This window comes from Allobosea massiliensis (assembly GCF_042655245.1).
GTDB classification, from domain to species: domain Bacteria; phylum Pseudomonadota; class Alphaproteobacteria; order Rhizobiales; family Beijerinckiaceae; genus Allobosea; species Allobosea massiliensis.
The window spans coordinates 169,694-224,789 of sequence record NZ_JBHSLU010000063.1 but is presented as its reverse complement, the minus strand read 5'-3'; the positions used below and the strand labels follow the sequence as shown (position 1 = coordinate 224,789).

Genomic DNA, 55,096 nt, shown 5'->3' with positions numbered 1-55,096 from the left:
GCACCGAGACCCTCGCCTATGGCATGACCAATGGCGGCGAGATTCAGAACGCGGTCGCCCGCTCCACCGGCCAGCCCTATGCGTCGCTGCCGAATGCGGGCAAATACCAGCGCAGCTTCGATGCCGCCTGCACCTGCCGGGCGCCGGGCCAGAGCTGGGCACAGGCGCTGCGCAACGCCGAATACCTTCTCGACAAGCGCAAGGGCGACGTCATCGTCACCGAGCAGCGCGCCGCCGAGCTGTCGCGCCCTAGGGAGGCCAAGCCCGATCCCAGGCGCCGCAATGCACAGCCCGCACCGCAGCCGGCCGCCGTCGAGATCCCCGACGAGAAGCCGATGCCGTCGGAGAACTCGCCGACCGCCGGCACGGAATCGGCCGGTGTCGGCCCGCAATCCGTGGGAGAGCGGGTGCTGGACAAGGGCGACGGGCTCAAGCGCGAGACGCAGAGCGTGACCGGCGAGCGCCGCACCGTGCGGATCGTCGCGCCGAACCTCGCACCCAATCTCGGGAATGCGACAATCCGTCCCTGACGACGGGGCGATCATGCGTCTTGCGCAGTTCGGGGGCGCATCAATCACTTGAATATCCCGTGGACGCATGACGGTGACGGCGCAATAGAGGGCTGACGCCCCCCTCATCGGGCGAGCCGTCCGGAACCGCCTGCCGACTGCATCCTGTCGTCGTCGAAGGCAGCCTTGGCGGCTCCCGCCGGAGATCGCCATGTCCAACCTCGCGACATCCCAGCCGCACCCGCGCCCCATCGAGTTCGCCGACGCCAGACGACGCCTCAAGGCCATCTTCGTCGGATCCGTCGGCAATCTCGTCGAATGGTACGATTTCTACGCCTATACGGCCTTCTCGCTCTATTTCGCGCCGGCCTTCTTCCCCTCCAGCGACCCGGTGGTGCAGCAGCTCAATGCGGCGACGCTGTTCGCCGCTGGCTTCATCGTGCGCCCGCTGGGCGGCTGGCTGTTCGGCCATCTGGCGGATCGCTACGGGCGGCGCCTTTCGCTGACGGTCTCCGTGCTGATGATGTGCTTCGGCTCGCTGATCATCGCGCTGACGCCGACCTATGCGACGATCGGCTTTGCCGCGCCTTCCCTGCTGGCGCTCGCGCGCATCATCGAAGGCCTGAGCCTCGGCGGCGAATACGGGGCCAGGGCGACCTATCTCTCCGAGATCGCCGATCCCGAGCATCGCGGCTTCTATTCGAGCTTCCAGTACGTCACGCTGATCGGCGGGCAGCTCACCGCGATCCTGGTACTGCTGCTGCTCCAGAACGTCTTCCTGACGCATGAGCAGCTCGTCGCCTGGGGCTGGCGCATCCCCTTCGTGATCGGGGCGCTGCTCGCCGTCACGGCGATGTTGATGCGCCGCCACATGCACGAAACGGAGTCCTTCACGGAAGCCAACAAAAGCCCGGTGAAGCGCGAGAGCTCGATCCGCGGCCTGCTGCGCTACCCGCGAGAGATCGCCATCGTCGTCGGGCTGACCGCCGGCGGCACCGCGGCCTTCTACACCTTCACCACCTATATGCAGACCTTCGTGCGCCAGACGGCCGGCTTCTCCGACATCACCACGACCTATGTCATCGCCGGTTCGCTGATCTTCGCCGCGATCCTGCAGCCGATCTATGGCGCGATCTCCGACCGGATCGGCCGCAAGCCGCTGCTGATCTTCTTCGGCGTCGCGGGAACGCTCCTGACCGTGCCGCTGCTGACGACGCTGGCGGGCACCAAATCGCCCTGGGTCGCCTTCCTGCTGATCTCCGGCGCCTGGGTCTTCGTGGCCGGCTACACCTCGATCAATGCGGTGGTGAAGGCCGAGCTGTTCCCGACCGCGATCCGGGCGACCGGCGTCGCCGTGCCCTATGCCCTGACGGTCTCGATCTTCGGGGGCACCGCGCCGGCGATCGCGCTGTTCTTCAAGCAGCAGGGCCACGAGCAGTGGTTCTACTACTATCTGGCGGGCGTGATTTTCGTCTCGCTGCTGGTCTATTCGACGATGCGCGACACCAAGCATCAGTCGGCGATGCACCGGCACGATTGAGCTGTCATTCCGGGGCGGGCCGTCAGGCCCGAACCCGGAACCCACGACCGGGTGACACGCGTCCGACGACCGGCATAGGGCTCACAACGTCATGGGTTCCGGGTTCGAGCGCTGCGCGCTCGCCCCGGAATGACAGTCCTTCAGGCGCTCTCGCCCCTGAGCCGCCGCAGCGCCTTGTCCCGCCCGATCAGCGGCAGCAGCGCCGCCAGCTCCGGGCCATGGTCCTGCGCGGTCAGGGCCTGGCGCAGGGGCATGAACAGCGCCTTGCCCTTGGCGCCGGTCGCGGCCGCGACCGCGCCGGTCCAGCTCTTCCACGTCGTCGCGTCGAAGGGCTCGGGCGGCAGCAAGGCGGCTGCGGTCGCGGCGAAGTCCGCATCGGCGATCACCGGCCTGATCGGCCCGCGCACGACATCGTCCCAGAGGCGGGCTTCGTCGAGCTTGCCGAGATTGCCGCGGATCGCGAGCCAGAAGCGTTCGCTGGTATCGACGCCCATCTCGGCCAGACGGAACGCCACGGCGTCATAGGGCAGCTGATGCAGGGTGCGGGCGCTGAGCGTGTCGAGGTCGTGCTCGTCGAACTTGGCCGGGGCGCGCGAGACATGGGCGAGATCGACCAGCCCCGCCAGTTCGTCGAGACTCGCCACCGGACGCACGGCATCCGAGGAGCCGGTCAGGGTGGCCAGCGCTGCCACCGCCAGCGGCTCGACGCCGGCCTCGCGCAGGCCGCGCAGCGAGAGATGGCCGAGGCGCTTGGACAATCCCTCGCCGCTCGCCGTGGTGAGGAGGTTGTGGTGGCCGAAGGACGGCAGCGCCGCGCCCAGCGCCTGGAAGATCTGGATGTGGACCGCCGTATTGGTGACGTGATCCTCGCCGCGGATGATGTGGGTCACGCCGGTCGCGGCGTCGTCCACCACAGAGGGCAGATGGTAGAGATAGCTGCCGTCCTCGCGGATCAGCACCTGGTCGGAGAGCGAGGCGCAGTCGACATGGGCGTCGCCGCGGATCAGGTCGGTCCAGGCGACGACGCGCGGCTCGAGCAGGAAGCGCCAGTGCGGCCGGCGGCCTTCCGCCTCGAGCTTCGCCCGGTCCTCGGCGGTGAGCTTCAGCGCGGCGCGGTCGTAGATCGGCGGCAGGCCGCGGGCGAGCTGGCGCTTGCGGCGCCGGTCGAGCTCGTCGGCGGTCTCATAGCAGGGGTAGAGCCGGCCCGCGGCGCGCAGATCCTCGGCGGCAGCGTCGTAGAGCGACAGCCGCTGCGACTGGCTGATGACGAGATCGGGCGTGATGCCGAGCCAGGCGAGGTCCTCCGCGATGGCGGCGGCATATTCCGGCTTCGAGCGCGCGAGATCGGTGTCGTCGTAACGCAGCATGAAGCGCCCGCCGTGGCGGCGGGCATAAAGCCCGTTGAACAGGGCGGAGCGCGCATTGCCGATATGGAGATAGCCCGTCGGCGAGGGCGCGAAGCGCAGGAGCGGCGGGCGGGACGGCGCGGAGCTGGTCATGGCGGCGCTTATGGCGCTTTTGGCCGGCAGCGACAATCGTCCCCGGCGTCATGTGCAGAAAGCATGCTGCGACGCAGCCCGGCCTATTGCGATGCAACATGATCCGTGGCTGAATGATGGCATTCGAACGGACCCGGTGAAAATCCGGGTGGCTCTTCCGGCCGCCGATCCGCCGGACAACCCAACTGCCGATCCAGCTGAAGCCTGCGCGCGTCGCGGGCTCCGATCGCTCATGGGTTCCCTATGACCAGACTCTCCGCCTATCGCCGCGAATGGTTCTCCAACATCCGGGGGGACATTCTCTCGGGCGTCGTCGTGGCGCTCGCGCTGATCCCCGAGGCGATCGGCTTCTCGGTGATCGCCGGCGTCGACCCCAAGGTCGGGCTCTTCGCCTCCTTCGCCATCGCCTGCGTGTCGGCCTTCGCCGGCGGGCGGCCGGGCATGATTTCGGCGGCAACCGCCGCCACCGCGGTGCTGATGGTCACGCTGGTGAAGGAACACGGCCTGCCCTATCTCTTCGCCGCGACGATCCTGATGGGTCTGATCCAGCTTGGGGCCGGCGCGCTCCGGCTCGGGCGCCTGATGAGCTTCGTCTCGCGATCGGTCATCACCGGCTTCGTCAACGCGCTCGCCATCCTGATCTTCATGGCGCAGCTGCCGGAGCTGATCGGCGTGCCGTCGCTGACCTATGCGATGATCGCAGGCGGCCTCGCGATCATCTACCTCTTCCCCTATCTGACGAAAGCCATCCCCTCCCCGCTCGTCGCCATCGTCGTCCTGACCGCTCTCGCCTGGGGGCTGGGGCTCGATCTGCGCACCGTCGGCGATCTCGGGGAACTGCCCTCGACGCTGCCGGTCTTCGCGCTGCCGCAGGTGCCGCTGACTTTCGAGACGCTGCGGATCATCTTTCCCTATTCGGTCGCGCTGGCGGCGGTGGGGCTCCTGGAGTCCCTGCTGACGGCGCAGATCGTCGACGACATGACCGCGACGACCAGCAACAAGAGCCAGGAATGCTACGGCCAGGGCGCCAGCAACATCGCCTCGGCGCTGATCGGCGGCATGGGCGGCTGCGCCATGATCGGCCAGTCGGTGATCAACGTGACCTCGGGCGGGCGCGGCCGGCTCTCGACGTTCGTGGCCGGGGCCTTCCTGCTCTTCCTGATCCTCGTGCTCGACGATCTCGTCCGGATCATCCCCATGGCCGCCCTGGTCGCGGTGATGATCATGGTCTCGATCGGCACGTTCTCCTGGCGCTCGATCCTCGATCTGCGGACCAATCCCCTTCCTTCCTCGATCGTCATGCTGGCGACGGTGACGACCGTGGTGGCGACACATGACCTCGCCAAGGGCGTCCTCGTCGGCGTGCTGCTCTCGGGCGTGTTCTTCGCCGGCAAGGTCGCGCGCCTCGTCGCCGTCGAGAAGCGCGACAGCGCAGACGGCACGGCTGTGACCTATGTGGTGCGCGGCCAGATCTTTTTTGCGTCGGTCGAGAGCTTCCTGCGCGGTTTCTCCTTCGAGGAGCGCCCGGCGCAGGTGACGATCGACCTGACCCATGCCCATTTCTGGGACATTTCGGCGATCGGCGCGCTCGACAAGGTGGTGCTGCGCCTGCGCAAGAACGGCGCGGAGGTCGAGGTGCTCGGCCTCAACGAGGCCAGCGCGACGATGGTCGACCGCTTCGGGAGGCACGACAAGGGCGACGCCGGCCCGGCTGCCGTCCACTGAAGCCCGGGCGCGCCGGCCTCAGAAATCGATGCTGTCGCCGCCGCTGCGGCCGACGCCCTTCACCAGCGCCTCATCGGGACGATGGGCTGGCTCTCCGTCATCGACGAAGCCGTGGCGCACCGGCCATGCCTCTTGCTGATCGATCAGCCTGATCGACGGTGGCGCCCGCCGGGCGACGGCGGCTGCGGCCCGGGCCTCCTGCTGGAGCGCCATCACGGCGGAGGCCTCATGGCCGGCCGCGACGATATCGGACACACGCTCTCCCGCCGCGAGCGCGCCCAGGACGGCCTCCCGGCGCAGCGCCTGGGGGCTCTGGGGCACAGCGCCCATCGACAGGCTGTCGGGCCCGAGCGCCTCCGCGGGTTTCCAGCGGCGGCGCAGATCCAGCAGGCGCGTGATCTCGGTATGCGACAGATCGCCGACGGGATTGAGGTCGCCGATCGCCTCCAGCCCACAGGTGGCATGGCGAGCCGCCGGCGCGAGCAGGCAGCGGCCCATGCCCCGCGCCAGGGCGGAGAGCAAGGCCGTGCGGGCCGCTGTCGTCGCGTCTCGTGGTCCGGGCAGGCCGGCGGCCGTCAGCGCCTCGGCGACCGCCCCTGCCACTTCGGAGACGGGGATCGCCCTCAGGGAAACACCCAGCGCAGCGGCGGCGGCCTCAGCCTCGGTCGCGGCCAATCCCCCAGGGTTCCCGCCAGCCAGTCGGACCGCCGCGACCCGCTCCGGCCCCAGCGCATCCACAGCCAGCGCCGAACCGAGAAGGCTTGCCTCGTCGTTGAATTCGACGAGAACGCCCGTCTCAGGCGCAAGCCGGAGATGCTCGCGCAGGCCGAGCATGCAGGCGGCATAATCCGCCTCGTCGCCGGCCTCCAGCGGGATCGCCTCGCCGGGTTCGCAGACCCAGACGCCGCCGCGACGGGTCCATCGGGTGACGGTGAGCGCGTCGCGGAAGGCGGGCAGTTGATGCGTCAGGCTGCGGTCGGCGGCGAGCACGAAGGAGGCGCCGTCGCAGATGCCCTCTTCACCGCCGCCGACGGCATTCAGCCAGACTAGCGGAAGGCCTGTCTCGACGACCCGCGCGACGGAGCGGTTGAGACGGTGGTCGGTGCCGCCCCGCCGGTAGACCGCGGCGGCGGAAGACAGCAGCAGCTCGGCCCCCGTCTCGGCGAGGCATTCCGGGACCTCCTCATCCGCAAGATCGTCGCCGGAAACGAGGCCCAGGCGCAGCAGGCCCCGGAATGGCACCGGTCCGGGCAGAGGCCCCGGCTCGAAGGGTGCGGATACAGAGCCGCCGACCGCCACTTGAAAGCGCACGGCCTGAATAAGGCCGCCATCGAGCAGCGCCTGAGCCGCGTAGAGGGAAGCGTCCTCGCGCCAGGGCAAGCCGAGCAACAGCGCCGGCCCGCCATCAGCGGTCTCGCGCGCCAGATCCTCGCAGGCCCGCCGGCAGGCATCGAGAAAGGCCGGCCGCCGCAGCAGAGCCGCCGAGGACGTCCCGGCCAAGGCGGCGGCCGGAAACAGGACCAGATCCGCTCCAGCTGTCGCCGCCCTCGCCCGTGCGGCACGGATCATCGCGACATTGCCTGCCACATCTCCGGGGAGCGGACTCGTCTGCGCGAGGGCGAGGCGGAAGGAGCGTTCGGTCATGGCGGGGGCTGTAGCGCGACCGCTTCGGCCCGGCAATCGCGTGCCACAGGGCCTGACGGGGCTGCGCTTAACCTCGCGTTAGGGTTAAGCGCGCATGAATCGGGTACGTGCCGCTCCTGCAAGACTGCCGGCCGTCGTTCGGAGAAACGACCATGCGTACCCGCTTCATCCATCGACCAGCCGCAGCCCTCGCCGCAGTCCTTCTGGCTGGCTCTGTAATCACCGCGGGCGGCGCCTTTGCCGCCGACTATCCGGTGCTGCGCGGCTCTCAGATCGACGACGCGCCGCCCGCGCCCGAGTTCGACAGCTACGCGAAGTGGTCGGGCTTCTATTTCGGCGGCGGCTCCGGCCTCTCGTCCACCAAGTTCGAGCCCGGCAACGGGCTTCAGAACCTCGCCAACTACGCCTATCGCAACACGCTGCTCGGCAGCGAGGTGAACATGGGCAATCTGGTGGGCAACCTGCCCTCGAAGACCGACAGCGGCGCGACCTTCTTCGGCTTTACCGGCTACAATTTCACTTTCGGCGACGTGATCCTCGGCCTGGAGGCGGACTATACCCGGTCGAACCACAATTATCTGATCAGCGACTTCATCGGACGACGCAGCACGACTTCCGACGGCACGGTCAACGACTACACGCTGACGACCCGCCATGGTGCGGAATTGAAGGACTATGCCACCGCGCGCATCCGCATGGGCTGGGCCTATGGCCGGATCATGCCCTTCGCGACCATCGGCGGCGCGGTAGGCCGCTTCGACACGACCTCGACGATCGACGCGACCTGGCGCTTCACCCGCACCAACCCGGTGACGGGCGCGATCGAGAACAACGTGGTCGCGGCGGGCTATCCGCTCCGCGTCGGCTCCACCAAGAGCAATGTTTACGGCTTCGGCCTGACCGCCGGCGGCGGTATCGACATGGCGCTGACGGACAACCTGTTCCTGCGTGCCGAGTACCAGATCGTTCGGTTCGCCGATGTCGAGGGCACGACCACGACGATCAATACCGGCCGCGTCGCCGCCGCGCTGAAGTTCTGACCCAGCAACCGATCGCCGACATAAAAAGGCCGGGGCGACGCGCCCCGGCCTTTACGTTTGGACCCCGATAGGCTCGCGCCTCACTCGGCAGCCTCGACCTCCGGGCGCGCCCGGCCGGCGCGCTCGCGCTTGACCAGTTCGGCGACGAGGAAGGCCAGCTCCAGCGCCTGCTCCGCATTGAGGCGGGGATCGCAGACCGTGTGGTAGCGGTCGTTCAGGTCGGCATCGGTCATGCCGCGCGCACCACCGGTGCATTCGGTGACGTTCTTGCCGGTCATCTCGAGATGCAGGCCGCCGGCATGGGTGCCCTCGGCCTGGTGGACGGCGAAGAAGTTCTTCACCTCGGTCGTGATCAGGTCGAAGGGACGGGTCTTGTAGCCGCTGGCGGCCTTGACCGTGTTGCCGTGCATCGGGTCGCAAGACCAGACGACATTGCGCCCTTCCCGCTTGGTGGCCCGCACCAGCGCCGGAAGGTTGTCGAAGACCTTGTCGGCACCGAAGCGGCCGATGAGGGTCAGCCGGCCGGCCTGGTTCTGCGGGTCGAGCACGTCGATGAGCTTCAGCAGGCCGTCGACCGTGGTCGAGGGGCCGCATTTCAGGCCGATCGGGTTGCGGATCCCGCGGAAGAACTCGACATGGGCATGGTCGAGCTGGCGCGTGCGGTCGCCGATCCAGACCATGTGGCCGGAGGTGTCGTACCAGTCGCCCGTCGTCGAATCGACGCGGGTCATCGCCTGCTCGTAGCCGAGCAGCAGCGCCTCGTGGCTGGTGTAGAAATCGGTCGTCCGCATCTCGGGATGCGTCTCGGGATCGATGCCGATGGCGCGCATGAAGTCGAGCGCCTCGGTGATGCGCTCGGCGACCTCGTTGTAGCGCGAGGAGGCCGGCGCATCCTTGACGAAGCCGAGCATCCAGCGATGCGCGTTGTCGAGATTGGCATAGCCGCCGGTGGCGAAGGCGCGCAGCAGATTGAGCGTCGCCGCCGACTGGCGATAGGCCTCGAGCTGGCGGCGCGGATCGGGCGTGCGCGCCTCGGGCGTGAAGGCGTTGTCGTTGACGATGTCGCCCTTGTAGCTCGGCAGCTCGACGCCGCCGACGGTCTCCGTCGGAGCCGACCGCGGTTTGGCGAACTGGCCGGCGATGCGCCCGACCTTCACCACGGGCGAGCCGCCCGCGAAGGTCAGCACCACCGCCATCTGCAGGAAGAGCCGGAAGAAATCACGGATGTTGTCGGCCGAGTGTTCGCCGAAGCTCTCGGCACAGTCTCCGCCCTGGAGCAGGAAGGCCTCACCGTTTGCGACTTTCGCGAGGGCCTTCTTCAGCTTGCGCGCCTCACCCGCAAAAACGAGCGGCGGAAAGCCGGCGAGCTGCTGCTCGACCGCCCTCAGGGCTGCCTGGTCCGGATAATCCGGGATCTGCTGGACGGGCTTGGCCCTCCAGCTCTCGGGCGTCCACCGCTCCGACATGGGTGCTGCTCCTGACTTCGCTCGCGCGGGTTAACCTCTTCGAAAGCGCGAAGGCGCGCCTATACACCCAAGGCGACGCAAAGGCCACCACGGCGAACGCGCCCGCAGCGCAGGGCCGCGAGCCGATCATGGTTAGCGAAAGCTGAATCGGCCCAGCCACTTGCCGGCTACAGCTGACAAATCGATTCAGATCGATCGCAGCGCGCTTGAAGGCGATGAGATGGCGCATGAGCCGGTTCGGACGCCGATTCAACCCCGATGGCGGGCTTGCGCGCCTGCTCCGATCAGGCCGGCACGATACAATCCTCGCCCTTGAAGAGCAGCCCGGTTAGCGAGAGGTCTCGCGGTGACGCGGGACAAGCCGTCGCCCCCGCCGGCTCGGGTCAGCCCGCCCGGGGCGTCCGCATCGTCACCAGTTCCTCCGCCGCGCTCGGATGCAGCGCGACGGTGCGGTCGAAATCGGCCTTGGTCGCGCCCATCGTCACCGCGATGGCAACGGCCTGGATGATCTCGCCGGCGTCATGGCCGAGGATATGGACGCCGAGCACCTTGTCGGTCTTCGCGTCGACGACGAGCTTCATATAGACGCGTTCGTTGCGGCCCGAGATCGTCGCCTTCATCGGCCGGAAGGCGGATTCGAAGATGCGCAACTCGTGGCCAGCCGCGGCGGCCTGGACCTCGGAAAGGCCGACCGTGCCGATCTCCGGGGTCGTGAAGACGGCCGAGGCGATCAGGCCATGGTCCGTCCGCCAGGGCTTGTTGCCGAAGGTCGTGTCGGCGAAGGCGTGGCCCTCGCGGATCGCGACCGGGGTCAGGTTGACGCGGTTGGTGACGTCGCCGACCGCGTGGATCGAGGGCACGCTGCTGGCCGAGTCGTCATCGACCAGCACCTCGCCCAGAGATCCCAGTGCGACGCCCGCCTCGGCGAGGCCGAGGCCGGCGGTGTTGGGGCGGCGGCCGGTCGCGACGAGGATGACATCGGCATCGATGGGGTCGCCGCTGGCGCAATGGGCGCGGCGGCAGCCATCGGGCAGCAGTTCGATGCTCTGAACCGTGCAGCCGAGGCGGAAGCGGATGCCGGCATGCTCCAGCGCATCGCGGAGGCGGTTGCGGATGTCCTCGTCGAAGCCGCGCAACACGTTGTCGCCGCGGTGGAGCACGGTGACCTCGACGCCGAGACGGACGAAGAGGCTGGCGAATTCGAGCGCGATATAGCCGCCGCCGACGACGAGCATGCGCTTCGGCAAGCTGGGCAGATGGAAAATCTCGTTCGAGGAAATGCCGAGTTCGCCGCCGGGAATCGGCGGATCGAAGGAGGGCCAGCCGCCGGTGGCGACGAGGATGTGGCGGGCGCGGATCGTCTCGCCGCTTTTGGCGAGGCGCACGGTATGGGCATCGACGACGGTGGCGCGCTCCTCGCGGATGGTCACGCCGGCGCCGTTCAACCCCTTGCGATAGAGGCCGGAGAGGCGGGTGACCTCGTTGGCGACGGCATCGCGCAGCGTCGGCCAGTCGAAGTCGGGCTTCTGGACCGTCCAGCCGAAACCGGCGGCGTCCTCGACCTCCTCGGCGAAGCGGCTGGCATAGACGAAGAGCTTCTTCGGCACGCAGCCACGGATGACGCAGGTCCCGCCGATGCGGTCCTCCTCCGCGATCATCACGCGGGCGCCATGGCCGGCGGCGATGCGGGCGGCGCGGGTTCCGCCGGAGCCGGCCCCGATGACGAAGAGATCGACGTCGAATTCAGCCATGATGTCCTCTCACGCCGCGCGATCCCCGGTATCCGAACCGACGGGCAGCCGGAACAGCCATAGCGCCGCCATGGTCAGGCCTGCAATCCACCAGCCCTGCCAGGCGCCATGCGCCACAGCCGCGACGGCGAAGGCCGCGGCGAAGAGGCCGAGGCGCGGTGCCAGATCGCGGCCGGGGAGACTCCTCAGCCGCATCAGCAGGGCGAGCCCGGCGACGGTGAGCAGCGCGACGCCGATCGCACCGGTCTCGGTCCAGGCCTGGAGTGGAGCGTTGTGCGGGTGACCGACCGCCAGCAGCGCGCGACGCGGCGGCGAGACCTCAGCGGCCACAGGGTGGCGGTCGAGCGTCGGCGACGTGCCGAATCCCGCACCACGGATGGGCCGCGCCAGCGTCGCCTCGCCGAAGGACAGCCAGATGTCGACACGGTCGCGCGAATGGGAGTTGGCGAGGCGCTCATGGAGTGCCGCCGGCAGGGCCGCATCGCCCAGGCGTCCGACGACCGGGGCCAACATCATCGTCGCGACGAAGCCGAGCGTGACGGCTGCCCAGGCAAGCCGGGGGGCCAGGAGCGCCAGCCCCGCGGCCGCAGCCATGACGAGCAGACCGAAACCGGCCGCACCGCTCTCCGAGCCGAGGCAGGCCCAGGCGACGGCGAGGACGACCGGCACGGCCAGGGCGATGCTCCACCGCCGCGAGGGTCCCTGCCATGGCAGCGCCGCCAGGGCGACGGGAGCCAAGATGAGGCAGGTCAGCACCGGGCGATTGAACATGTAGGTCACTTGGCGGCCGATATCGAGCGCGCGCCTGATGGCGAGCCCGGTGGCCAGTTCCGCCATCATCATGACGGCGGCCACAGCCACAACGATCGCCAGCGCGCGGCCGAGCGCAGGGCCCGGCCGAAAGCGGCCGGATGCCGCGATGGCGACGCCGCAGGTCAGCGGCAGCGCAAACTCGCCCCAGGCCGCGAGGCTCGCAAGCGGCCGGTGGCTCCAAGCGATCGTGACGAGGGACCAGAGCAGGAATCCGGACAGGGCGAGCCCGATCGGGCCGCGCAGCAGAGCTGCCGCCCGGTGCAGGGAGGGTCGCCAGCCTTCCTCGGCGAGCGCGGCCGCGCAGAAGGCTGCAGCCGCCAGCGCCAGCATGAGCGGGGCGGAGCGGTTGGCGATCCACATGGCGAGTGGCAATGCCAGGAGGAGCGCCGCACCAATCGCCGCAAGCCGTGCCGGGACGGACCCGGCGGCCGGACGGGTGGCGACGGAAGAGGTCTGGTTCATCGGCGAGCGCTTAAGCCATCGCGGGGCCCAGCACTAGAGCCGCGTGGGCCGGCGAATTGTCTTGACTCCGGATTGATCAATCGGGCGCAATTGACGGCATACGCGGCGAAGTGCCACTGGCGGGCGTCGCCCAAAAATCGCGCGGTCCCATCCGCGAGCGGAGGAAATACATGCTGACATCCCTTCTCAAGCGCTGCGCCGTCACCGCCGTCGCGGTGGCCGGCCTGTCGACGGCCGCCTTCGCCCAGCTCGAGCTCAAGATCATGGCCCCCGCGGCTCCCGGCGGCGGATGGGACGGCACGGCGCGCTCGATGCAGCAGGCGCTCACCGCCTCGGGCATCGCCAAGAGCGTGCAGGTGACGAACGTCACCGGCGCCGGCGGCACGATCGGCCTTGCGCAGCTGATCAACGCCAAGGGCGACGGCAGCCAGCTGATGGTCAACGGCTTCGTCATGGTCGGCGCGATCCTGCTGAACAAGTCGCCCGTGAACCTGACGCAGGTGACGCCGATCGCGCGGCTGACGGCCGAGGCGCTCGTCATCGTCGTGCCGACGGAGTCACCGATCAAGAACGCCAAGGATCTGGCCGATCGCGTCAAGGCCGATCCTGCCAAGGTGACCTGGGCGGGCGGCTCGGCCGGCGGCGCCGACCACATCCTGGCCGCGCTCTTCGCCGAGGCCGCCGGCGGCGATCCCAAGAAGATCAACTACATCCCGTTCTCGGGTGGTGGCGAGGCTTTGGCCGCCATGCTGGGCGGGCGCGTGACGGCCGGCATTTCCGGCTATGGCGAGTTCGAGGGCCAGATCAAGGCCGGCAAGCTGCGGGTGATCGGCGTTTCGGCTCCGGCGCGCCTCGCCAATGCTCCCGACGCTCCGACCCTGAAGGAAGGTGGCGTCAATCTCGAGCTGATGAATTGGCGCTCGGTCGTCGCTCCTCCCGGTCTCTCGGCCGACCAGACCAAGACCCTGTCCGACGCGGTCGAGAAGATGGTCAAGTCGAAGGAATGGGCCGAAATCCTGAAGGCCCGCGGTTGGGACGACGCCTATCTCGGTGGCGCCGCCTTCGACGCCTTCCTGAAGGCCGAGCAGACGCGCGTCAGCAAGGTGATGACGGATGTCGGCCTGGTGAAGTAAGCCCGGCGCACCGCCAAGCAAGACCAGGGGGCCGGCGACCGGCCCCCTTTTTTTCCCTTCACGCCGACTTCACCGCCCGCACACCGAACAGCCGATGATGGATACGCCATGACGAACGATGCCCCGTCACGCGGCGCTGACAGGCCCGCCCTCCTCGTCGGCCTGTTGCTGCTCGCCCTCGCCGGCGTGGTCTATTACGACGCCTCCCAGCAGACGATCACCTCGAATTACGGGCTCGGGCCGACCGCGATGCCGATGGTGGCCTGCGCCGGGCTGGTGATCCTCGGCCTGTCGCACCTCGTGATGGCCTTCCGCGGCGGATTGCCGAAGCCGGAGGCGGCGGACCGCGGGGCGCTCCTGTGGATCGTCGGTGGGCTCGCGGGACTGATCCTGTGCATCGCGACCGGCGCCGGCTTCGTGATCGCCATCACCATCCTGTTCGCCTGCACGGCGCGCGGCTTCGGTCGGCGGGCGCTGGCGGTCGACGCGGCGATCGGTTTCGTGCTCGGCCTCGTCATCTTCCTCGTCTTCGCCAAGCTCCTGACCCTGCTGCTTCCGGCCGGGCCGCTCGAACGCCTGTTCCTGTGAGGAGCGCCTGAGATGGATACCTTCGTCTCGCTCATCAACGGCTTCGGCGTCGCGCTGGAGCCCTCGAAGCTGCTGTTCTGCCTGATCGGCGTCTTCCTCGGCACGGCCGTCGGCGTGCTGCCGGGCATCGGCCCGGCGCTGACGGTGGCGCTGCTGCTGCCGGTGACCTTCAAGCTCGATCCGGCAGGATCGCTGATCATGTTCGCCGGCATCTACTACGGCGGCATGTATGGCGGCTCGACGACCGCCATCCTGCTGAACGCGCCCGGCGAGAGCGCCTCGCTCGCGACCGCGCTCGAAGGCTCGAAGATGGCCAAGGCCGGCCGCGGCGGCCCGGCGCTCGCCACTGCCGCGATCGGCTCCTTCGTGGCGGGGCTGATCGCCACGATCGGGCTGACCTTCCTCGCACCCTGGCTGGTCGAGGTCGCGATCAAGTTCGGCCCCTGGGACTATTTCGCGCTGATGATCGTCGCCTTCGTCACCGTCTCGGCGACCTTCGGCGACTCGCCGCTGCGCGGGCTGACCAGCCTGTTCCTGGGCATCACGCTGGGCCTCGTCGGCATCGACAAGCTGACCGGCCAGGCGCGGCTGACTTTTGGCGTGCCGGAACTGCTCAACGGCATCGAGGTGACGACGCTGGCGGTCGGGCTCTTCGCGGTGGGCGAAGCGCTCTATGTCGCCTCCAAGCGCTTCCGGGATCCCGAGGAGATCATCCCGATCAAGGGCTCGCTCTGGATGAGCAAGCAGGACTGGAAGCGCTCCTGGGCGCCCTGGCTGCGCGGGACGGCCTATGGCTTCCCGATCGGCGCGCTGCCGGCGGGCGGCGCGGAGGTTCCGACCTTCCTGAGCTATTCGACCGAAAAGAAGCTCTGCAAATATCCCGACGAGTTCGGCAAGGGCGCGATCGAGGGTGTCGCGGGTCCGGAAGCGGCCAACAACGCTTCTGCCGCCGGCACGCTGGTGCCGCTGCTGACGCTCGGCCTGCCGACCTCGGCGACGGCGGCGATCATGCTGGCCGGCTTCCAGCAATACGGGCTGAACCCCGGCCCGCTCCTGTTTGCGGAGAAGCCGGACCTCGTCTGGGGCCTGATCGCGTCGCTCTTCATCGCCAACGTGATGCTGGTGATCCTCAACCTGCCGCTGATCGGGCTCTGGGTGAAGCTGCTCGCCGTGCCGCAGCCCTGGCTCTATGCCGGCATCCTCGTCTTCGCGACGATGGGCACGCTCGCGGTCAACGCCTCGCCGGTGGAGCTCGGAATGCTCTTCCTGTTCGGCTATCTCGGCTATCTGATGCGGCGCTACGACTACCCCGTCGCGCCGATGGTCGTCGGCCTGATCCTCGGGCCAATGGCGGAGGCGCAACTGCGCCGGGCGCTGCAGATCAGCCTCGGCGACCCGATGATCCTGCTCGAGAACCCGATCTCGGCGACGTTGCTCGGCGTGGCCTTCGTGGCGCTGGTGGCCCCGTTCGTGATGAAGGGGCTCAACCGCTTCAAGGCGAGCGAGGACTGACGGTCGATCAGCGGCCCGCGCCGACCAGCCCCAGCCTGATCAGGCTCTCGCCCGTCGCCGCCAGCGCATCGGCAGCCGGGCGCGGCTCCCAACCCAGCATGGCCTGTGCCTTGGCGCTGGAGGCGGTCTTGGGGCGGCCGAGTTCGGGCGTCGCCGCCTGGCGCGCGGCGGCGCTGAACAGGGCGACGAAGCGCACCAGCCAGTCCGGCAGGACGCGCGCCGAGACCCGGCTCGCCGCAGGGCCCAGCCTGTCGCGCAGAATGAGCGCGATCTCCTGCATGGTCAGGAAATCGCCCGCCGTGGCGATGAAGCGCTCGTTCGCGGCAGCGGGGTGGGTCATGGCGCGCAGGTGCAGGTCGGCGACATCGCGGACATCGACGACGCCGAACATCAGCCGCGGCACAGCCGGGAGCCGCCCCTCCAGCATGCTCTTCACCAGCAGGATCGAGGCGGAAAGATCGGGACCGAGCAGCGGGCCAAAGATGCCGACCGGATTGACCACCGCCAGTTCGAGCCCCCCGCCCTCGCGGTCGACGAAGTCCCAGGCGGCGCGCTCGGCCAGCGTCTTGGATTTGGGATAGGCGGCGAGCGCAGCGTCGCCCGTGTCCGTCCAGTCGCTTTCGGTGAAGGGCCGCTGCAGCGTGCGGCCATAGCCGATCGCCGCGAAGGAGGAGGTCAGGACGACGCGGCCGACGCCCGCTTCGCGGGCCGCGCGCAGCACCCGCAGCGTGCCCTCGCGGGCGGGGCGGATCAGTTCGTCCTCATGCTTCGGTGCCGCTGCCGACAGCGGCGAAGCGACGTGCAGCACCCGCTCACAGCCCAGCGCCGCCTCCCGCCAGCCATCGTCGGCCATCAGATCGGCCTGCCGCACCAAGAGGCGCGCTCCGGCCACGCAGCCTGCCGCTGCGAGCGCGGCACGCAGGGCGGCCTCCCGGCCCGGCGAGCGCATCGTCGTCCGGACGCTGTAGCCCGCCTGCAGCAGCGCCAGGATACAGTGGCCCGCCAGAAAGCCGGATCCGCCGGTGACGAGAACAATCGGTTGGCCCATGCGGGTCTCCAAGCGGCTCACCGCCCCCAGCGACGGATCCCGAAACGACGAAAGCCGCCGGGGCGACCGGCGGCCTCGTTCAACCCTGAAGATCGATAACGCTCAGAGCTTGTGGCCGCGCTTGCGCATCTCTTCGCTGAAGCGGTCGAACAGGAAGTTGCTGGTTTGCACGCTCCAGGGCTGCAGCAGGGCGAAAATCTCGTCGATCGCGCCCGGGCGCATCGCGTTGTACCGCTGCCCGACCGGTGAACGGAAAAAGGCGGCGACCTCCTTGAGATCCGCCTCGCTCATCCGCTTGGCGAAGATATAGGCGGCCGAGGCGACGATCTCCTGCTTCTTCTTCTCGGCCTCGGGCCGCAGCGACTCGATGACCTGCTCCATGTCCTTGCGGACCTCGGGGCGTGTCGTGCCGACGGTCTGGCTCACGCGCTCACGGAACTCGCGATAGATCGCGTCAAAGGAATCGCCCAGACCCGAGAGCACGACGACATCGCGACCGGCCTCGAGCCAGCTCTGAGGAATCTCGGTCTGGGCCTGCGGCGCCGCCGTCTGCGCCTGAACCGGCCCGGCGAGCACGAGCGCCAGGCTGACGGCCACGCCGGCGAAATGGTGACGGATCATTATGAGCCCCTTCGTCCTGCGCCGGATCGCGCCATCGTTGCTGGAGTGGCGGTCGGCGCCCAGCGGGCGACCCGGCCATTCGTTGAATCAGCCCTGCCCGGTTTCCACCGACTCAGGAAGCCCCGGTACCGGAGCCCGCATCGCGGGTCTCCTTAGAGCATGAGACCGTCGAGTGAAAAGGCATTTTACGGCGCAGTGATGTCGCGCTGCGACGGCGCAGGCGCCCGATCCGGCTCAGTCCAGCCGGCCCAGGACGGTCAGCCCGGCCGCTCCCGCCAGGATCGCGGCATCGGCGAGGCCAATGAAAAGACCGTGCTCGACGACACCGGGGATCGCGGCGAGTGCGGTCGACAGTGACTCGGGCTCAGCAATCTCGCCGAGATGGGCGTCGAGGATCCAATGGCCGCCATCGGTCACCAGCACGCTGCCATCGGCCTTACGACGCAGGACGAGATCGCCCGCCGCCCCTGCCCCCGCCATGGCCGCGAGCACAGCACGACGCGTCGCCTCCATGCCGAAAGGAACGATCTCGATCGGCAGCGGGAAACGCCCCAGCCGCTCGACCAGCTTGGTGTCGTCGGCGATCACCACCATGCGGGCGGAGGCCGCGGCGACGATCTTCTCGCGCAGAAGCGCCGCCCCGCCGCCCTTGATCAGGCGCAGTTCGCGATCGACCTCGTCGGCGCCGTCGATGGTGAGGTCGAGTTCCGGCGTCGCGTCCAGCGTCGACATCGGGATCGACAATGCACGAGCCTGCGCCTCGGTGACCTCCGAGGTCGAGACGCAGAGGACGTCGAGCCCCTCCGCGACCCGTGCGCCGAGCAGATCGACGAAGTGCTTGGCGGTCGAGCCAGTGCCGAGGCCGAGCCGCATGCCGGGCGTCACGAGTTCGAGCGCGCGGGCGGCAGCCTGCTTCTTGAGATCGTCGGAGCTCATGGGGTTGTCCTCAACGCGACGTCATGGCGAGCGCAGCGCAGCGATCCGACGGGAGGCGCGTTGGCCGCTCCCGGATCGCCGCGTCGCGACGTCCCCGCAATGACGGCGGATGCGGCCGGGTTCAAGCCCCGAGGCCACCCATCAGCATGTATTTGATCTCGACGAACTCCTCGATGCCGTGGAGCGAGCCCTCGCGGCCGAGACCGGATTCCTTGACGCCGCCGAAGGGGGCGACCTCCGTACCGAGCATGGCGGAATTGATGCCGACCATGCCGTATTCGAGCTCCTCGGCGACGCGGAAGGCACGGCCGAGATCCTTCGAGTAGAAATAGGCGGCCAGCCCGAAGGGCGTGTCGTTGGCGAGCGCGACGACCTCCTCCTCCGTGCTGAAGCGGTAGACCGGGGCGACGGGGCCGAAGGTCTCCTCGCGCGTCATCAGCATGGTGGTGGTGGCACCGGCGATCACGGTCGGCTCGTAGAAGGTGCGGCCGAGCGCGTGGCGCTTGCCGCCGACCACGACCTTGGCGCCGTTGGCGACGGCATCCGCGACATGGCGCTCGACCTTCTCGATGGCGCGCTCGTTGATCAGCGGGCCCTGGACGACCCCAACCTCGGTGCCGTTGCCGACCTTCATCTTCGCGACCTCGCCGGCGAACTTGGCGACGAACTCGTCATGGATGCCGTCCTGCACGAAGAGGCGGTTGGTGCAGACACAGGTCTGACCCATGTTGCGGAACTTGGCGGCGATGGCGCCCTGCACGGCAGCATCGACATCGGCATCGTCGAAGACGATGAAGGGCGCGTTACCGCCCAGTTCGAGCCCGACCTTCTTCACGGTGGATGCCGCCTGCTGCATCAGCAGCTTGCCGACCGGCGTCGAGCCGGTGAAGCCGATGAAGCGCACGGCGGGATGTGTCGTCATGACCTTGCCGATCGCCACCGCATCGCCCGTGACGATGTTGAGCACGCCCTTGGGGAAGCCGGCACGGATGGCGAGTTCAATCAGAGCAAAGGCCGTCAGCGGGGTGTCGGGGGCGGGCTTGACCACGAAGGTGCAGCCGGCGGCCAGCCCCGGCGAGCATTTACGGGTGATCATCGCCGCCGGAAAATTCCAGGGCGTGATCGCGGCGCAGACGCCGACAGGCTGCTTCTGGATGATGATGCGCGAATTCGGAAAGGGCGAGGGAATCGTCTCGCCATAGATGCGCTTGGCCTCTTCCGCGTAGAACTCGACGAAGGAGGCGGCATAGGCGACCTCGCCGCGCGATTCCGTCAGCGGCTTGCCCTGCTCGGCGGTCATGATCTGCGCCAGGTCTTCCTGGTTCGCCATGATCAGGTCGAACCATTTGCGCAGGATGATCGAGCGCTCCTTGGCTGACTTCTTCGCCCAGGGCTTGAAGGCACGCGAGGCGGCCTCGACAGCGGCCGTGGTCTCGTCCGCCCCGAAGCGCGGCACCTTCGCGAGCAGCTCGCCCGTAGCCGGATTATCGACCACATCGACGCCCTCGCCGATCCAGGCGCCATCGACATAGCACTGCGACTTGAGAAGGGACGGATCGTTCAGCTTCAGCATGGCGGGCTTCCGTGACGCGAAAGGAAAGGGCGTTCACGTGGTCTAGCATGCAGCCCGCGCGGCTGACGACCGCAAGCGGACGCATGCCCGCCATAGGTCCTGCGGTTTTGCCGGCCCGCGGTGGCCGAATGTTGCGGACGCCCTATTTCGCCTGGGGCGTGCAGACGGTCTTGTCGTCGAAGACGTAGCAGATGCTCATCTCGCCGGTGCGGATATTGACCCGGAAGATGCCGCCTTCGCGCTCGTGCCGCGAGGGCATCAGCGTGTAGTCGCTCGGCGCCTGGGCCCCGGCGCCTTCGCCCGGCGGGAAGCAGACAGTGACGCCGACGCCGCCCTCCTTGAGCTGGAACTGGCAGGCGGCGACCTCGCCGGTCGCCTTGTCGACGCGGTAGACGCGGTTCAGGTCGGTCTGGGGCGCGGGCGCGAAATCGAAGGGGGCGGCGACAGCGACACCGGCCAGCGCCAGCCAGAGACCCAGCACCAGGGTGACGAAACGTCCGGGGGATCGAGACACGATACTGTTCCTTCCACGAATCGCCGGCACGATAGCACCAATGCCGGAGGCGATGATGGCATCGTGCCGGCGGTCCGGGATGGCGGACCGGCGCGCCTTGCCAAAAGCCGGGCGAACCCGTTTAAGCGCTGCGACCCATGCGCCAGGAGCGGCCTTTCCCATGACCCTGCCCCCGATCGTCGTCTTCGATCTCGACGGCACGCTCGCCGAGACCGCGCCCGACATCATGCGCGTGCTCAACGTCATCCTGGTCCGCGAGGGGCTGCCGGCCCTGCCGCTGGAGCGGGCGCGCGAACTGGTCGGCGCGGGCGCGCGGGCGCTGATCGAGCGCGGCTTTCGCGTCTCCGGCCGGCCGCTCGATGCCGAGACGCTCGAGCGGCTGTTCGAGGATTTCCTGCTGATCTATGCGGAGGATGTCGCCTCCCACAGCCATCTCTTCGACGGCGTGCTCGGCGCGCTCGACGCCCTCGCGGCGGAGGGCTATCTGCTCGCCGTCTGCACCAACAAGCCGATCCTGCACACGCGTCTGATCCTCGATCATTTCGGCATCGCCCAGCGCTTCGCCTCGGTCGCCGGGCGCGACAGCTTCCCCTTCCACAAGCCCGACCCGCGGCACCTGACGCTGACGATCGAGGCCGCCGGGGGCGATCCCGCGCGCGCCGTGATGATCGGCGATTCGCGCACGGACATCGCCACCGCCAAGGCGGCGGGCATCCCGACGATCTGCGTGCCCTTCGGCTATACCGACGTGCCGATCGAGACGCTGGAACCCGATGTCGTGATCCAGCATTTCGACGCCCTGCCCGCGGCCGTGCGACAGGTGCTGGGCGGCGGCCATGCGGCCGAGCCTTCGAAGGTCGCCGCCCATTCTTGACGACGCGGCGCGCGCCGACTAGGAGAGGCGCCGGTGCGGGCGACTAGCTCAGCGGTAGAGCACTCCCTTCACACGGGAGTGGTCACAGGTTCGATCCCTGTGTCGCCCACCATTTTTTCCCCGATGATCCGGTCCTGATGTGCCGCACATTCTGTGTGTGGTTGTGCTTCAGCAATCGGCGAGCTGCCTCTCCAGCAGCACCAGCAGATCGAACGCGGCGTCCTGCGCCTCCACGAAACTGCCATATCGGCCGGCCGTGAAGCGGCCTTCCGGACGGCGCGGATGGCTGATCACGGCGCCCCAGCCGAGCGCGTTCTCGAACATCGTCACCCGGAATTGACGGATCTCGATCTGCCAGTTTCCGCTGCGGTTGCGGTGCCAGCCCTTCAGCTTCGGGAACTGGCGGCGGCGCCGGGCGAGCGGGTCTTCGGCCATATCGCCCTCCCCGGGCCGCCAGGGGCGTTGCCAGAGCCCCGGCGGGTTGCATCCGTCCGATCCTGCACCACCTCGAAGAGATGAGCGACCCTTTCGATCTGCAGCGTTTCCTCGCGGCGCAGGCTGCCGTCCACGCGCAGGCGCTGGCGGAACTGCGGCAGGGCCGCAAGCGCAGCCACTGGATGTGGTTCGTGTTCCCGCAACTGCGCGGGCTCGGATCGTCCGAGATGGCGCAACACTATGGCGTATTAGGGCTCGCCGAGGCGCGCGCCTATCTGGCCCATCCCGTGCTCGGCGCGCGCTTGCTGGACTGCACGGAGGCCGTCCTGGCGCTGGAGGGACGGGACCTTCGGGCGATTTTCGGCTCGCCGGACGATCTGAAATTCGTCTCCAGCATGACGCTGTTTTCGCTCGCGGCCGAGCGCAGGCCGAACCTGTTTGCGGAAGCGATCGAGCGGCTCTGCGGTGGCACCGCCGATCAGCGGACGCTTGCTCTGCTGCGCGAGCGGGGCGACCTCACCCCCGCCCCTCATCGGCCCGGCGCATCTCCCACTGGCGGTTGAGGCGCAGGGCCAGCAGCGTGACAACGGCGCCCGAGAGCAGATAGGCGCCGGCCGAGATCAGGCCGAACTGGGTCGAGAGCACCAGCGCGGCGAGCGGCGCGAAGCCCGCGCCGAAGAGCCAGGCGAGGTCGGAGGTCAGGGCCGAGCCGGTGTAGCGATAGGTCGGCGAGAAGGCCGAGGCGACCGAGCCGGAGGACTGGCCGAAGGACAGGCCGAGCAGGATGAAGCCGCCGATCATGAAGACGAGCTCGCCGGCAAAGCCGCCGTCGAGGAGCTGCGGCGCAAAGCCGCTGAACACCGCGATCGCGATGGCGCAGCCGCCGAGCAGCGCGCGCCGGCCGATCCGGTCGGCGATCAGGCCCGAAGCGACGATAGCGAGCGCGCCGAAAACCGCGCCCACGGCCTCGATGACGAGAAAGCGTGCCGGCCCCTCCTGCGTGAACAGGAAGACCCAGGAGAGCGGGAAGACCGTGACCATGTGGAACATGGCGAAGCTCGCGAGGGGCGCGAAGGCGCCGATCACGACATGGCGCCCCTCGGCCCGCAGCGTGTCGGCGATCTTGGTCGGCTGGAGCTCGCGCGTCTCGAAGAGGTTCTGGTAGTCCGGCGTCACCACCATGCGCAGCCGGGCGAAGAGCGCGACGACGTTGATCGCGAAGGCGACGAAGAAGGGGTAGCGCCAGCCCCAGCTGTAGAAATCCTCGGCCGAGAGATTGCCGACGAAGAAGGCGAAGAGCCCGCTGGCGACGATCAGGCCGAAGGGCGCGCCGAGCTGCGGGATCATCGCATACCAGCCGCGATGGCGCTGGGGGGCGTTCAGCGCGAGCAGCGAGGCGAGACCGTCCCAGGTGCCGCCGAGCGCGATGCCCTGGCCGATGCGAGCGAGCGCGAGCAGCCAGATCGAGGCCGCGCCGATGCTCTCATAGCTCGGCAGGAAGCCGATGGCGCAGGTCGATGTGCCCAGCAGGAACAGCGCCAGCGTCAGCTTGGCGCTCTTGCCGGCCTTGCGGTCGATCGCGGTGAAGATGACCGTGCCGATGGGGCGCGCGATGAAGGCCAACGCGAAGATCGCGAAGGAATACAGCGTTCCCGTCAGCGGATCGGCGAAAGAGAAGACCAGCTTCGGGAAAACGATGACCGAGGCGATGGCATAGACGAAGAAGTCGAAGAACTCGGAGGTGCGGCCGATGATGACGCCGATCGCCATCTCGCCCGGGTTCACCTCGCCATGACTCTCGCTGAGATGGCTGGCGTCGCGTTCCGCCGTGGTCGGCATCTGAGCCATGATCTGTCCCGTCGCGCATCGGTCTCATGAGGGCATGGTGCATCGCACCCTGCCGCGGCACCGGTCCTAGTGCCCCATCGGGCCTGCGGGTGGCATTGGGCAAATTGTCCAATGTTACCGTTGCTGCACCGCAGCTAGCTCTCCGGGCATGACGATCAGCGAAAGGTGTCTGCCTTGAGCCCCCTGCGTGTCCTCGCTTTGCTTCCCGTGCTCGCCGCGCTCGGCGGCTGCAACCTCGTGGTCATGGCGCCGTCGGGCGACATCGCCGCGCAGCAGCGCGACCTGATCGTGATCTCGACGGTGCTGATGCTGCTGATCATCGTGCCGGTGATGGCGCTGACGGTGTTCTTCGCCTGGCGCTACCGCGCCTCCAACAAGGAGGCGACCTACAAGCCGGACTGGAACCATTCGACCGGCCTCGAGCTGGTCATCTGGGCCGCGCCGCTCCTGATCATCATCGCGCTGGGCGCGCTGACCTGGATGGGCACGCATCTGCTCGACCCCTACCGCAAGCTGGACCGGATCGCGGCCGGCCAGCCGGTGCCGGCGACGACCAAGCCGCTCGAGGTCGAGGTCGTCGCGCTCGACTGGAAATGGTTGTTCATCTACCCCGAGCAGGGCATCGCCACCGTCAACGAGCTCGCAGCGCCGGTCGACCGGCCGATCCATTTCAAGCTCACCTCGTCCTCAGTGATGAACTCCTTCTACATCCCGGCGCTGGCGGGCCAGATCTACGCGATGCCGGCGATGCAGACGCGGCTCCATGCCGTGATCAACCGGCCCGGCCGCTACCAGGGCTTCTCGGCCAATTACAGCGGCGCCGGCTTCTCCGGCATGCGCTTTTCCTTCCTCGGCATGAGCGAGAGCGATTTCGAGGGCTGGGTCGCCAAGACCAAGGAGAGCGAGGCCCGGCTCGACCGCGCGGCCTATCTCCAGCTTGAGCGGCCGAGCGAGAACGTCGCGGTGCAGCGCTTCGGCGCGACCGAGCCGCGGCTGTTCGACGCCATCCGCAATCTCTGCGTCCAGCCCGGCAAGATGTGCATGAGCGAGATGATGGCGCTCGACGCCAAGGGGGGCCTCGGACTCGCCGGCCTGCATACGACGCTGCCGCTGGCCTATGACAAGTATTCACGCCGCGGTGGCAACCAGGCGCCCTTCGGCGAGGAGCCGCGCTACATCGCGTCGATCTGCACGGTCGAGGAGGCGAACGCCATGATGGCGATGGCGCCGCCCGACACCACCCCGCGCGACCTGACCCCGATCCGGGGCATGGGCCTGACGCTTCCCCCGACGACGTTTTCCCTCATGACGCCGCGCCGGCCGCAGACCTTCACCGAGCTGCTCGGCCTCGCCCGTTCGTCCCAGTCCTGAAGCGAGAATCCCCGTGACCGACGCTTCCGTTGCCGCCACCTCTCCGATCTTCGGCAAGCTTTCGCTGGCCGCCTTCCCGATCCACGAGCCGATCCTGGTCGCCACCTTCGCCGTCGTGGCGCTGGGTGGCGCGGCGATCGTCGGTGCGCTGACCTATTACCGGCTCTGGGGCTGGCTGTGGCGCGACTGGCTGACCAGCGTCGACCACAAGAAGATCGGCATCATGTACATGATCCTCGGGCTGGTGATGCTGCTGCGCGGCTTCGCCGACGCGGTGATGATGCGCATCCAGCAGGCCATCGCCTTCAACGGGTCCGAGGGCTATCTCAACGCCCATCACTACGACCAGCTCTTCACCGTCCATGGCGTGATCATGATCTTCTTCGTCGCCATGCCGCTGGTGACGGGGCTGATGAACTACGTCGTGCCGCTGCAGATCGGCGCGCGCGACGTCTCCTTCCCCTTCCTGAACAATTTCAGCTTCTGGATGACGACAGCCGGCGCGGTGCTGGTGATGATCTCGCTCTTCGTCGGCGAGTTCGCGCGCACGGGCTGGCTCGCCTATCCGCCGCTCTCCGGGATCTCCTACAGTCCGGAGGTCGGCGTCGACTACTACATCTGGGCGCTGCAGATCGCAGGCGTGGGCACGACCTTATCGGGCATCAACCTGATCTGCACGATCGTGAAGATGCGCTGCCCCGGCATGTCGCTGATGAAGATGCCGGTCTTCACCTGGACCTCGCTGTGCACCAACGTGCTGATCGTGGCGACCTTCCCGGTGCTCACCGCGGTGCTCGCCCTGCTGACGCTCGACCGCTATGTCGGCACGAATTTCTTCACGAACGACTTCGGCGGCAACCCGATGATGTACGTGAACCTGATCTGGATCTGGGGCCATCCTGAGGTCTACATCCTGATCCTGCCGGCCTTCGGCATCTTCTCGGAAGTCGTCTCGACCTTCTCGGGCAAGCGCCTCTTCGGCTACACCTCGATGGTCTACGCGACGGTGGTCATCACCATCCTGTCCTACCTGGTCTGGCTGCACCACTTCTTCACGATGGGCTCGGGCGCGAGCGTGAATTCCTTCTTCGGAATCACGACCATGATCATCTCGATCCCGACGGGCGCGAAGATCTTCAACTGGCTGTTCACGATGTATCGCGGCCGCATCCGCTTCGAGCTGCCGATGATGTGGACCATCGCCTTCATGCTGACCTTCGTCATCGGCGGCATGACCGGAGTGCTGCTCGCCGTGCCTCCGGCCGACTTCGTGCTGCACAACAGCCTGTTCCTGGTGGCGCATTTCCACAACGTCATCATCGGCGGCGTGCTCTACGGCCTGTTCGCCGGCATGATCTACTGGTGGCCGAAGGCGTTCGGCTTCCGCCTGCACCCGCTGCTGGGCAAGTTCTCCTTCTGGTTCTGGACGCTCGGCTTCCTGTTCGCCTTCATGCCGCTCTATGTGCTCGGGCTGATGGGCGTGACGCGGCGGATGCGCGTCTTCGACGATCCCTCGCTGCAGATCTGGTTCGTCATCGCGGGCTTCGGCGCCTTCCTCATCCTGCTCGGCATCGTCAGCTTCATCGCCCAGATCGCCTACAGCATCTGGAAGCGCGACGAGCTACGCGACCTGACCGGCGACCCCTGGGACGGGCGCACGCTGGAATGGGCGACGTCCTCGCCGCCGCCGGCCTACAACTTCGCCTTCACCCCGGTGGTGCACGACAACGACGCCTGGACCGACATGAAGCGCCGCGGCTATGTCCGCCCGGTCGATGGCTTCAAGCCGATCCACATGCCGAAGAACACGCCGACCGGCCTCGTGCTGGCGGGGATTTCGGTGGCGCTCGGCTTCGCGCTGATCTGGCACATCTGGTGGCTGGCGGCGGTGTCCTTCGCGGCGATCCTGGTTGTCGCGATCGCCCACAGCTTCAACTACCACCGCGATTTCCACATTCCGGTCGAGGAGGTCGTCGCCGCGGAGAATGCGCGCACCCGCCTGCTCGCGGGATCGGGAGCCTGACATCATGGCATCGACGATGACCGTTCCGCAGGGCGGCGACGCGCCCGTCTTCTATCTCAAGGACGAGCACCCGCATCCGGAAGGCCACAGCACGCCGCTGGGCTTCTGGCTCTATCTGATGAGCGACTGCCTGATCTTCGCGATCCTCTTCGCGATCTACGGCGTGCTCGGGGCGAACTATGCGGCCGGTCCCGCGCCGAAGGATTTGTTCGACCTCAACCTCGTCGCGATCAACACCGCGATGCTGCTGCTGTCCTCGATCACCTTCGGCTTCGCGATGCTGGAGATGGCGAAGGGCAAGGTCGCGGCGACTCAAGCCTGGCTGGCGGTGACGGGGCTGTTCGGCCTCGCCTTCCTCGCCATCGAGCTCTACGAGTTCCACCACCTGATCTCGCTCGGCGCGACGCCGCAGCGCAGCGCCTTCCTCTCCTCCTTCTTCGTGCTGGTGGGCACGCACGGGCTGCACGTCGCCTTCGGCCTGGTCTGGCTGACGGTGCTGATGGTGCAGGTCGCGCGGCACGGGCTGATCACCGCCAACCGCCGGCGGCTGTTGTGCCTGAGCATGTTCTGGCACTTCCTCGACGTCATCTGGATCGGCGTCTTCACCTTCGTCTATCTCATGGGGATGCTGCGATGAGCTCCGAGACGAACGCCCAGCACCAGCCGGGCTACGAGCCCCATCCCGAGGACGAGGCCCACGGTTCCTTCCGCGGCTACATGACCGGCTTCGTGCTCTCGGTCATCCTCACCGCGATCCCGTTCTGGCTGGTGATGTCCGGCGCGCTCGGCAACAACCAGCTCACCGGCTTCGTGGTGATGGGCTTCGCGGTCGTCCAGATCGTCGTGCACATGATCTACTTCCTGCACATGAACGGCCGCGTCGAAGGCGGCTGGACGCTGCTGGCGCTCGTCTTCACCGTGATCGTCGTGGTGATCACGCTCGCCGGGTCGCTGTGGGTGATGTACCACCTCAACACCAACATGATGCCGGTGCACGACATGAGGCAGATGCCGTGACCTCCGCCGCCGCGGCCCGCGCGCCGCGGTCGCGCGCGACGCTCGTCCTCGTCGCGCTGGTCGCGCTCGCGGGGATCGTCGGCTTCGCGCGTCTCGGGGTCTGGCAGGTCGAGCGGCTGTTCTGGAAGAAGGCGCTGATCGAACGCGTCGAGGCTCGCATCCACGCTCCCCCCATCGCTGCACCCGGGCCGGCGGGCTGGGCCAACATTGCCGAGGCCGAATACACCCGCGTCTCGCTCACCGGGCACTTCCTGCATGAGCGAGAGGCGCTTGTGCAGGCCGTGACGGAGCGCGGTGCGGGCTCCTGGCTGCTGACGCCGCTCGTCACCGACTCCGGCTTCACCGTTCTGGTCAATCGCGGTTTCGTACCGCCGGAACGGCGCGAGCGCGCCAGCCGCGCTCAGGCGCTGCCGGAGGGAACCGTCACCGTCACCGGGCTGCTGCGGCTCAGCGAGCCGGGCGGCGGCTTCCTGCGCGCGAATGCGCCGGCCGAGGATCGCTGGCACTCCCGCGACGTCGCGGCGATCGCCGCCGCGCGCAGTCTGTTACCGGTCGCTCCCTATTTCGTCGATGCCGACGCCACGCCCAATCCGGGCGGCTTTCCCGTCGGCGGGCTGACCGTCGTCCGCTTTTCGGACAATCACCTCGTCTATGCCGTGACCTGGTTCGCCCTCGCCGCCATGCTCGCGGGCGCTCTCGCCTTCGTGCTACGCCACGAGGCGAGGCTGCGGCGGGCGCGGGAGCAGGCCGATTAGGTTCCAGGACACCACCAACCAGAAGAACCTGCTGCTGCTGGTGCAGCTGCGCTGGCTCGCCGTCGGCGGGCAGGTGGTGACGATCCTGTTCGTCGACCGCATCCTCGGCATCGCCCTGCCGCTCGGCGAGATGATGCTGGTTCTGCTGCTGCTGGTCGTGCTCAATCTGGCGAGCCTGGTCCGCCATCACCGCGTCGCGGCCGATGTGCGCAATGGCGAACTGTTCGGCGCTCTGCTGTTCGATCTCGGCGCGCTCACGACACAGCTCTATCTCAGCGGCGGCGCGAGCAACCCGTTCATCTTCCTCTATCTGCTCCAGATCGGCCTTGCCGCCGTGCTGCTGGAGTGGTGGTCGACCTGGGTGCTGGTCGCGCTGGCGGGGCTTGGCTTCGTCCTGCTGATGGGCGCGCATCAGCCTCTCGCTCTGCCCGTCCAGCTCGATGACGGCGTGCCGCGGCTTTACCTGCAGGGCGTCTTTGTCTGCTTTCTGATCGCGGCCGGGCTGCTGGTGCTGTTCCTGCAGCGGATCAGCCGGAACCTGCGCATCCGCGACGAGAAGCTCGCCGATCTGCGCCAGCGCGCCGTGGAGGAGGACCATATCGTCCGCATGGGCCTGCTCGCCTCGGGCGCGGCCCATGAGCTTGGCACACCGCTCTCGACACTCTCCGTCATTCTCAACGACTGGCGCCGGATGCCGGTGTTCAAGGCCGAGCCCGAGCTGATCGCCGAGATCGGCGAGATGCAGGCCCAGCTCGACCGCTGCAAGACCATCGTCTCCGGCATCCTGATGTCCTCGGGCGAGACCCGCGCCGAAAACCCCGGCTGGACGACGGTACGAGACTTCGTCGACGAGCTGATCGAGCAATGGCGCACGCACCGGCCGCCAATCCGGCTCGATTACGAGAACGCCTTCGCGCCCGATGCAGAGATCGTTTCGGACCCTGCCCTTAAACAGGTGCTGGGCAACCTGCTCGACAACGCGCAGGAGGCCTCGCCCGAGGCGATGGCGGTGCGGGTCGAGCGGCGCGGTCAGGACCTCGTCATCATTGTCGCCGACGAGGGCCCCGGCTTCCCGCCCGAGATCCTGGCCGGCATCGGCAAGCCCTACCGCTCGACCAAGGGCCGGCCCGGCGGCGGGCTGGGCCTGTTCCTCGTCAGCAATGTCATGCGCAAGTTCGGCGGCACGCTCGACGCGCGCAACCGCAGCCAAGGGGGTGCCTGCGTCACCGTGACCCTGCCCCTCGCCGCCCTCTCGCCCGTACAGGTCTCCGAGGAGGACGCCCGATGAGCGACGACAAGACGCTGCTGATCGTGGAGGACGATCCGGCCTTCGCGCCGGTGCTGCGCCGCTCCTTCGAGCGCCGGGGCTATGTGGTGCAGCATTGCGACGGCATCGAGAGCCTGCAGGCACTGCTGGAGACGGCGAGGCCCGGCTATGCCGTGGTCGATCTCAAGGTGGTCGGCGGCTCGGGGCTGGAATGCGTCAGGCTGCTGCACGAGCGCGACCCCGAGACGAAAATCGTGGTGCTGACCGGCTTCGCCAGCATCGCCACCGCGGTGGAGGCGATCAAGCTCGGGGCCTGCCACTATCTCGCCAAGCCAGCCAACACCGACGACATCGAGGCGGCCTTCGAGCGCGTCGAGGGTGATGCCGAGGTGCCGCTGACCCAGCGCCAGACGTCGCTGAAAAACCTCGAATGGGAGCGCATCCACGAGACGCTGGTGGAGAGCGACTTCAATATCTCCGAGACCGCCCGGCGGCTGGGGATGCACCGCCGCACGCTGGCGCGGAAGCTGGAGAAGCGGCGGCTGACCTGAGACGGGGTCGTCCGCAAATATATGACGGCGAAGCGGCTGAATCAGGCCGTTACGGCCTTGTTTGGCTGCCTTCTTCCCTCGATTGTCACATCGCTCACGGACACTGCCCAGAACGACGTCTCGACCCCGGGGGGAGGATGCGATGCGGCTTGCCGTCTACAATGTCGAAAACCTGTTCGACCGCGCCAAGGCGATGAACCTGGAAAGCTGGGACGAGGGCCGCCCCGTGCTCGAGCGGTTCGCAGCGCTTAACGCGCTGCTCGGCCAGATCTCCTACAGCGCCACCGACAAGACGCGCATGGCCGCGCTCATCGTCGAACTGGGCATGGAAAAGTCAGACACCGGCCCCTTCGTGCTGCTTCGCCGCAACCGCGGCGGGCTGCTGAAGCGCCCGCAGGCGGGCGGTGTCGAGATCGTCGCCGATGGCCGCGCGGACTGGGTGGGCTCGCTCGAATTGCGCGACGAGCCGATCAACGAGCACGCGATGCGCAACACCGCCCGCGTCATGGTCGATCTCAAGGCGGATGTGCTGGGCGTGGTCGAGGCCGAAAGCCGCCCGGTCCTGTCTGCCTTCAACCAGGAGATTCTGCCGGCGGTCGGCGGACAGCCCTTCCGGCATGTCATGCTGATCGACGGCAATGACGAGCGCGGCATCGATGTCGGGCTGATGAGCCGGGCCGGCTACCCGATCGGCCCGATGCGCAGCCATGTCGACGATCTGACGCCGGCGGGCGTGCCGGTGTTCTCGCGGGATTGCCCGGAATTCGAACTGACGACGCCGGGCGGGGCGCGCCTCGTGGTGATGGTCAACCACTTCAAGAGCAAGGGCTTCGGCAGCCAGGCGAGTTCCAATGCGCGACGCCGCGCCCAGGCCGAGCGGGTCGCGGCGATCTATGAGGGGCTGGTCGCAAGCGGGGCCGAGCATGTGGCGGTGATGGGTGATCTCAACGACACGCCCGGCAGCGCGCCGCTGCAGCCGCTGGTCGCGGGGACATCGCTGAAGGATATCTCCGCCCACCCCAGCTTCGACGATGGCGGGTTTCCGGGCACCTATGGCGCAAGCTCAGCCGGCAACAAGATCGACTACATCCTCCTCTCGCCGGCGCTGTTCGCGAAGGTGCGGAGCGGCGGCATCTTCCGGAAGGGGATGTGGCCGGGCGTGCGGCCGAAGAAATGGGAGGCCTATGCCGAGCTGAAGCGCCCCGAAGATGCGGCCTCCGACCATGCGGCCTTGTGGGTCGACATCGATCTGTGAACCGGCGCCAGGCCATGCGATCCTGCCGCCCCTGACAGGGGCTGACTCGTAAGCCTCCCATCCTGCCCGCAACAAGATACAGTTTCATGCGTTGCGCCCCGAGACGATGCGTCACGCGCGGGCACGGCAGGGGGGAATAGACGCATGGTGGAACTGGCCGGACCGCGGGAAAGTGATGCGGCCAAGGCGCTGCACGAGCGCTACGACACGTTGCATGACTGGCGCCGCCAGGTTGCCGACCTTTACGCGGCGGTACGAGCCATGAATGGTGAGGAAGGCTGGCGGCACTGGCGCAGCGTGCGCGACCGCCTCTTCCGCGAGCATCCGCAATCGCCGCTGTCCGCCGCCCGCCGGGCCCAGTTCCGCGGCATCGACTGCTTCGCCTACGATCCCGCTCTGCGCTTCACCGTGACGACCGTGCCGGCGCAGGGCCGCGAGGTGATCCGCGTCGAGGCCGGCAAGGACGGCACGATGACGCTGCTGCCCTTCGCCCTGACGGATGGGCTTTTGGAGCCGCTCGGCAAGGAACTCACGCTGTACTGGATCGAGAGCTATGGCGGCGGAGTCTTCCTGCCCTTCGGCGACGCGACCAATGGCCGGGACAGTTTCGCCGGCGGGCGCTACCTGCTCGACACGATCAAGAGCGCCGATCTCGGCAGCGACGGCGCGGGCCGGCTGATCCTCGATTTCAATTTCGCCTATTACCCCTCCTGTGCCTATTCGGAAGCCTGGGTCTGCCCGCTCTCGCCGCCCGAGAATCGCCTGACGGTCGCGATCCATGGCGGAGAACGAAACGCCGCCGGCTGACGCCAGCCGACGGCGATCTTTCTCTTCCGGAAGCGTGCGACAGCATCACGCGTCTTTGTCCCGCCCGATCCTTGCATCACGCCCCCTGCTTGCTAGCCTTGACCTCATGAGCCCTTCGAAGGAACCAGCCATGCGCTTTCTCAGAACGCTTCTCGGGGCTGCAGCCCTCCTCGCGACCGGCCTGACCGCAGCCTCCGCGCAGACGATCAAGATCGGATCGAAGAACTTCACCGAGCAGTTCATCGTCGCCGAGCTCTACGGCGCCGCACTGGAAGCCGCCGGCTTCAAGGTCGAGCGCAAGATCAATCTCGGCGGCACGCTGGTGGCGCATGAGGCGCTGAAGAGCGGCGCGATCGACCTCTATCCTGAATACACCGGCACCGGCCTCAACGCCGTGATGAAGGCGCAAGGGGTGACCGAGACCGACCCCGAGAAGGTCCGCGGCATGGTCAAGGCCTTCTACGAGAAGGAGTTCAACCTGACCTGGCTGAAGCCGTCAAACATCAACAACGGCTATGCGATCGTGGTCCGGCCGGAGACCGCCAAGGAGTTCAACCTCAAGACGCTGAGCGATCTCGGCAAGGCCTCGTCCAAGCTCCGGCTCGGCGCGGGCACGGAATTCGTCGACCGTCGCGACGGCATCAAGGGGCTGAAGGAGGTCTATGGTGCCGAATTCGCCGAGTTCAAGCAGTTTGCGGCGCTGCGCCTGCGCTACGAGGCGCTGAACCAGAAGCAGATCGAGGTCGCCAACGGCTTCTCGACCGACTGGCAGATCGCGGCCGACAAGTTCGTCGCGCTCGATGACGACAAGGCGCTGTTCCCGCCCTATTTCCTCGCCCCCGTGGTGCGCCCCGAGATCGCCGCCAACGAAAAGATCGTCGGCATCCTCGAAAAGGTCGGCGCCGCGCTCGACAACCCGACGATGCAGGAACTCAACCGGCAGGTCGAGGTCGACAAGAAGGAGCCGCGCACGGTGGCGGCGGCCTTCCTCAAGGCCAAGGGGCTGGTGAACTGAGCGCGGTGCCTGCGGCCGGCGCCGAGGCATCGCCCGCCGCCGTCATCCTCGGAGGCGCGCCTGTCGGGAGCGGGGCGGTCGTGGCCGTTGCGCGCGACGGCGCGCCGGTGCGTCTGCACGACAGCGTCGCGCCACGGCTCGAAGCCGCACGCGCGGTCGTGCTGCGGGCACTCGCACGGGGGGACAGCGTCTACGGCCTGACGACAGGGCTCGGTGCGGCTGTCGATACCCGGCTCGACGCGGACGCCATTCCCGCTTTCCAGGCCCGCGCCATCCGGGCGCGCGCCGTCGGCGTGGGTGAGCCGCTCTCGACGGTCGAGGTGCGCGCCCTGCTGGCGGCGCGGCTCGTCGCCATCTGTCATGGCGCGTCGGGCCTCTCGCCTGAACTGGCCGAGACGATCGCCGCCATGCTGAATGCCGGCGTCCACCCGATCGTGCGTCGGATCGGCTCGCTCGGCGAGGCCGATCTCAGCCCGCTGGCGCAGGCCTTCCTGCCGCTGATCGGCGAGGGCGAGTGCGAATTCCGGGGCGTGCTCCTGCCCGGCGGCGAGGCGATGGCAGCGGCCGGGATCGCGTTGCCTGTGCTCGGCCCCAAGGACGGGCTCGCTCTGCTCAACGCCAATGCCCAGAGCGTCGGCCTGGCCGCATTGGCCGTCGAGACGATGGCCAGCGCGCTCGATGCCGCCCTCGTCGCGGGTGCGCTGTCGCTGGAAGGCTTTCGCGCCAATCTCTCGCCGCTCGATCGCGATCTCGACGCGTTGCGTGGCATGGCGGGCCACAAGGTCGGCGTCAGGTTCCTTCGCAATCTTCTGGTCGGAAGCGATCTGTTCGAGCCGGGCCGCGCACGGCGGCTACAGGATCCGATCTCGTTCCGCTGCCTTGCTCCCGTGGCAGGACACGCGATTAACGCCGTCGCCTCCGCGAGCCTCGCCGTCGATAACGAACTCGCCAGCGCGCCCGACAGCCCGGCCGTGCTGGTGGAGCGCGATATCCTGCTCTCCAGCGTCAATTTCGACACCACCGAACTCGCCCTGACCTTCGAGGCGGCCGGTCTTGCGCTCTCCCATCTGGCGGCGACCTCGGCCGCAAGGATCGTCAAGCTGATGAACGCCGGCATGAGCGATCTGCCGCGCTTCCTGACGCGGCATGGCGGCTCGCATTCCGGCTTCGCGACGACGCAGAAGACCGCAGCCGCGCTGGAGGCCGAGATCCGCCATCTCGCCTCGCCGCTCGGCGCCATGACCTTGCCCGTGGCCGACGGCGTCGAGGATTATGCGCCGATGACGCCGGCCATCGTCGAGAAGACGCAGGCCATTGCCCGGCGCCTGACCCGGCTCGCGGCGGTCGAACTCGTGGTGGCCGCGGAGGCCGTCGATCTGCGCGGCGACATCAGGCTCGGGCGTGGAACCGCCGTTGCGCATGCTTTCGTGCGCGCTCATGTCGCCCGCCTCGACGACGACCGGCCGATGGGGCGGGACTACGAGGCGCTGGCGCTCGCCATAGAGGCCGGCGGGCTGATGCTGGCCGACAGCGCCGCGCCGACCGGGATCGAGCTATGAGCTGGACGATCGAGAACTGGGACCGGCTGCTGATCGCGCTGTGGGACCATATCCAGCTCGTCGGCGTCGGGCTGGCGATCGCGCTCGCCATCGGCCTGCCGCTCGGCGTGCTTTCGGCGCGGCGGCCGGGCTTCGCGCTTGTCGTGCTGCTGGTTTCGGGCGCGCTCTACACCGTGCCGGCTCTGGCGATCTTCGCGCTGCTGATCCCCTATCTGGGCTTGGGCTTCTGGCCGGCGATCGTGGCGCTCGTCGCCTATGCGCTCCTGATCATCATCCGCAATGTCGCGACCGGCCTGCAGGAGATCGCGCCCGACATCCTCGATGCCGCCGACGGCATGGGCTATGGCAAGTGGCGCCGGCTCTTCGCGATCGAGCTGCCGCTGGCGCTCCCCGTCATCATCGCCGGCATCCGCATCACCGTCGTCACGCAGGTGTCGGTCGCGACGGTGGCCGCCTTCATCAATGCCGGCGGACTCGGCGACATCATCTTCCAGGGCATCACCCAGGATTTCGGCGAGAAGGTTGTGGTCGGCGCGGTCGTGACCTCGGCGCTGGCGGTGTTCTGCGACGAGAGCCTGCGCCGGGTCGAGCTGCGGCTGCGCGCCAGCCAGGCGGAGGCCGCCTGATGGCCCAGTGGATCGCCGCCAACCCCAAAATCTTCATCGTCGCGCTCCAGAACCATCTCTGGCTGACCGGCGTGGCGCTGTCCGCCGTGCTGCTGATCGCGCTGCCGCTCGGCCTGCTGCTGACGCGCCAGCGCCGCTTCGCCAACGCCGCTATGGCGATCGTCAACATCCTGCGGACGGTGCCGTCGCTCGCCCTGCTGGTGATCATGCTGCCGCTGCTGGGCACCGGCTTCCTGCCCTCGGTGGTGGCGCTGACGCTCTACGGGCTGCCGGCGCTGCTGCTCAACACCTATACCGGCCTGACCGAGGTCGATGCCGACATCGTCGACGCCGCGCGCGGACAGGGCTTCTCTGACGCCCAAGTAATGACGCGCATCGAGATTCCGCTGGCGCTGCCGGTGATCTTCGCCGGCATCCGCACCGCGGCGGTGCAGATCGTCTCGGCTGCGACGCTCGCCGCCTTCATCGGCGGCGGGGGGCTCGGCGAGCTGATCACGGCCGGCATGGCGAATTTCAACTTTCCGCAGCTGATCGCCGGCGCCGTCGCGGTCGCCCTGCTCGCGCTCACGGTCGAGATCGGCTTTGCGGGGATCGAGCGCCTGATGACACGCCAGCTGCGGATGGGAGCCTCATGACGATCCGGCTGGAAAAGGTCACCAAGCTGTTCCCCGGCGTCGCCAGGCCGGCGGTGGACGCGCTCGACCTGACGATCGAGAGCGGACAGGTCTGCGTGCTGATCGGCCCGTCCGGCTGCGGCAAGACCACGACCATGCGGATGGTCAATCGGCTGATCGAGCCGACTTCGGGGCGCATCTTCGTCGGCGACCGCGACGTCACCCAGGCCGATCCGGTCGCGCTGCGCCGCCATATCGGCTACGTCATCCAGCAGATCGGCCTGTTCCCGCACATGACGATCGCGCAGAACGTGGCGACCGTGCCCAAGCTGCTGGGCTGGGAGCCGGCGCGCATCAAGGCGCGCATCGCGGAGATGCTGGACCTCGTCGGGCTCGATCCCGGGCAGTTCCTCGACCGCTATCCGCGCCATCTCTCGGGCGGGCAGCGCCAGCGCGTCGGCGTGGCGCGTGCGCTCGCCGCCGATCCGCCGGTGATGCTGATGGACGAGCCCTTCGGCGCCGTCGACCCGATCGTGCGCGGGCGGCTGCAGGAGGAATTCCTCGCCATCCTGAAGCGGCTGAACAAGACGGTGATCCTCGTCACCCATGACATCGACGAGGCGATCCGCATGGGCGACGTCGTCGCCATCCTGAAGGACGGGCGGCTCGTCCAGTACGACACGCCCGACCGGCTGCTGGCGGCGCCCGCCAACGACTTCGTCGCCGATTTCATCGGCGCCGACCGGGCCCTGCGCCGGCTCTCGCTGGTGCGCGCGACGGAAGCCGTCGAGCCCGGCGAGGCGGCGGACGGCTTTGCGCTGCCGGGCACGCTCTCGGTGCGCGAGGTGCTGTCGGCGCTGCTGGCCGAGGGCCGCGATGCCGCGACGATCCGCAGCGAGGACGGCGCGACGCTGGGGCAGATCACGCTGGCGGGCATCCGGGCGCGGAGCGCGGAGACGACACTGTCCTGAATTCCACCCTCGCCGTCATCCCGGCCGAAGCGAAGCGGAGCGCCGGGATCCATCGAAGGGCGCCGCGCTCTCCGATGGATCCCGGATCTGCGCGGCTTCGCCGCTTGTCCGGGATGACGGAGAGGTTCAGTAGCCACCGTATTGGCGTTAGCCCGGTTGGCGATAACCCGCGCTATCCGCTGCATCCGCCTCTTCGACCAGCACGCGGTAGCCTTGCGGCTCGACGGCAGCAAAGCCCGATAGCCCGAGCCGGGCGAGGATCGCGCGTCCCTCTTCGTCCTGATGCGCGGCCAGCAGCGCCGCCTGCAACCGCGCGACGAGCGCCTCCCCGAGCCCGTCCGACGCCACCAGCAGCGGCATCGGCCGGGGAGCGGTCGTTTCGACGATGCGCAAGCGCGAGGCGGTGTCCGGCTCGGCCGCCAGCAGCAGGTCGTGGAAATAGGAATCGAGCGGGCCGAGATCGATCTCCTCGGCCAGCAGCGCGTCGATCACCCGCCGCGGTGTCAGCAAGGGCCCGATGCTCTTCGCATAGAGCCGTCCCCTCGCCTGCCAGTGCGGCAGGAGGTGGGTCCGCAGCGCGTTGAAGCCCGATTGCGAATGCGCGACCGTCCAGCCGAGGCGGCGGCCGAAACTGTCCACGAGCGTGGCGATGTCGCTGTCGGCCCGCACAACGAGATGGCTCGCGTAGAGCGGGCGCCCATCGCCCGAGGCGGGAACGGGCGCGGCGACAAGCCTTACGGGGAAACCACCGCGCGCGAAGGGGTAGCCACAGATGAAGGCGAGGCCGAGATCGTCGCGCCGCCAGAGGTCCTCCAGCGGCGCCGGCGCGGCATGCGGGATGACGGTAAGCGGAACGCCGGCCGTCTCCGCGATCCGGGCGAAGAGCGCCGTCCAGTTGGCCGCCGTCGCGGCATCGACGGCATACATGCGGGCGTTGGCGATGAGGCTCACGCGTAGCGCAGCCTCTGGCCGAGCCCCATGGTCTTCGCCTTCTGCAGCATGAAATGGCCGAGCGCGATGTCCGAGAGCGAGAGGCCGCGATGCCAGAACAGGATGGTCTCGTCCTCGCTCTCGCGGCCGGGTTTCAACCCGGCGACGATCTGGCCCATCTCGGCATGGAGGGTCTGCTCCGAGAGCTTGCCGGCCTCGACATGGGCGCGCAGGCTGCCGAAGGGGCCGCCCTTGCACTGGCCCCAATCGTCGACGACGAGCTTGTCCATGATGTCGGTCAGCGACAACTCGACCGCGCTCATCGTGCCGTAGGGCACGACGAAGGCGCCGGGCTTGATCCAGTCCGTCTTCAGCATCGGCTCGGGCGCAGTCAGCCGGGAGGCCTCGACGACGATGTCGGCGCCCTCGACGCAGCTCCGCCAGTCCTGCGTCACGACCACGCGCTTGCCGAGATCGGCCGAGAGGCGGGCCCCGAAGGCGTCGCGGCTTTCCGGGCGACGGGAATGGACGCGGATCTCGTCGAAATCGAACAGGGAGTCGAGCAGCCGGACGTTCCAGTAAGCCGTGCCGCGCGCGCCGACATGGCCCAGCACCTTCGAGCCCTTGCGGGCGAGATATCTGGCGCCGATCGCGGTGATGGCGCCGGTGCGCATATCAGTCAGATGGCTGCCGTCGACGATCGCGGTGGGGACACCGGTCAGCGGATCCATCAACAGCAGCAGGCCCATCTCTGAGGGCAGGCCCTGCTTGTAGTTGTCGACGAAGTCCCCGATCACCTTGACCCCGGCGCGGGCGATCGGGGCGCGGAAGGCGCCGCGCAGCACGTTGAAGTGGCCGCTGGCGCCGGCCTTCGGCATCAGATGGACGCGCGGCTCGATCTCGGTCTGGCCGCGGCCCTGGGCGGCAAGACCTGCCTCGACGGCGGCAATGATTTCCGCATCGGTGAGCTTCAGCGCCTCGACGTCGAGCGCGTTGAGGAAGTCGATGTAAAGCGGCGGGTGGGACACGCGGCGAACCTCGGCAAGGGGGTCGGGGGCGGGTGAAGGCCGAGCATACACGGCTTCGCGCCCCTGCTCCGGCCTTTCGCGAGGACGGCGCATGCGCAGCAGGCGCATCGCCTTCAGGCTCGGGCGCCGCTGGCAAGGAACTTGCTGCCGTCCCGACGGGGGAACATCACGATCCGAGAGGATAGCGCGTGGACGCCTTCACCATGATCATTCTCGCCTGCGTCGCCGGCGAGCCGAAATGCACCTCCGCCCGCGTCGCGGAGACGCAGTTCACCAGCATCGAGGCCTGCGAGGCGCGGATCGACGCGATCGCCACGGAGATGACCCGCAAGCTCGGCCAGCGGCCGGAATTCAAGGGCCGCGAGGTCACCTACGACGTCAGCTGCATGGACCGGAAGCAGCTGCTGCAGACCTTCGGCATCGCCGATCTCGACACCTGACGGCGCGCTCCCGGCGTCATGTTGCAGACGCGCAACGAGGCCCCGCAAAGGCCGCCGGGATCGCACCGATGTGATGCCCGCCGGATTGCACCTGTGGCCGGACTCTGACAGGAAATTGAGGAGATGTTGACGTTTTCGCGTCAGCTTTTTGCCGTCCCCGCCCGCCGCTGCCCGAGGTCCCGATGAACCGCTTCTTCCGTATGGCCACACTGAGTGGTCTTGGCCTGCTCGCCCTCGCGACCACCGCCCGTGCCGAGATCGACCCGCTGACGCGCCAGCCGCTGTTCGTGTTCGAGGATCCGGCCAAGGCGCAGGCCACCGCCATCCCGCGTGAGATCGTGTCCTATGACGGCAAGCATCGCCCGGGCACCATCGTGATCAACACCAGCGAGCGTCGCCTCTATCTCGTGATGCCCGATGGCAAGGCGATGCGCTACGGCGTCGGCGTCGGCCGCCCTGGCTTCGACTGGGCCGGCGCCCAGACCATCACCCGCAAGCAGGAATGGCCGACCTGGACGCCCCCGGCCCAGATGCTGAAGCGCCGCCCCGATCTGCCGCGCTTCATGCCCGGCGGTCCGGAGAACCCGATGGGCGCCCGCGCGCTCTATCTCGGCTCGACCCTCTACCGCATCCACGGCTCGAACGAGCCGGAGACGATCGGCCAGGCGGTCTCCTCCGGCTGCATCCGCATGCTGAACGAGGACGTGATCGACCTCTACGAGCGCGTGAAGGTCGGCACCCGCGTCGTCGTCGCGCGCTGAACCGAAACCTCTGCATCCCATGCAAGGGCCGTCCTCCGGGGCGGCCCTTTCGTTTTGGCGCCCCCGGCTGGCATCCTGCTTGCGAGCAGGCAAGCCCGAACCTCGGCAGGATTGATCATGGACGACACCGTCAACGCTTTCGTATCCGGCACGATGGTGCCGATCGCCGGTCAAGCCGGCGGGCCGCTCGACGGCTTGAGCTTCGCGGTCAAGGACCTGTTCGACGTCGCCGGACTGCCGACCGGCGGCGGCAACCATGACTGGGCGCTGGCCCATCCGGTCCCCCAGCGCCACGCCTGGGCCGTCCAGACCCTGCTCGATGCCGGTGCCAGCTTCGTCGGCAAGACGATCACCGACGAGGTTTCGCTCGGCATCCTCGGCGAGAACGCCTTCGACGGCACACCGATCAACAGCGCGGCGCCCGAGCGGGTCCCGGGCGGCTCCTCCTCCGGCTCGGCGGCTGCCGTCGCCGCGGGGCTCTGCGACACCGCGCTCGGCACCGATACGGGCGGCTCGGTGCGCGTGCCGGCGAGCTTCTGCGGGCTTTATGGCATCCGCCCGACCCATGGCCGGCTGGACACGACCGGTATGCTGCCGCAGGCGCCGAGTTCCGACACCACGGGCTGGTTCGCGCGCGATGGCGAGACCTTCGCCCGCGTCTCGACCGTCCTGCTCGGCGAGGCGCCGGGCGCGCTGCCGACGCGGCTGCTGATCGCGACGGATGCCTTCGCCTTCGCCGACCCCGAGGTGGCGGAGGCGCTGCAGCCCATGGTCACGCGTCTGAGCCGGATCGTCGGCGAGGTGCGCGAGGATATCATGGCGCCGCAGGGCCTGTCCGTCTGGGCGCGGGCGCAGCGGACGCTGCAACCGGTCGAGGCCTGGAATACCTTCCGTCAATGGGTCGAGACGGCCAATCCGCGCATGGCCTTCAGCGTCGTCGCCGGCCTCCTCAACGGCGCGAGGATGCCCGAAGGCGAGCGGCAATGGGCGGAGATGATGCGGCTCGAGGCACGCGCACGGCTGCGCCATCTACTGCCGCCGGGCACCATCCTGTGCCTGCCCACGACGGCCTTCCCGGCGCCGCTGCGTGGGCTTTCTCAGCCCGTGCTTCAGCCGCTCAAGGACCGGATCAGCTGCCTGTGCGCGCAAGGCGGACTCACCGGCTCGCCGCAGGTCAGCCTGCCCGGCGCGACCGTGAACGGGGCCCCCGTTGGCCTCTCCATCATCGGCGGACGCGGCACGGATGCCACGCTGATCGCCGTCGCACGCGCCATGGGAGAAGCCGCATGACCGATCTCACCCCCAACCTGCCGGAAGTCGTCGCCGAGGTCTCGGCGCTGTTCGAGGCCTATGAGCAGGCGCTGATCGACAAGAACGTCGATGTCCTCGACGCGACCTTCTGGAACAGCCCGCACACGATCCGCTACGCGCTGCACGAGAACGGCTACGGCTTCGACGAGATCCATGCCCACCGCGTCGCGCGCCCGCCCGGACCGGGCATCAAGGAAAAGCGAATCCGTCTGGAGATCCTGACGCTGGGCCGCGACATCGCCACCGTGAACCTCGAGTTCAAGGTGCGCGGGCGCGACCTGATCGGCCGGCAGAGCCAGAGCTGGGTGCGCTTTCCGGAGCTGGGTTGGAAGGTGATCTCGGCCCATGTCTCGACAATGGACGGGCTGAAGCTCTACTGAGCCGCAGGCCCGAGGGAGGCCTTAGCGGCGGCGCAGCGGCTCGCGCGAGAGGCCCTGCGCCTCCAGCGCGTCGAGGTAAGCCTGGAACTTCGCCTCGCCCGTCTCGCCGAGCTCGCGCAGATAGTCCCAGCCGAAGATGCCGGTGTCGTGCATGTCGTCGAAGGTCAGCTTCACGGCATAGTGACCGACCGGCTCGACCTTGAGGATCTCGACCTCGCGCTTGCCGGGGATGGTCTTCTTCTGGGTCGGGCCATGGCCCTGCACCTCGGCCGAGGGGCTCTCGACCCGCAGCAGTTCCGCGGCCAGCGCATGGCTCGCCCCGTCGTCGAAGGTGACGTGCAGGGTGCGGCGGTCCTTCGAGAGACGGATTTCGGTCGGCCAGGACGACATGATGGGGCTCTCCGCTGACGGTCCGCGACGATCGCACCCGCTTGACCTCGGCGGCTGCAATGCCAATGTCTCCGGCTTAACGCAATGGCAGGGTGGGCGACGCCCCGCCTCAGACCCCGCCACTGAACGGACAGATGCCGATCGTGCTTCTCGACAGCCCTCTGCCTGATAACGCCACCAAGTCCGGGATCGCGCCGCTGGCGCGGCCGGTGCTGACCGATCCGTTCGGACGCGACATCTCCTATCTGCGGATCTCGGTGACGGATCGCTGCGATTTCCGCTGCGTCTATTGCATGTCCGAGGACATGACCTTCCTGCCGAAGCGCGACCTGCTGACGCTGGAGGAGATCGACCGCCTCGCCACCGCCTTCATCGCGCGCGGCACGCGGAAACTCCGCCTGACCGGCGGCGAACCGCTGGTGCGGCGCGACGTAATGAGCCTGTTCCGCTCGCTCTCGCGCCACCTGACCTCGGGCGCGCTCGAGGAACTGACCCTGACCACGAACGGCTCGCTGCTCGACCGTTATGCGCAGGAACTGGCCGATTACGGCGTGCGGCGGATCAATGTCTCGCTCGACACGCTCGAGCCCGACAAGTTCCGCCAGATCACGCGCTGGGGCGATCTCGACAAGGTGCTGGGCGGCATCGAGGCGGCGCGCAAGGCCGGGATGCGGGTCAAGATCAACGCGGTCGCACTCAAGGGCGTCAACGAGGACGAGATCGAGAGCCTGATGATTTGGGCTCATGGTCTCGGCATGGACCTGACCCTGATCGAGGTGATGCCGCTCGGCGAGATCGAGCCGGGCCGCATCGACCAGTTCCTGCCGCTCTCGGTGGTGCGGGCGCGGCTGATGGACCGCTACAACCTCGTCGAGGATCCCTACCGGACCGGCGGGCCGGCCCGCTATGTCCGCGTGCAGGAAACCGGCGGGCTGATCGGCTTCATCACGCCGATGACGCATAATTTCTGCGAAAGCTGCAACCGCGTGCGGCTGACCTGCACGGGCACGCTTTATATGTGCCTCGGCCAGGAGGACGCCGCCGATCTGCGCGCGCCGCTGCGCGCCTCCGCCGACGACGCGCTGCTGCACAGGGCGATGGAAGAGGCGATCGCCCGCAAGCCCAAGGGGCACGACTTCGTCATCGACCGCCGCCGTGCCAAGCCCGCGGTCGGGCGCCATATGAGCGTCACCGGCGGTTGAGGGCGGTCGTCCGGCTTGCGAACCCGGCGCAACGCAGCTTTGGCCTGACGTTGCGGCGCCTTGACGCGTCGCGGCAAAGCCCCGACCTTGGCGCGGTGGCGGAGGTTGCGAGCGTTCGATGATCAGGAGCCTGTGGTCCCGGCTGCGTTCCGCCGGGCGATCCGTCTGGCATTTCGTGCTCGAGACGCAGATCGCGCGGCTCGTCATCATCGCGTGGCGCCTCTGGCCGGACCTCAAGCTCCCGTCGGCGCTGGTCGCGCTGCTGGTCTGCGGCTGTCTCTTTCTCGCCGTCGCGACCGCCCGGACCGTCCATCTGACGCTTGCGCCGGCCTCCCCCACCGGAATCGGAGCCGGCCTCGCGGCTGCCCTCGCCTTCCTGCTCGTTCTGGAACTCGCGGCCTTGACCGCGACCGCCGGTCTCGGCCTGAGCCTGCAGCTCGCGCGCGATCTCGGCCGCCACCGGATCGCCGCCCTTCTCGCGCTGGCGACGCTTCTGGCCGTGGCCGCGACGCTGCTGCGGCTGAACGCCGGCGATGCGCTCGGGAGCGACGCCGCAGTGACCTTCGGCTTCACGGCCGTGCTGCTCGCTCTCACCGTCTGGTTCGAGCGGCGCTACCGCAATCCCGGTTGGCGGCGCTTCCGCGACTTCCATGTCGATGTCGTCGAGGCGCGGCGCTTCCTGATGCGAGCCGCCCATGGCGTCTGATCGTGGCGCGATGAGCGCGATTCCGCCGATCACCGCCCATCACCTCGCCGAGGTGGTGCAGGCCGGCCATCACGGCGCCCGCGATGCGCTGGACAACCAGCCCCCGGCCAGCTCCGCCTCACCCTCGCAGACGGAGCTGACGCTGCTGGCCCGCGTCGTCGAGCTCTTTACCACGATCCGGCAGGAGGCGGCGGCGACGCTGAACGGCCTGCAGGCCGAGATCGCCGCGCGGCGCGAGCAGTTCACGCAGGAGCGCTATGAGGGTCGCATCCGCTCGATCGAGGCCGCGATGCGGGCGCTGCTCAACCGTCATGGCGGGGAGCTGGAGCAGCGTGTCTATGACGCGCTGAAAGCGAAGCGCGAATACGAGTTTTTCAACTACACGCACAAGCGATCCGCCGATCCGAAGGTCGACAAATGGCAGTTCATCCTGCTGTTCCTGATCGTGCCGCTGACGCTGGAAAGCCTGCTCAACGGCAATTTCTTCGCGGAAGCGAGCGAGTTCGGTCTCGTCGGCGGGGCGGCGACGGCCGTCATCATTTCGGCGCTCAACATCGCGCTGGGCTTCCTGACCGGGCTCGGGCCGGCGCGCTACTGCCAGCATGTGCGCCCATCGCATCTGCTCTGGGCGCTGCCGGCCTATGTCGCCCTCATCATCCTGATCGTAATGTTCAACCTCGCGGTGGGGCATTATCGCGAGATGCTGATCGCGACGCCCGATGTGCGATCCCTGCAGGTCCTGCCGCGGCTGATGGCCAATCCCTTCGCCATTACCGAGCTGAAATCGGCTGCTCTCGTCATCATCGGCTGCCTGGTCGCCTTCGCGGCCGCTGTGAAGGGCTATTCCGCCTTCGGGACCTATCCCGGCCATGGGGCCGCCTATCAGCGCTGGCGCCAGCGCTGGAGCGCCGTGGAGGAGGAGCGGCGCCGGCTCGATGCCGAACTCCTGCCCGAGCTGGAGACGGTGCGCTCACGCATCGACGGCTTCAAGGAGGACTGCGCCCGCGAAAGCACCCGGCTGCAATCGGTGAAGGCCGCGGCCGACGAAGCGCGCGACCTCTATGGTGCCCGGCTCGCCCAGCTCCGCTCGGCCAAGGACGCGGCGCTGATGCAGTATCGCGAGGCCAATCTGCGGGTGCGGACCGACATGCCGCCGGCCTATTTCTCGCAGAACCTGAACGTCGCCGAGATCGATCAGCCGGTGGCGCTCGCCGAGTATGCGGCGCTGCGGGCCGCGATCGACGATTTCGAGCGCCAGCTCGCCTCGATGCCGGCGCTGGTGGAAGCCAAGCTGCGCGAGCAGCTCGCTCTGGTGCGGGGGCTCGACCTGGCCGGCGAGATCGAGCGGCTGAAGGCAAGGGCCGCCGAGGCCGGGCGTGACGCCTTCGAACAGGACGAGGCGGCCCGCCGCCAGATCCGGGACGAATTCGCCGCCGCCCCGCGCTGATCCACAGGTCCCATGATCCCCAAGCTGGTGACGCTGCCGCGCCGCCCGGCTAGACAGCCCGTCAGGCGGGGCAAGCGGCCCGAGAGACGAAAGAAGACGAACGGCCGATGAAGAGCGAAAGCTGGGCGATCGTCGCCTCCATCCTTGCCGGCGTGGCGCTGGTCGGCTTCTTCGCCGCGCCCTCGCTGCTGAAGGGCCCGCCGCGGGACCCGGACAGCCTGTGCCTGAAGACGGGCGCCGTCGGGCACACGCTGGTCCTGGTCGACAAGAGCGATCCCTGGAGCGAGGTGCAGGCGGGACGGCTGAAACGGCTGGTGAAACAGATCGGCGAGACGCTGCCGGCCGACCGGATGCTCTCGATCTATGTCTTCAACGATGTCTTCGAGCCCGGCTTCCCGCCGCTTCTGTCCCTGTGCAATCCCGGGCGGACGGCGAGCGAGCTGATCGGCAATCCGCGACGGGACTATCTGCGCTGGGTCGAGAAATTCGGCCGCCCGCTCGACGAGGCGCTGTCCGTGCTGACGCAGCCGGCCAAGGGCAATCTCTCGCCGATCGTCGAGGCGGTGGGCGACGTGGCCTCGCGACCGGAGACACGCGTCCGCGAGGGTGACAAGTCGCTCGTGCTGGTCTCGGACATGCTGCAGAACTCGAGCCAGTTCACATTCTTCGGCTCCGCGCCGGGCGCACGCGATCCCGAGCGGCTGAAGCGCCTCGTCGGCAAGGTCTGGCAGGATTCCGATGCCCGCAGCTGGCAGTTGCAGGTCCATCAGGTCCAGGGCGTCTACGAGCCTCAGCGGCTGGAACAAGCCAGCTCCCTGTGGCAGCAGGCGCTGCGCGGCTCCGGCATCCCCTTCGTGTGGGAACGCCTCTAGAGCCCGGCGGCCTCCATGCGATAGGCCATGCGCACGCCCCCCCAGTGGCGGCCGTTGATGCGCACGGGCGCATCGACCTCGCGCACCATCTCCGTCACCCCGCCGCCCATGTCGCGCAGATAGGACTGGACGAGGAAGGGGCGCACCGAGCGCGCCGCGGCGATGCCGGCGCGGTCGTCGAAGATGCGCCGGTTGCGGGAGTGAGCGGCGTTCCAGACCGGGTCGCCCGGCCGCTGCGGCAGCGCATAGGCGGCATTATGCACCGGAATGTAACCGTTGCGGTCGATCGCCACCGTAAACAGCAGCCGCGGGTCGCGCGCCACCGTGCGCGCCAGCAGCGGAGGCAGGATCGCTTCGAGCACCGACAGCGCCCGGTTGCGATGTTGCTGCGGGTCCGTGTCGGGCAGCGCGACATAATCGACGTCGAACAGGTCGGCCTCGGTGAGCTGCTTGCTGGCGAGTGCCTCGGCGAAACAGGCCACGACCTCGGCGGCAAAGCTCTGGGCGCGGTCGATGAGCGGGCGGTACCCGCTCTCGATCGACCCGATCAGGTCCTCGAGCTCCGTCTGTTCGCTGAGCTGGCGGTCGAAGGCCATGTGGAGGCCGAGATCGCTGGCGGCGGCCATGCGGCAGGACATCGGCGGCAGGTCGGCGATCTCGATGGTGCCGCGCAGCCCCGGGACGAGGTTGCGCCCATCCGGCCGCGCGATCAGGACGCCGCCGCGGCCGAGATCGATGGTGCGGCTGGTGAAGTCGTCGGGCCCCAGCCGCGCCTTGACGGTATGCTCGACCGGGAAGCGATCATGGACGCGCCGGTCCGCGAAGGAGGAATGCCGAAGCGTCGGAATGAAACGCCGCAGCATCCCGCCGGCCTGGCTCGCGCCCTTGGCGGTGGCCCGGCGGGCATTGGCGCTTTCGGTCGCGGCCGCGAGCGCGACGCGGTCGATCTCCTCGACGCGCTGCACCACCGTCTCGATGAAGCGGGCGGTCTCGTCGGCATTGCGCGAGAGTTCGGCGGTCGCGGACGCCTGCTCCTGCGACGCGTTGCCGATGGCCGCGATGACCGGGTTGACGTCCCTGACCATCTGCAGCGCATCGGTGACGATGGCCGCCGATCCATGCGCCGCCTGGGTGAGGCGGTCGACGCGGTTGCGGATGGTCTCGACGGCCTCCCGTACCTCGACCGAGAGGACCTTGACCTCCTGCGCGACGACGCCGAAGCCACGGCCGGCCTCGCCCGCCCGCGCCGCCTCGATCGAGGCGTTGAGCGCGAGCAGATTGGTCTGCCGGGCGATCTCGGCGATGGAATCGACGATGCCGCGGATCTCGGCCGTCGCGCTGGCGAGGCCGGTCATCATCTCCGTCGCCTCGCCCGCCCGGGTGGCGGCGGCGTCGAGCCGGTCGCGGGCACGGTTCATCGAGGTGCCGATTTGTCCGGCGGCATCCGAGACCTGGCGCGACGCCGTCACCAGCGCAGCCGAATTCGCGCTCGCCGTCGCCGTGGCCTCGCGCATGCCGAGCACGCGTTCGTGGATGATGCTGGAGCGCGTCTCGGATTCGGCGGAGTAATGTTCGGCCTCGCCGAGATCGTCGGCGAGGCGGCGCATCGCCGCGACGACATCCTGTTCGAGGACGGCCACGGCTTCGCGATCGATGGTGTCGGTGGCCGCAGCGGCGGGTGCGGGGCCGGCCGCAGACGGCGCCGCCCCGGCCGGAGCAGGGTCGTCGGCGTCCGTCCGGCTTCGACCGCTCAGCCAGCGTCGAACCGCTCGGTGCATCACCTCACCCAGTCCCTTCAAGCCATGCGTCTTTATGGTCCGACATCGTTAAGAAAGGCTCACCATGATGCGCGAGGGGCCGCCCTGCGCGGGTGAGCATGGACCGTTGCGGCCGGGCGGGTTAAGCGTCGCAGCACGGTTCCCACTGCTGACCCGCTGCCTCTTTCCCGCCCCGCAAGACCTGCCGAGACCTTACGATGACCAGCAACAGCTATGACGTGATCGTCGCAGGCGTCGGGGCGATGGGCTCGGCCGCCTGCTGGCATCTGGCGCAGCGGGGCCTGCGCGTGCTGGGGCTGGAGCGCTTCGATCTCGGCCACGGCATGGGCTCCTCGCATGGGCTGACGCGGATCATCCGGCTCGCCTATTTCGAGGGCTCGAAATATGTGCCGATCGTCCAGCGCGCGCATGAGCTCTGGCAGAAGACGGGCGAACAGGCAGGGCTGAAGCTTCTTCACGTCACCGGTTCGCTCGATCTCGCGCCGGCCGGCTCCGGCCAGGTCGAATCCTCGCTGCAATCCTGCCTCGACCATGGGCTCGAGCACGAGCAGCTCGACGGCCAGGAGATCGCGCGGCGCTTCCCCGGCTTTTCGCTCCCCTCCGGCCATATCGGGCTGTGGCAGCCCGGTGGCGGCTTCGTCGCCTCCGAGAAGGCGATCTTCGCCCATGTCGGCCTCGCCCAGTCGCGCGGTGCCGAGATCCGCACCAACGAGCCGATGCTCGACTGGTCGCCCACCGCCGATGGCGGCGTGACGGTGCGGACGGCGCGCGGCACCTACAGCGCCGGCAGGCTCGTCATCACCTCGGGCGGCTGGATCACCGATGCGGTGCCGGCGCTGGCCCGGACGGTGACGACGGTGCGCCAGGCGATCGGCTGGTTCACCACGCGCAAGCCGGAGCTTTATCGCGAGGGCGTCTTCCCGGTCTTCATCCTGACCGTCGAGGAAGGCAATTTCTACGGGTTCCCGCTCTACGAACATCCCGGCTTCAAGCTGGGCGGGCCGCATTTCGGGCGCGAGCCGATGGATCCGCGCGAGGACGACCGCACCCCGAGTCCGCGGCAGGTCGAGCTGATCCGCGCCTGCCTCGCCCGCTACCTGCCGGATGCGGCGGGCGAGCCGCTGACGCTGAAGGGCTGCCTCTACAGCGTGACGCCGGACGAGGATTTCATCATCGACAGCGTGCCGGGCGTGCCGCAGGCGGTCTTCGCCTCCTGCTGCTCCGGCCATGGCTTCAAATTCGCCAGCGCGATCGGCGAGATCCTCGCCGATCTCTCCGACAGCGGCCGGTCGCGCTTCGACCTCGCGCCCTTCTCGCTGGCGCGCTTCGCGGCCTGACGAAAGAAGCGAGCCGCGTGGCCAGCCCCGAGCAGAACCGACGCGGCATCATCGCCATGCTGGCCGCCATGGCGCTGTTCGTCTGCAACGACGCGCTGATGAAGCTCGCGCGCGAGGTCTATCCGGCCGGCCAGGCGATCACGCTACGCACCGGCTTTGCGCTGCTGAGCGCGCTCGCCCTCGTCATCCTGTTCAAGGAGGGGGCGAAGCTGCGTCTGGCCTTCCGGCCGATCGTGCTGCTGCGCGGGCTGATCGACGCCGGGGTGACATTGACCTTCATCTGGGCGCTGGCCGAGATGCCGCTGGCGGACGTGACCGCGATCCTGCTCGCGTCGCCGATCATCATCGTCGTGCTGGCGGTGGTGCTGCGGATCGAGCGGGTGGGCTGGCGCCGGACTTTGGCCGTCTTTCTCGGGTTCTGCGGTGTGCTGGTCGTGCTGCGGCCGGCGACGGATTCCTTCAACGCCGCCGCGCTGGTCGCGCTGATCAGCGCCAGCCTCGCCGCCGCACGGGACCTGCTGACACGCCGGATCGGCAACGAAATTCCCTCCACCGTGATCGCGCTGATGACGACGGCGATCGTCGGGCTCGTGGCCTGCGGCTATGGGCTGTTCGAGGTCTGGCAGCCGGTCTGGCGACGCGAGACCGGCTATGTCGCCGCCGCGGCGGCGCTGATGGCGGCGGGCAGCATCTGCATCATCAGCGCCTATCGCAACACCGATGTCGGCGTGGTCTCCGGCTACCGCTACTCGGTCGTGATCCTCGCCGTGATCATGGGCTATGTCGTCTGGGGCCATGTGCCCGATGCGCTGGCGGGGCTTGGCATCGCGATGATCGTGGCGAGCGGGCTCTACACCATGCACCGGCAGCGCGTGGTGCCGCAGTCGCAGCTCAAGCTGCCGAGCACGCCGCCGACATGAGCGCCACAGCCCTGAAGCCCACGCTCACCGTGCTGGTCGCGATGTCGGCGCTGCAACCGATCGCGCTCAACTTGCTCGCTCCGGCGGCTCCGGCGCTGTCGCGGCATTTCGGCTCGAGCTACGCGACGATCCAGCTCGCGCTGACCTTCTTTCTGGTCGCCGTCGCGCTGACCCAGCTCGTCAGCGGCCCTCTCTCCGACCGCTTCGGCCGGCGGCCCTGCGTCAATGCCGGCATTGCGCTCTTCATCGCCGGCTCGGTGTTGGGGGCGCTCGCACCGTCGATCGAGATGCTGCTGCTGGCGCGCATCCTGGAAGGAGCCGGCTCCGGATCCGTCTTCGCGCTCTCGCGCGCGATCATCCGCGACACGGCCAACCGGGACGAGGCCGCCAGCCAGATCGCCACCGTGACGATGGTCATGGTCGTCGCGCCGATGATCGCCCCCTGGCTCGGAGGGCAGATCGAGACTGCCTTCGGCTGGCGGATGATCCTGTGGTTCATGACCGTCAGCGGCGTGATCGTGCTGCTTCTCACCCTGTTCAAACTGCCCGAAACCGCGCCCAATCTGGGGCTCCGCACGCCGCTGCTCGGCGTCTTCCGGGCCTTCCCGACGCTGATTGCCAACCGGGTCTTCGTGCTCAACGTGATCGCTGTCTCGACCAGCTCGGCGGCCTTCTTCGCCTTCATCGCGGCGGCACCCTATATCGTCGTCGAGACGATGGGGCGCGGCAGCGACACCTATGGCGCCTACTTCATCCTCAACGCCGCGGGCTACATGGTCGGCAACTTCATGATGGCACGGCTCGTCGTGCGGATCGGCGCGCCGCGCATGGTCCATCTCGGGCTGGTCATCTCCTCCGTCGCGATGACGGTGGCGGTTCCGCTGTCGCTACGGGCCGACTGGTCGCCGATCATGCTGTTCCTGCCGCTAGCCGTGAACGCGATCGGCAACGGCATGACGATCCCCGGCTCGACGGCCGAGGCGCTCTCCGCACGGCCCGACCACGCCGGCTCGGCGGCGGGTCTGATGGGCGCGCTGCAACTCGGCTTCAGCGCGCTGATGACGGTGGCGATCAGCCTCGTGGTGACGATCTGGCCGCCTTCGCTCGTCGTGCTGATGTGGCTCTTGACCATCATCGGCATGATCGCGATCCATCTCGGCCGGCGCGCGGCGCGCGGCTGACGCCGCGCCGCGACCGTCCGACGCTCACTCCTCGAGGCGGGCGATCAGGCTCGAGGTGTCCCAGCGGCGGCCGCCTAGCTTCTGGACCTCGGCGTAGAACTGGTCGACCAGGGCGGTGACGGGGAGCTGCGCCCCGTTGCGGCGCGCTTCCTCGAGCACGATGCCGAGATCCTTGCGCATCCAGTCGACGGCGAAGCCGAAATCGAACTTGCCGGCATTCATGGTCTTGCCGCGGTTCTCCATCTGCCAGGAGCCGGCGGCGCCCTTCGAAATCACCTCCAGCATGGCCTCGACGTCGAGACCGGCGCGCTTGGCGAAATGGACGCCTTCCGAGAGAGCCTGAACGAGACCGGCGATGCAGATCTGGTTGACCATCTTGGTGAGTTGGCCGGAGCCGGCCGGGCCCATCAGCTTGCACATCCGGGCGTAAGACCCGATCACCGGCTCGGCGCGGGCATAAGCTTCGGGCTCGCCGCCGCACATCACGGTCAGCACGCCGTTCTCGGCACCCGCTTGGCCGCCCGAGACCGGCGCGTCGACGAAGCCGAAGCCGCCCGCCTTCGCCGCTTCGGCGAGTTCGCGCGCGACATTGGCCGAGGCCGTGGTGTGGTCGACGAAGATCGCGCCCTTTTCCATGCCGGCGAAGGCGCCCTGCTCGCCCAGTGTCACCGAGCGCAGATCGTCATCGTTGCCGACGCAGGCGAAGACGATCTCCTGGCCCCTCGCCGCATCGGCGGGCGTCGGCGCCGAAATGCCGGCATGCTGCGACACCCAGCCTTGCGCCTTCGTCGGGTTGCGGTTGTAGACGGTGACCTCATGGCCCTTGGCCTTGAGGTGACCCGCCATGGGAAAGCCCATGACGCCGAGACCGATGAACGCGACTTTGGCCATGTTTCGCTCCGCCTGACTGTTCTGATTTTCGCCACAGCGCTTTAGCCTGTGGCCGCCGCTCTGGAAAGGCGCGGGACCGTGCGGCGCATATGGGCGATGACGCCGGGCCGGTTGTGGCAGACTCCGGATGGGGCTAGGCAGCAGCGGCGATGACGATCTCGAACGACGACGACCTCAAGAGCCTGCAGGACATCGGCCGCATCGTCGCGCAGACGCTCGCGGCCATGGGCAAGGCGATCGAACCCGGCATGACGACCGCCGAGCTGGACCTCATCGGACGCAGCCTGCTGGAGCGGGAGGGCGCGCGCTCGGCGCCGGAGCTGGACTACGATTTTCCGGGCGCCACCTGCATCAGCGTCAATGACGAGATTGCGCATGGCATTCCGGGCGCGCGGCGGATCGAGGCCGGCGACCTCGTCAACATCGACGTCTCGGCCGAGAAGGCCGGCTTTTACTCGGATACCGGCGCCTCCTTCGCCGTCCCGCCGGTCGCCCGCAAGACCGAACGGCTCTGCCGGGACGGGCGGCGCGCGCTCTGGGTCGGGATCGGGCAGGTCGGCGCCGGCAAGCCGCTCTCCGGCATCGGGAACGCGATCGGCCGCTTCGCGGAAAAGAACGGCTATACGCTGGTGCGCAATCTCGCGAGCCATGGCGTCGGGCGCTCGCTGCATGAGGAGCCCAAAGAGGTCGCGACCTGGCCAGACCGGTCCGAGCGTCGCTTGATGCAGAAGGGCCAGGTCTTCACCATCGAGCCCTTCCTCTCGCTGGGCGCGAACTGGGCCGAGAACGGCGAGGATCCCTGGACGCTCTATGGCGAGCCGCGCGCACCGACCGTGCAATACGAGCACACGCTGGTGGCGACCGCCCAGGGGGCGATGGTGCTGACGCTGCCGGCCTGATCATGAGGCGCGGTTGCCTCAGCGCAGCGCCATATGTCGCGTCAGGCGCATCTCCAGCCGGTCCCAGACACGCCGGACGATCTCGACCAGCAGCAGATAGAGCAGCGCGGCGTAGAGATAGATCGAGAGATCGAAGGAGCGCGAGAAGGCGAGCCGCGTCGCGCCCATCAGGTCGTAGAGCGTCACCAGCGAGGCGAGCGCGCTCGACTTGATCATCACGATCAGCTCGTTGCCAAGCGGGCGCAGGGCCAGGATCATCGCCTGCGGCAGGATGACGTGGCGCAGGCTCGACCAGCGGTGAAGGCCCAGCGCCAGCGCCCCCTCGAACTGGCCGCGCGGGATCGACTGGATGGCGCCGCGCAGGATCTCCGCCTGATAGGCCGCGGTGTTGATCACGAAGGTCAGGAGCGCGCAGTAGAAGGGCTCGCGGAAGAACCACCACAGGCCGAGATCGGTCCAGAACAGTCGGAACTGGCCAAGGCCGTAATAGACCAGGAAGAGCTGGCAGAGCAGCGGCGTGCCACGGAAGAAGGTGGTGTAGCCGTTGATCAGGGCCTGCGCCCAGCGCGGCCCGTAGAGCCGCGCGACCGCGAGCCCAATCGCGAGCAGGAAGCCGAGCGACACCGAGATCGCGACGAGCTGGAGCGTCAATCCAAGGCCGGTCGCCATCCGGCAGCCATAGTTCTGCAGGACCTCGCTGCCGACGAGAAAGCCCGGATACTCGCACCAGGTCATCGCGTCGCGCCTCCGAAGGCGGCGATGCCGCGGTTGGCGCGCGCTTCCATGCGGCCGATGCCCCAGGCCGAAATCATCGAGAAGAACAGGTAGATCGCCATCGCCGCGCCGAAGAAGAGGAAGGGCTCCTTGGTCGCGACATTGGCGCGGGTGGTGATGAACATGATGTCCGGCAGGGTGATGACCGAGACCAGAGAGGTCTCCTTCAGCAGTACCATCCAGTTGTTGCCCAGCCCCGGCAGCGCGACGCGGATCAGCTGCGGGAACACGACGAGGCGGAAGGCCTGGCCCTTTGTCAGGCCGAGCGCTGCGGCGGCCTCACGCTGGCCCTTCGGAATCGAATTGAGCGCGCCGACCCAGACCTCGCTGGAGAAGGCCGAGAGCACCACGCCGAGCGCGACCATGCCGGCGACGAAGGGCGGCATCGAGAAGGAGCCCGGCAGACCGAGGCGCCGCCAGGCCTCCTGGAGGAGCACCTGGATGCCGAAATAGATGATGTAGAGCGTCAGCAGCTCCGGCACGCCGC

54 protein-coding genes, 1 tRNA gene and 1 other annotated feature (2 of these 56 cut by a window edge) are annotated in these 55,096 nt (G+C 68.3%); of the genes, 36 read left to right on the top strand and 19 right to left on the bottom strand.

The window, feature by feature from the left end; translation table 11 throughout:
* Both ACFPN9_RS18870 and ACFPN9_RS18865 read left to right on the top strand, forming a co-directional pair.
* Nucleotides 1-530: the end of a DUF2865 domain-containing protein gene (locus ACFPN9_RS18870; RefSeq protein ID WP_066725161.1), read on the top strand. 646 nt of this gene lie to the left of the window's left edge; 530 of the gene's 1,176 nt are visible here — the last part of the coding sequence; its start codon lies beyond the left edge, outside the window; its stop codon occupies nt 528-530.
* Between the two features lie 190 nt (nt 531-720).
* Nucleotides 721-2,049, top strand: a complete 1,329-nt coding sequence (locus ACFPN9_RS18865) for an MFS transporter (RefSeq protein ID WP_377817439.1) — start codon at nt 721-723, stop codon at nt 2,047-2,049.
* A gap of 140 nt (nt 2,050-2,189) precedes the next feature.
* On the opposite strand, the gene gltX is transcribed toward ACFPN9_RS18865, so the two are convergent.
* Entirely contained in the window at nt 2,190-3,548 is a 1,359-nt protein-coding gene (gltX, locus tag ACFPN9_RS18860) for a glutamate--tRNA ligase (protein WP_066725328.1), read from the bottom strand.
* 126 nt (nt 3,549-3,674) lie between these two features.
* Nucleotides 3,675-3,730: a sequence feature (sul1 is cis-regulatory element that is thought to sense ions involved in sulfur or methionine metabolism; They are found in Alphaproteobacteria), on the top strand.
* Nucleotides 3,731-3,791: 61 nt separating this feature from the next.
* Between gltX and ACFPN9_RS18855 the strand changes: the two genes are divergently transcribed.
* Nucleotides 3,792-5,273, top strand: a complete 1,482-nt coding sequence (locus ACFPN9_RS18855) for a SulP family inorganic anion transporter (RefSeq protein WP_066725155.1) — start codon at nt 3,792-3,794, stop codon at nt 5,271-5,273.
* Nucleotides 5,274-5,291: 18 nt separating this feature from the next.
* Here ACFPN9_RS18855 and ACFPN9_RS18850 read toward each other — a convergent pair whose 3' ends face one another.
* Complete coding sequence (locus tag ACFPN9_RS18850; protein ID WP_066725152.1) at nt 5,292-6,917, bottom strand: nitrilase-related carbon-nitrogen hydrolase; 1,626 nt, start codon at nt 6,915-6,917, stop codon at nt 5,292-5,294.
* A gap of 152 nt (nt 6,918-7,069) precedes the next feature.
* Between ACFPN9_RS18850 and ACFPN9_RS18845 the strand changes: the two genes are divergently transcribed.
* A complete protein-coding gene (locus ACFPN9_RS18845) occupies nt 7,070-7,957 on the top strand; it encodes an outer membrane protein (RefSeq protein WP_066725149.1) in 888 nt (295 codons plus the stop codon).
* Nucleotides 7,958-8,037: 80 nt separating this feature from the next.
* Here ACFPN9_RS18845 and ACFPN9_RS18840 read toward each other — a convergent pair whose 3' ends face one another.
* The 3 genes from ACFPN9_RS18840 to ACFPN9_RS18830 form a co-directional block, all read right to left on the bottom strand.
* A complete protein-coding gene (locus ACFPN9_RS18840; protein WP_066725146.1) occupies nt 8,038-9,423 on the bottom strand; it encodes a class II 3-deoxy-7-phosphoheptulonate synthase in 1,386 nt (461 codons plus the stop codon).
* Between the two features lie 383 nt (nt 9,424-9,806).
* Nucleotides 9,807-11,174: a glutathione-disulfide reductase gene (gene gor, locus ACFPN9_RS18835; RefSeq protein WP_066725143.1), complete on the bottom strand. Its 1,368-nt coding sequence runs from the start codon at nt 11,172-11,174 to the stop codon at nt 9,807-9,809.
* A 9-nt stretch (nt 11,175-11,183) separates the two neighbouring features.
* On the bottom strand, nt 11,184-12,449 hold the full coding sequence (locus tag ACFPN9_RS18830; RefSeq protein ID WP_067253817.1) for an O-antigen ligase family protein: 1,266 nt from the start codon (nt 12,447-12,449) through the stop codon (nt 11,184-11,186).
* A gap of 263 nt (nt 12,450-12,712) precedes the next feature.
* Here ACFPN9_RS18830 and ACFPN9_RS18825 point away from each other — a divergent pair, with 263 nt between their 5' ends.
* From ACFPN9_RS18825 to ACFPN9_RS18815, 3 genes are all read left to right on the top strand, one after another.
* Nucleotides 12,713-13,582 carry a Bug family tripartite tricarboxylate transporter substrate binding protein gene (locus ACFPN9_RS18825; protein ID WP_377817523.1) on the top strand — a complete coding sequence of 290 codons (870 nt, stop codon included), beginning with the start codon at nt 12,713-12,715 and terminating at the stop codon, nt 13,580-13,582.
* Nucleotides 13,583-13,690: 108 nt separating this feature from the next.
* Nucleotides 13,691-14,170, top strand: a complete 480-nt coding sequence (locus ACFPN9_RS18820; protein WP_066725133.1) for a tripartite tricarboxylate transporter TctB family protein — start codon at nt 13,691-13,693, stop codon at nt 14,168-14,170.
* Between the two features lie 12 nt (nt 14,171-14,182).
* Nucleotides 14,183-15,682, top strand: a complete 1,500-nt coding sequence (locus ACFPN9_RS18815; protein WP_066725132.1) for a tripartite tricarboxylate transporter permease — start codon at nt 14,183-14,185, stop codon at nt 15,680-15,682.
* A 7-nt stretch (nt 15,683-15,689) separates the two neighbouring features.
* Here ACFPN9_RS18815 and ACFPN9_RS18810 read toward each other — a convergent pair whose 3' ends face one another.
* The 5 genes from ACFPN9_RS18810 to ACFPN9_RS18790 form a co-directional block, all read right to left on the bottom strand.
* On the bottom strand, nt 15,690-16,730 hold the full coding sequence (locus tag ACFPN9_RS18810) for an SDR family oxidoreductase (protein WP_066725130.1): 1,041 nt from the start codon (nt 16,728-16,730) through the stop codon (nt 15,690-15,692).
* 102 nt (nt 16,731-16,832) lie between these two features.
* Entirely contained in the window at nt 16,833-17,351 is a 519-nt protein-coding gene (locus tag ACFPN9_RS18805; RefSeq protein ID WP_066725128.1) for a DUF2059 domain-containing protein, read from the bottom strand.
* A 234-nt stretch (nt 17,352-17,585) separates the two neighbouring features.
* A complete protein-coding gene (gene rpiA, locus ACFPN9_RS18800; RefSeq protein WP_377817433.1) occupies nt 17,586-18,287 on the bottom strand; it encodes a ribose-5-phosphate isomerase RpiA in 702 nt (233 codons plus the stop codon).
* Nucleotides 18,288-18,408: 121 nt separating this feature from the next.
* Complete coding sequence (locus ACFPN9_RS18795) at nt 18,409-19,860, bottom strand: NAD-dependent succinate-semialdehyde dehydrogenase (protein WP_066725124.1); 1,452 nt, start codon at nt 19,858-19,860, stop codon at nt 18,409-18,411.
* Between the two features lie 142 nt (nt 19,861-20,002).
* Nucleotides 20,003-20,374, bottom strand: a complete 372-nt coding sequence (locus tag ACFPN9_RS18790) for a hypothetical protein (RefSeq protein ID WP_377817432.1) — start codon at nt 20,372-20,374, stop codon at nt 20,003-20,005.
* A gap of 160 nt (nt 20,375-20,534) precedes the next feature.
* Between ACFPN9_RS18790 and gph the strand changes: the two genes are divergently transcribed.
* Nucleotides 20,535-21,248 carry a phosphoglycolate phosphatase gene (gene gph / locus ACFPN9_RS18785; protein ID WP_066725122.1) on the top strand — a complete coding sequence of 238 codons (714 nt, stop codon included), beginning with the start codon at nt 20,535-20,537 and terminating at the stop codon, nt 21,246-21,248.
* Between the two features lie 37 nt (nt 21,249-21,285).
* Nucleotides 21,286-21,360 (top strand) — tRNA-Val (locus ACFPN9_RS18780).
* 56 nt (nt 21,361-21,416) lie between these two features.
* Here the strand turns inward: ACFPN9_RS18780 and ACFPN9_RS18775 are convergent.
* On the bottom strand, nt 21,417-21,683 hold the full coding sequence (locus ACFPN9_RS18775; protein ID WP_066725119.1) for a hypothetical protein: 267 nt from the start codon (nt 21,681-21,683) through the stop codon (nt 21,417-21,419).
* A gap of 80 nt (nt 21,684-21,763) precedes the next feature.
* Here ACFPN9_RS18775 and ACFPN9_RS18770 point away from each other — a divergent pair, with 80 nt between their 5' ends.
* Complete coding sequence (locus ACFPN9_RS18770; protein ID WP_066725111.1) at nt 21,764-22,246, top strand: DUF1810 domain-containing protein; 483 nt, start codon at nt 21,764-21,766, stop codon at nt 22,244-22,246.
* Here the strand turns inward: ACFPN9_RS18770 and ACFPN9_RS18765 are convergent.
* Entirely contained in the window at nt 22,200-23,531 is a 1,332-nt protein-coding gene (locus ACFPN9_RS18765; protein WP_066725108.1) for an MFS transporter, read from the bottom strand. The genes ACFPN9_RS18770 and ACFPN9_RS18765 overlap by 47 nt on opposite strands.
* 174 nt (nt 23,532-23,705) lie before the next feature.
* On the opposite strand from ACFPN9_RS18765, the gene cyoA reads away from it, so the two are divergent.
* The 14 genes from cyoA (at nt 23,706) to ACFPN9_RS18695 (ending at nt 37,362) form a co-directional block, all read left to right on the top strand.
* Nucleotides 23,706-24,902 (top strand): ubiquinol oxidase subunit II, encoded by a 1,197-nt coding sequence (gene cyoA, locus ACFPN9_RS18760; protein WP_066725105.1) that lies wholly within the window; start codon nt 23,706-23,708, stop codon nt 24,900-24,902.
* A 13-nt stretch (nt 24,903-24,915) separates the two neighbouring features.
* A complete protein-coding gene (cyoB, locus tag ACFPN9_RS18755) occupies nt 24,916-26,925 on the top strand; it encodes a cytochrome o ubiquinol oxidase subunit I (protein WP_066725103.1) in 2,010 nt (669 codons plus the stop codon).
* A 4-nt stretch (nt 26,926-26,929) separates the two neighbouring features.
* Nucleotides 26,930-27,562 (top strand): cytochrome o ubiquinol oxidase subunit III, encoded by a 633-nt coding sequence (cyoC, locus tag ACFPN9_RS18750; RefSeq protein WP_066725316.1) that lies wholly within the window; start codon nt 26,930-26,932, stop codon nt 27,560-27,562.
* Nucleotides 27,559-27,942, top strand: a complete 384-nt coding sequence (cyoD, locus tag ACFPN9_RS18745) for a cytochrome o ubiquinol oxidase subunit IV (RefSeq protein WP_066725100.1) — start codon at nt 27,559-27,561, stop codon at nt 27,940-27,942. The genes cyoC and cyoD overlap by 4 nt, the downstream gene beginning before the upstream one ends.
* On the top strand, nt 27,939-28,697 hold the full coding sequence (locus tag ACFPN9_RS18740; RefSeq protein WP_066725097.1) for an SURF1 family protein: 759 nt from the start codon (nt 27,939-27,941) through the stop codon (nt 28,695-28,697). The genes cyoD and ACFPN9_RS18740 overlap by 4 nt, the downstream gene beginning before the upstream one ends.
* A gap of 40 nt (nt 28,698-28,737) precedes the next feature.
* Complete coding sequence (locus ACFPN9_RS18735) at nt 28,738-29,985, top strand: ATP-binding protein (RefSeq protein ID WP_245282330.1); 1,248 nt, start codon at nt 28,738-28,740, stop codon at nt 29,983-29,985.
* The gene (locus ACFPN9_RS18730) at nt 29,982-30,515 is read left to right on the top strand and encodes a response regulator transcription factor (RefSeq protein ID WP_066725093.1); all 534 of its coding nucleotides are present in this window, start codon (nt 29,982-29,984) and stop codon (nt 30,513-30,515) included. The genes ACFPN9_RS18735 and ACFPN9_RS18730 overlap by 4 nt, the downstream gene beginning before the upstream one ends.
* A gap of 142 nt (nt 30,516-30,657) precedes the next feature.
* Nucleotides 30,658-31,770 (top strand): endonuclease/exonuclease/phosphatase family protein, encoded by a 1,113-nt coding sequence (locus tag ACFPN9_RS18725; protein ID WP_066725090.1) that lies wholly within the window; start codon nt 30,658-30,660, stop codon nt 31,768-31,770.
* A 144-nt stretch (nt 31,771-31,914) separates the two neighbouring features.
* A complete protein-coding gene (locus ACFPN9_RS18720; RefSeq protein ID WP_082735210.1) occupies nt 31,915-32,577 on the top strand; it encodes a DUF1684 domain-containing protein in 663 nt (220 codons plus the stop codon).
* A gap of 130 nt (nt 32,578-32,707) precedes the next feature.
* On the top strand, nt 32,708-33,592 hold the full coding sequence (locus tag ACFPN9_RS18715; protein ID WP_066725087.1) for a glycine betaine ABC transporter substrate-binding protein: 885 nt from the start codon (nt 32,708-32,710) through the stop codon (nt 33,590-33,592).
* An 80-nt stretch (nt 33,593-33,672) separates the two neighbouring features.
* Complete coding sequence (locus tag ACFPN9_RS18710; RefSeq protein ID WP_197426709.1) at nt 33,673-35,151, top strand: HAL/PAL/TAL family ammonia-lyase; 1,479 nt, start codon at nt 33,673-33,675, stop codon at nt 35,149-35,151.
* The gene (locus ACFPN9_RS18705) at nt 35,148-35,777 is read left to right on the top strand and encodes an ABC transporter permease (RefSeq protein WP_066725081.1); all 630 of its coding nucleotides are present in this window, start codon (nt 35,148-35,150) and stop codon (nt 35,775-35,777) included. Before ACFPN9_RS18710 ends, ACFPN9_RS18705 begins: the two co-directional genes overlap by 4 nt.
* The gene (locus ACFPN9_RS18700; protein WP_066725078.1) at nt 35,777-36,412 is read left to right on the top strand and encodes an ABC transporter permease; all 636 of its coding nucleotides are present in this window, start codon (nt 35,777-35,779) and stop codon (nt 36,410-36,412) included. Before ACFPN9_RS18705 ends, ACFPN9_RS18700 begins: the two co-directional genes overlap by 1 nt.
* A complete protein-coding gene (locus tag ACFPN9_RS18695; RefSeq protein WP_377817431.1) occupies nt 36,409-37,362 on the top strand; it encodes an ABC transporter ATP-binding protein in 954 nt (317 codons plus the stop codon). The genes ACFPN9_RS18700 and ACFPN9_RS18695 overlap by 4 nt, the downstream gene beginning before the upstream one ends.
* A 147-nt stretch (nt 37,363-37,509) precedes the next feature.
* Here the strand turns inward: ACFPN9_RS18695 and ACFPN9_RS18690 are convergent, their stop codons facing one another.
* Nucleotides 37,510-38,313 (bottom strand): phosphate/phosphite/phosphonate ABC transporter substrate-binding protein, encoded by an 804-nt coding sequence (locus tag ACFPN9_RS18690; protein ID WP_066725074.1) that lies wholly within the window; start codon nt 38,311-38,313, stop codon nt 37,510-37,512.
* A complete protein-coding gene (locus tag ACFPN9_RS18685; RefSeq protein WP_066725073.1) occupies nt 38,310-39,320 on the bottom strand; it encodes an ornithine cyclodeaminase family protein in 1,011 nt (336 codons plus the stop codon). Before ACFPN9_RS18685 ends, ACFPN9_RS18690 begins: the two co-directional genes overlap by 4 nt.
* Nucleotides 39,321-39,508: 188 nt before the next feature.
* On the opposite strand from ACFPN9_RS18685, the gene ACFPN9_RS18680 reads away from it, so the two are divergent.
* From ACFPN9_RS18680 to hpxZ, 4 genes are all read left to right on the top strand, one after another.
* Nucleotides 39,509-39,760 carry a hypothetical protein gene (locus ACFPN9_RS18680; protein ID WP_066725071.1) on the top strand — a complete coding sequence of 84 codons (252 nt, stop codon included), beginning with the start codon at nt 39,509-39,511 and terminating at the stop codon, nt 39,758-39,760.
* 182 nt (nt 39,761-39,942) lie between these two features.
* Complete coding sequence (locus ACFPN9_RS18675; RefSeq protein ID WP_066725069.1) at nt 39,943-40,521, top strand: L,D-transpeptidase; 579 nt, start codon at nt 39,943-39,945, stop codon at nt 40,519-40,521.
* A 117-nt stretch (nt 40,522-40,638) separates the two neighbouring features.
* Entirely contained in the window at nt 40,639-41,811 is a 1,173-nt protein-coding gene (locus tag ACFPN9_RS18670) for an amidase (protein ID WP_066725066.1), read from the top strand.
* Nucleotides 41,808-42,212 carry an oxalurate catabolism protein HpxZ gene (gene hpxZ, locus ACFPN9_RS18665; RefSeq protein ID WP_066725063.1) on the top strand — a complete coding sequence of 135 codons (405 nt, stop codon included), beginning with the start codon at nt 41,808-41,810 and terminating at the stop codon, nt 42,210-42,212. Before ACFPN9_RS18670 ends, hpxZ begins: the two co-directional genes overlap by 4 nt.
* 21 nt (nt 42,213-42,233) lie before the next feature.
* Here hpxZ and ACFPN9_RS18660 read toward each other — a convergent pair whose 3' ends face one another.
* Nucleotides 42,234-42,602 carry a gamma-butyrobetaine hydroxylase family protein gene (locus ACFPN9_RS18660; RefSeq protein WP_066725062.1) on the bottom strand — a complete coding sequence of 123 codons (369 nt, stop codon included), beginning with the start codon at nt 42,600-42,602 and terminating at the stop codon, nt 42,234-42,236.
* A gap of 212 nt (nt 42,603-42,814) precedes the next feature.
* Here ACFPN9_RS18660 and moaA point away from each other — a divergent pair, with 212 nt between their 5' ends.
* The 4 genes from moaA to ACFPN9_RS18640 all read left to right on the top strand — a co-directional run bounded on the left by moaA (nt 42,815) and on the right by ACFPN9_RS18640 (nt 46,829).
* Nucleotides 42,815-43,804: a GTP 3',8-cyclase MoaA gene (gene moaA, locus ACFPN9_RS18655; RefSeq protein ID WP_068075683.1), complete on the top strand. Its 990-nt coding sequence runs from the start codon at nt 42,815-42,817 to the stop codon at nt 43,802-43,804.
* A 118-nt stretch (nt 43,805-43,922) separates the two neighbouring features.
* Entirely contained in the window at nt 43,923-44,510 is a 588-nt protein-coding gene (locus tag ACFPN9_RS18650) for a hypothetical protein (protein WP_066735389.1), read from the top strand.
* Complete coding sequence (locus tag ACFPN9_RS18645; protein WP_156449967.1) at nt 44,500-45,957, top strand: hypothetical protein; 1,458 nt, start codon at nt 44,500-44,502, stop codon at nt 45,955-45,957. The genes ACFPN9_RS18650 and ACFPN9_RS18645 overlap by 11 nt, the downstream gene beginning before the upstream one ends.
* A gap of 107 nt (nt 45,958-46,064) precedes the next feature.
* A complete protein-coding gene (locus ACFPN9_RS18640) occupies nt 46,065-46,829 on the top strand; it encodes a hypothetical protein (RefSeq protein WP_066735392.1) in 765 nt (254 codons plus the stop codon).
* On the opposite strand, the gene ACFPN9_RS18635 is transcribed toward ACFPN9_RS18640, so the two are convergent.
* Nucleotides 46,826-48,469, bottom strand: coding sequence for a methyl-accepting chemotaxis protein (locus tag ACFPN9_RS18635; RefSeq protein ID WP_066735395.1), 1,644 nt, complete (start codon nt 48,467-48,469; stop codon nt 46,826-46,828). The genes ACFPN9_RS18640 and ACFPN9_RS18635 overlap by 4 nt on opposite strands.
* Before the next feature lie 335 nt (nt 48,470-48,804).
* Here ACFPN9_RS18635 and solA point away from each other — a divergent pair, with 335 nt between their 5' ends.
* Genes solA through ACFPN9_RS18620 form a run of 3 tightly spaced genes read left to right on the top strand, consistent with a single transcriptional unit; the run spans nt 48,805 to nt 52,045 of the window.
* The gene (gene solA / locus ACFPN9_RS18630; protein ID WP_066735397.1) at nt 48,805-49,944 is read left to right on the top strand and encodes an N-methyl-L-tryptophan oxidase; all 1,140 of its coding nucleotides are present in this window, start codon (nt 48,805-48,807) and stop codon (nt 49,942-49,944) included.
* Between the two features lie 17 nt (nt 49,945-49,961).
* Complete coding sequence (locus tag ACFPN9_RS18625) at nt 49,962-50,864, top strand: DMT family transporter (protein WP_066735399.1); 903 nt, start codon at nt 49,962-49,964, stop codon at nt 50,862-50,864.
* The gene (locus tag ACFPN9_RS18620; protein WP_066735408.1) at nt 50,861-52,045 is read left to right on the top strand and encodes a multidrug effflux MFS transporter; all 1,185 of its coding nucleotides are present in this window, start codon (nt 50,861-50,863) and stop codon (nt 52,043-52,045) included. The genes ACFPN9_RS18625 and ACFPN9_RS18620 overlap by 4 nt, the downstream gene beginning before the upstream one ends.
* Nucleotides 52,046-52,069: 24 nt before the next feature.
* On the opposite strand, the gene ACFPN9_RS18615 is transcribed toward ACFPN9_RS18620, so the two are convergent.
* Nucleotides 52,070-53,056 carry an NAD(P)-dependent oxidoreductase gene (locus tag ACFPN9_RS18615; protein ID WP_377817522.1) on the bottom strand — a complete coding sequence of 329 codons (987 nt, stop codon included), beginning with the start codon at nt 53,054-53,056 and terminating at the stop codon, nt 52,070-52,072.
* A 29-nt stretch (nt 53,057-53,085) separates the two neighbouring features.
* Between ACFPN9_RS18615 and map the strand changes: the two genes are divergently transcribed.
* Nucleotides 53,086-53,835 (top strand): type I methionyl aminopeptidase, encoded by a 750-nt coding sequence (map, locus tag ACFPN9_RS18610; RefSeq protein WP_066735411.1) that lies wholly within the window; start codon nt 53,086-53,088, stop codon nt 53,833-53,835.
* Nucleotides 53,836-53,853: 18 nt separating this feature from the next.
* Here the strand turns inward: map and ACFPN9_RS18605 are convergent, their stop codons facing one another.
* The gene (locus ACFPN9_RS18605; protein ID WP_067253923.1) at nt 53,854-54,570 is read right to left on the bottom strand and encodes an ABC transporter permease; all 717 of its coding nucleotides are present in this window, start codon (nt 54,568-54,570) and stop codon (nt 53,854-53,856) included.
* Nucleotides 54,567-55,096 carry the 3' portion of an ABC transporter permease gene (locus ACFPN9_RS18600; protein ID WP_066715978.1) on the bottom strand. Its footprint extends 199 nt past the window's final position, so 530 of the gene's 729 nt are visible here — the last part of the coding sequence; its start codon lies beyond the right edge, outside the window — the gene reads right to left on this strand; it ends in the stop codon at nt 54,567-54,569. Before ACFPN9_RS18600 ends, ACFPN9_RS18605 begins: the two co-directional genes overlap by 4 nt.

Excerpts from the sequence above, each read along its gene's own strand:
- cyoC (WP_066725316.1), top strand. The coding sequence starts at position 26,930 with ATGGCATCGACGATGACCGTTCCGCAGGGCGGCGACGCGCCCGTCTTC.
- ACFPN9_RS18605 (WP_067253923.1), bottom strand. The coding sequence starts at position 54,570 with ATGACCTGGTGCGAGTATCCGGGCTTTCTCGTCGGCAGCGAGGTCCTG.
- ACFPN9_RS18810 (WP_066725130.1), bottom strand. The coding sequence starts at position 16,730 with ATGGGCCAACCGATTGTTCTCGTCACCGGCGGATCCGGCTTTCTGGCG.
- ACFPN9_RS18725 (WP_066725090.1), top strand. The coding sequence starts at position 30,658 with ATGCGGCTTGCCGTCTACAATGTCGAAAACCTGTTCGACCGCGCCAAG.
- ACFPN9_RS18695 (WP_377817431.1), top strand. The coding sequence starts at position 36,409 with ATGACGATCCGGCTGGAAAAGGTCACCAAGCTGTTCCCCGGCGTCGCC.
- ACFPN9_RS18705 (WP_066725081.1), top strand. The coding sequence starts at position 35,148 with ATGAGCTGGACGATCGAGAACTGGGACCGGCTGCTGATCGCGCTGTGG.
- map (WP_066735411.1), top strand. The coding sequence starts at position 53,086 with ATGACGATCTCGAACGACGACGACCTCAAGAGCCTGCAGGACATCGGC.
- cyoD (WP_066725100.1), top strand. The coding sequence starts at position 27,559 with ATGAGCTCCGAGACGAACGCCCAGCACCAGCCGGGCTACGAGCCCCAT.
- ACFPN9_RS18795 (WP_066725124.1), bottom strand. The coding sequence starts at position 19,860 with ATGCTGAAGCTGAACGATCCGTCCCTTCTCAAGTCGCAGTGCTATGTC.
- gph (WP_066725122.1), top strand. The coding sequence starts at position 20,535 with ATGACCCTGCCCCCGATCGTCGTCTTCGATCTCGACGGCACGCTCGCC.
- ACFPN9_RS18865 (WP_377817439.1), top strand. The coding sequence starts at position 721 with ATGTCCAACCTCGCGACATCCCAGCCGCACCCGCGCCCCATCGAGTTC.
- ACFPN9_RS18730 (WP_066725093.1), top strand. The coding sequence starts at position 29,982 with ATGAGCGACGACAAGACGCTGCTGATCGTGGAGGACGATCCGGCCTTC.
- gltX (WP_066725328.1), bottom strand. The coding sequence starts at position 3,548 with ATGACCAGCTCCGCGCCGTCCCGCCCGCCGCTCCTGCGCTTCGCGCCC.
- gor (WP_066725143.1), bottom strand. The coding sequence starts at position 11,174 with ATGGCTGAATTCGACGTCGATCTCTTCGTCATCGGGGCCGGCTCCGGC.
- ACFPN9_RS18805 (WP_066725128.1), bottom strand. The coding sequence starts at position 17,351 with ATGATCCGTCACCATTTCGCCGGCGTGGCCGTCAGCCTGGCGCTCGTG.
- hpxZ (WP_066725063.1), top strand. The coding sequence starts at position 41,808 with ATGACCGATCTCACCCCCAACCTGCCGGAAGTCGTCGCCGAGGTCTCG.
- ACFPN9_RS18700 (WP_066725078.1), top strand. The coding sequence starts at position 35,777 with ATGGCCCAGTGGATCGCCGCCAACCCCAAAATCTTCATCGTCGCGCTC.
- ACFPN9_RS18840 (WP_066725146.1), bottom strand. The coding sequence starts at position 9,423 with ATGTCGGAGCGGTGGACGCCCGAGAGCTGGAGGGCCAAGCCCGTCCAG.
- ACFPN9_RS18640 (WP_066735392.1), top strand. The coding sequence starts at position 46,065 with ATGAAGAGCGAAAGCTGGGCGATCGTCGCCTCCATCCTTGCCGGCGTG.
- ACFPN9_RS18815 (WP_066725132.1), top strand. The coding sequence starts at position 14,183 with ATGGATACCTTCGTCTCGCTCATCAACGGCTTCGGCGTCGCGCTGGAG.
- ACFPN9_RS18850 (WP_066725152.1), bottom strand. The coding sequence starts at position 6,917 with ATGACCGAACGCTCCTTCCGCCTCGCCCTCGCGCAGACGAGTCCGCTC.
- solA (WP_066735397.1), top strand. The coding sequence starts at position 48,805 with ATGACCAGCAACAGCTATGACGTGATCGTCGCAGGCGTCGGGGCGATG.
- ACFPN9_RS18845 (WP_066725149.1), top strand. The coding sequence starts at position 7,070 with ATGCGTACCCGCTTCATCCATCGACCAGCCGCAGCCCTCGCCGCAGTC.
- ACFPN9_RS18720 (WP_082735210.1), top strand. The coding sequence starts at position 31,915 with ATGGTGGAACTGGCCGGACCGCGGGAAAGTGATGCGGCCAAGGCGCTG.
- ACFPN9_RS18660 (WP_066725062.1), bottom strand. The coding sequence starts at position 42,602 with ATGTCGTCCTGGCCGACCGAAATCCGTCTCTCGAAGGACCGCCGCACC.
- ACFPN9_RS18770 (WP_066725111.1), top strand. The coding sequence starts at position 21,764 with ATGAGCGACCCTTTCGATCTGCAGCGTTTCCTCGCGGCGCAGGCTGCC.
- ACFPN9_RS18650 (WP_066735389.1), top strand. The coding sequence starts at position 43,923 with ATGATCAGGAGCCTGTGGTCCCGGCTGCGTTCCGCCGGGCGATCCGTC.
- ACFPN9_RS18765 (WP_066725108.1), bottom strand. The coding sequence starts at position 23,531 with ATGGCTCAGATGCCGACCACGGCGGAACGCGACGCCAGCCATCTCAGC.
- ACFPN9_RS18670 (WP_066725066.1), top strand. The coding sequence starts at position 40,639 with ATGGACGACACCGTCAACGCTTTCGTATCCGGCACGATGGTGCCGATC.
- ACFPN9_RS18825 (WP_377817523.1), top strand. The coding sequence starts at position 12,713 with ATGGCCCCCGCGGCTCCCGGCGGCGGATGGGACGGCACGGCGCGCTCG.
- ACFPN9_RS18675 (WP_066725069.1), top strand. The coding sequence starts at position 39,943 with ATGAACCGCTTCTTCCGTATGGCCACACTGAGTGGTCTTGGCCTGCTC.
- ACFPN9_RS18830 (WP_067253817.1), bottom strand. The coding sequence starts at position 12,449 with ATGAACCAGACCTCTTCCGTCGCCACCCGTCCGGCCGCCGGGTCCGTC.
- ACFPN9_RS18775 (WP_066725119.1), bottom strand. The coding sequence starts at position 21,683 with ATGGCCGAAGACCCGCTCGCCCGGCGCCGCCGCCAGTTCCCGAAGCTG.
- rpiA (WP_377817433.1), bottom strand. The coding sequence starts at position 18,287 with ATGAGCTCCGACGATCTCAAGAAGCAGGCTGCCGCCCGCGCGCTCGAA.
- ACFPN9_RS18620 (WP_066735408.1), top strand. The coding sequence starts at position 50,861 with ATGAGCGCCACAGCCCTGAAGCCCACGCTCACCGTGCTGGTCGCGATG.
- ACFPN9_RS18855 (WP_066725155.1), top strand. The coding sequence starts at position 3,792 with ATGACCAGACTCTCCGCCTATCGCCGCGAATGGTTCTCCAACATCCGG.
- ACFPN9_RS18820 (WP_066725133.1), top strand. The coding sequence starts at position 13,691 with ATGACGAACGATGCCCCGTCACGCGGCGCTGACAGGCCCGCCCTCCTC.
- ACFPN9_RS18715 (WP_066725087.1), top strand. The coding sequence starts at position 32,708 with ATGCGCTTTCTCAGAACGCTTCTCGGGGCTGCAGCCCTCCTCGCGACC.
- ACFPN9_RS18645 (WP_156449967.1), top strand. The coding sequence starts at position 44,500 with ATGGCGTCTGATCGTGGCGCGATGAGCGCGATTCCGCCGATCACCGCC.